Annotated in this window: 51 protein-coding genes, 1 tRNA gene and 6 pseudogenes (1 of these 58 cut by a window edge); 24 read left to right on the top strand and 34 right to left on the bottom strand. The window is 70.6% G+C overall.

What is annotated here, in order from left to right:
* The first annotated feature begins 1 nt into the window (after position 1).
* A complete protein-coding gene (locus MTP03_RS07960; RefSeq protein ID WP_248491499.1) occupies positions 2-1,030 on the top strand; it encodes an aromatic ring-hydroxylating dioxygenase subunit alpha in 1,029 nt (342 codons plus the stop codon).
* Positions 1,031-1,048: 18 nt separating this feature from the next.
* Here MTP03_RS07960 and MTP03_RS07955 read toward each other — a convergent pair whose 3' ends face one another.
* Together MTP03_RS07955 and MTP03_RS07950 are read right to left on the bottom strand one after the other, a co-directional pair.
* Positions 1,049-1,621 (bottom strand): MarR family winged helix-turn-helix transcriptional regulator, encoded by a 573-nt coding sequence (locus tag MTP03_RS07955; RefSeq protein WP_248491498.1) that lies wholly within the window; start codon positions 1,619-1,621, stop codon positions 1,049-1,051.
* A 73-nt stretch (positions 1,622-1,694) separates the two neighbouring features.
* Positions 1,695-2,069, bottom strand: a complete 375-nt coding sequence (locus tag MTP03_RS07950) for a RidA family protein (protein ID WP_248491497.1) — start codon at positions 2,067-2,069, stop codon at positions 1,695-1,697.
* 177 nt (positions 2,070-2,246) lie between these two features.
* On the opposite strand from MTP03_RS07950, the gene MTP03_RS07945 reads away from it, so the two are divergent.
* Genes MTP03_RS07945 through MTP03_RS07930 form a run of 4 tightly spaced genes read left to right on the top strand, consistent with a single transcriptional unit; the run spans position 2,247 to position 6,435 of the window.
* Positions 2,247-3,269: a magnesium and cobalt transport protein CorA gene (locus MTP03_RS07945; RefSeq protein ID WP_248491496.1), complete on the top strand. Its 1,023-nt coding sequence runs from the start codon at positions 2,247-2,249 to the stop codon at positions 3,267-3,269.
* A 40-nt stretch (positions 3,270-3,309) separates the two neighbouring features.
* Complete coding sequence (locus tag MTP03_RS07940) at positions 3,310-4,176, top strand: Sir2 family NAD-dependent protein deacetylase (RefSeq protein WP_248491495.1); 867 nt, start codon at positions 3,310-3,312, stop codon at positions 4,174-4,176.
* A gap of 37 nt (positions 4,177-4,213) precedes the next feature.
* Positions 4,214-4,528, top strand: a complete 315-nt coding sequence (locus MTP03_RS07935; protein WP_248491494.1) for a hypothetical protein — start codon at positions 4,214-4,216, stop codon at positions 4,526-4,528.
* Positions 4,474-6,435: a beta-glucosidase gene (locus MTP03_RS07930; RefSeq protein WP_248491493.1), complete on the top strand. Its 1,962-nt coding sequence runs from the start codon at positions 4,474-4,476 to the stop codon at positions 6,433-6,435. The genes MTP03_RS07935 and MTP03_RS07930 overlap by 55 nt, the downstream gene beginning before the upstream one ends.
* 37 nt (positions 6,436-6,472) lie before the next feature.
* Here MTP03_RS07930 and MTP03_RS07925 read toward each other — a convergent pair whose 3' ends face one another.
* Positions 6,473-7,405 carry a glycoside hydrolase family 3 N-terminal domain-containing protein gene (locus tag MTP03_RS07925; RefSeq protein ID WP_248491492.1) on the bottom strand — a complete coding sequence of 311 codons (933 nt, stop codon included), beginning with the start codon at positions 7,403-7,405 and terminating at the stop codon, positions 6,473-6,475.
* A 150-nt stretch (positions 7,406-7,555) separates the two neighbouring features.
* Here MTP03_RS07925 and MTP03_RS23535 point away from each other — a divergent pair, with 150 nt between their 5' ends.
* On the top strand, positions 7,556-8,017 hold the full coding sequence (locus MTP03_RS23535) for a helix-turn-helix domain-containing protein (protein ID WP_371820921.1): 462 nt from the start codon (positions 7,556-7,558) through the stop codon (positions 8,015-8,017).
* Here the strand turns inward: MTP03_RS23535 and MTP03_RS07915 are convergent.
* The 3 genes and pseudogenes from MTP03_RS07915 to MTP03_RS07905 form a co-directional block, all read right to left on the bottom strand.
* Entirely contained in the window at positions 7,959-8,543 is a 585-nt protein-coding gene (locus MTP03_RS07915) for a ClpP family protease (RefSeq protein WP_248491491.1), read from the bottom strand. The genes MTP03_RS23535 and MTP03_RS07915 overlap by 59 nt on opposite strands.
* Positions 8,540-9,156, bottom strand: a pseudogene (locus MTP03_RS07910) (ClpP family protease). The gene MTP03_RS07915 and the pseudogene MTP03_RS07910 overlap by 4 nt, the downstream one beginning before the upstream one ends.
* A 100-nt stretch (positions 9,157-9,256) precedes the next feature.
* Positions 9,257-10,243, bottom strand: coding sequence for a diiron oxygenase (locus tag MTP03_RS07905; RefSeq protein WP_248492086.1), 987 nt, complete (start codon positions 10,241-10,243; stop codon positions 9,257-9,259).
* A gap of 130 nt (positions 10,244-10,373) precedes the next feature.
* Here MTP03_RS07905 and MTP03_RS07900 point away from each other — a divergent pair, with 130 nt between their 5' ends.
* Positions 10,374-10,814: an SRPBCC family protein gene (locus tag MTP03_RS07900; RefSeq protein ID WP_248491490.1), complete on the top strand. Its 441-nt coding sequence runs from the start codon at positions 10,374-10,376 to the stop codon at positions 10,812-10,814.
* A 7-nt stretch (positions 10,815-10,821) separates the two neighbouring features.
* Here the strand turns inward: MTP03_RS07900 and proB are convergent, their stop codons facing one another.
* The 10 genes and pseudogenes from proB to MTP03_RS07850 all read right to left on the bottom strand — a co-directional run bounded on the left by proB (position 10,822) and on the right by MTP03_RS07850 (position 23,811).
* Positions 10,822-11,916: a glutamate 5-kinase gene (gene proB / locus MTP03_RS07895; protein WP_248492085.1), complete on the bottom strand. Its 1,095-nt coding sequence runs from the start codon at positions 11,914-11,916 to the stop codon at positions 10,822-10,824.
* Between the two features lie 38 nt (positions 11,917-11,954).
* Positions 11,955-13,417: pseudogene (obgE, locus tag MTP03_RS07890) on the bottom strand (GTPase ObgE).
* A gap of 120 nt (positions 13,418-13,537) precedes the next feature.
* Positions 13,538-13,801, bottom strand: coding sequence for a 50S ribosomal protein L27 (gene rpmA / locus MTP03_RS07885; protein ID WP_146433193.1), 264 nt, complete (start codon positions 13,799-13,801; stop codon positions 13,538-13,540).
* Positions 13,802-13,847: 46 nt separating this feature from the next.
* Positions 13,848-14,159 (bottom strand): 50S ribosomal protein L21, encoded by a 312-nt coding sequence (rplU, locus tag MTP03_RS07880; protein WP_248491489.1) that lies wholly within the window; start codon positions 14,157-14,159, stop codon positions 13,848-13,850.
* 149 nt (positions 14,160-14,308) lie between these two features.
* Positions 14,309-17,435, bottom strand: a pseudogene (locus tag MTP03_RS07875) (translation initiation factor IF-2 N-terminal domain-containing protein).
* 312 nt (positions 17,436-17,747) lie between these two features.
* Positions 17,748-18,161 carry a nucleoside-diphosphate kinase gene (gene ndk / locus MTP03_RS07870; protein WP_248491488.1) on the bottom strand — a complete coding sequence of 138 codons (414 nt, stop codon included), beginning with the start codon at positions 18,159-18,161 and terminating at the stop codon, positions 17,748-17,750.
* A gap of 39 nt (positions 18,162-18,200) precedes the next feature.
* A complete protein-coding gene (locus tag MTP03_RS07865; protein WP_248491487.1) occupies positions 18,201-18,614 on the bottom strand; it encodes a DUF4233 domain-containing protein in 414 nt (137 codons plus the stop codon).
* Positions 18,611-20,050 (bottom strand): folylpolyglutamate synthase/dihydrofolate synthase family protein, encoded by a 1,440-nt coding sequence (locus tag MTP03_RS07860; RefSeq protein ID WP_248491486.1) that lies wholly within the window; start codon positions 20,048-20,050, stop codon positions 18,611-18,613. Before MTP03_RS07860 ends, MTP03_RS07865 begins: the two co-directional genes overlap by 4 nt.
* Complete coding sequence (locus MTP03_RS07855; RefSeq protein WP_248491485.1) at positions 20,047-22,734, bottom strand: valine--tRNA ligase; 2,688 nt, start codon at positions 22,732-22,734, stop codon at positions 20,047-20,049. Before MTP03_RS07855 ends, MTP03_RS07860 begins: the two co-directional genes overlap by 4 nt.
* Before the next feature lie 60 nt (positions 22,735-22,794).
* Positions 22,795-23,811, bottom strand: a complete 1,017-nt coding sequence (locus MTP03_RS07850; RefSeq protein WP_248491484.1) for a neutral zinc metallopeptidase — start codon at positions 23,809-23,811, stop codon at positions 22,795-22,797.
* A gap of 419 nt (positions 23,812-24,230) precedes the next feature.
* Between MTP03_RS07850 and MTP03_RS07845 the strand changes: the two genes are divergently transcribed.
* Positions 24,231-26,084 carry a DUF2207 domain-containing protein gene (locus tag MTP03_RS07845; RefSeq protein WP_248491483.1) on the top strand — a complete coding sequence of 618 codons (1,854 nt, stop codon included), beginning with the start codon at positions 24,231-24,233 and terminating at the stop codon, positions 26,082-26,084.
* Positions 25,979-27,520 carry an ABC-F family ATP-binding cassette domain-containing protein gene (locus MTP03_RS07840; RefSeq protein WP_248492084.1) on the top strand — a complete coding sequence of 514 codons (1,542 nt, stop codon included), beginning with the start codon at positions 25,979-25,981 and terminating at the stop codon, positions 27,518-27,520. The genes MTP03_RS07845 and MTP03_RS07840 overlap by 106 nt, the downstream gene beginning before the upstream one ends.
* 55 nt (positions 27,521-27,575) lie before the next feature.
* Here MTP03_RS07840 and clpX read toward each other — a convergent pair whose 3' ends face one another.
* The 4 genes and pseudogenes from clpX to tig all read right to left on the bottom strand — a co-directional run bounded on the left by clpX (position 27,576) and on the right by tig (position 31,906).
* A complete protein-coding gene (clpX, locus tag MTP03_RS07835; RefSeq protein WP_248491482.1) occupies positions 27,576-28,850 on the bottom strand; it encodes an ATP-dependent Clp protease ATP-binding subunit ClpX in 1,275 nt (424 codons plus the stop codon).
* 214 nt (positions 28,851-29,064) lie between these two features.
* Positions 29,065-29,669: pseudogene (locus MTP03_RS07830) on the bottom strand (ATP-dependent Clp protease proteolytic subunit).
* Between the two features lie 94 nt (positions 29,670-29,763).
* On the bottom strand, positions 29,764-30,357 hold the full coding sequence (locus tag MTP03_RS07825; RefSeq protein WP_248491481.1) for an ATP-dependent Clp protease proteolytic subunit: 594 nt from the start codon (positions 30,355-30,357) through the stop codon (positions 29,764-29,766).
* Between the two features lie 136 nt (positions 30,358-30,493).
* Positions 30,494-31,906 carry a trigger factor gene (gene tig / locus MTP03_RS07820; RefSeq protein ID WP_248491480.1) on the bottom strand — a complete coding sequence of 471 codons (1,413 nt, stop codon included), beginning with the start codon at positions 31,904-31,906 and terminating at the stop codon, positions 30,494-30,496.
* A 429-nt stretch (positions 31,907-32,335) separates the two neighbouring features.
* On the opposite strand from tig, the gene speG reads away from it, so the two are divergent.
* Together speG and MTP03_RS07810 are read left to right on the top strand one after the other, a co-directional pair.
* A complete protein-coding gene (speG, locus tag MTP03_RS07815) occupies positions 32,336-32,857 on the top strand; it encodes a spermidine N1-acetyltransferase (protein WP_248491479.1) in 522 nt (173 codons plus the stop codon).
* Positions 32,858-33,010: 153 nt separating this feature from the next.
* The gene (locus MTP03_RS07810) at positions 33,011-33,766 is read left to right on the top strand and encodes a YoaK family protein (RefSeq protein WP_248491478.1); all 756 of its coding nucleotides are present in this window, start codon (positions 33,011-33,013) and stop codon (positions 33,764-33,766) included.
* Between the two features lie 285 nt (positions 33,767-34,051).
* Here MTP03_RS07810 and MTP03_RS07805 read toward each other — a convergent pair whose 3' ends face one another.
* Positions 34,052-34,408, bottom strand: coding sequence for a hypothetical protein (locus MTP03_RS07805; RefSeq protein ID WP_248492384.1), 357 nt, complete (start codon positions 34,406-34,408; stop codon positions 34,052-34,054).
* Here MTP03_RS07805 and MTP03_RS07800 point away from each other — a divergent pair.
* Both MTP03_RS07800 and MTP03_RS07795 read left to right on the top strand, forming a co-directional pair.
* On the top strand, positions 34,368-34,583 hold the full coding sequence (locus MTP03_RS07800; RefSeq protein WP_248491477.1) for an excalibur calcium-binding domain-containing protein: 216 nt from the start codon (positions 34,368-34,370) through the stop codon (positions 34,581-34,583). The genes MTP03_RS07805 and MTP03_RS07800 overlap by 41 nt on opposite strands.
* 82 nt (positions 34,584-34,665) lie before the next feature.
* Positions 34,666-35,946: an ATP-binding protein gene (locus tag MTP03_RS07795; RefSeq protein WP_248491476.1), complete on the top strand. Its 1,281-nt coding sequence runs from the start codon at positions 34,666-34,668 to the stop codon at positions 35,944-35,946.
* A 5-nt stretch (positions 35,947-35,951) separates the two neighbouring features.
* On the opposite strand, the gene MTP03_RS07790 is transcribed toward MTP03_RS07795, so the two are convergent.
* From MTP03_RS07790 to MTP03_RS07780, 3 genes are read right to left on the bottom strand one after another with little or no spacing between them, the layout of a single operon-like run.
* Positions 35,952-36,272: a hypothetical protein gene (locus MTP03_RS07790; protein WP_248491475.1), complete on the bottom strand. Its 321-nt coding sequence runs from the start codon at positions 36,270-36,272 to the stop codon at positions 35,952-35,954.
* Between the two features lie 17 nt (positions 36,273-36,289).
* Positions 36,290-36,943, bottom strand: a complete 654-nt coding sequence (locus MTP03_RS07785; protein ID WP_248491474.1) for a DUF1361 domain-containing protein — start codon at positions 36,941-36,943, stop codon at positions 36,290-36,292.
* A 60-nt stretch (positions 36,944-37,003) separates the two neighbouring features.
* Positions 37,004-38,080 carry a serine hydrolase gene (locus MTP03_RS07780; protein WP_248491473.1) on the bottom strand — a complete coding sequence of 359 codons (1,077 nt, stop codon included), beginning with the start codon at positions 38,078-38,080 and terminating at the stop codon, positions 37,004-37,006.
* A 542-nt stretch (positions 38,081-38,622) separates the two neighbouring features.
* On the opposite strand from MTP03_RS07780, the gene MTP03_RS07775 reads away from it, so the two are divergent.
* Positions 38,623-39,198 (top strand): TetR/AcrR family transcriptional regulator, encoded by a 576-nt coding sequence (locus MTP03_RS07775; RefSeq protein ID WP_248491472.1) that lies wholly within the window; start codon positions 38,623-38,625, stop codon positions 39,196-39,198.
* Here MTP03_RS07775 and MTP03_RS07770 read toward each other — a convergent pair.
* A tRNA-Pro gene (locus tag MTP03_RS07770) sits at positions 39,177-39,253 on the bottom strand. The two genes, MTP03_RS07775 and MTP03_RS07770, sit on opposite strands and share 22 nt — an antisense overlap.
* 358 nt (positions 39,254-39,611) lie before the next feature.
* Here MTP03_RS07770 and MTP03_RS07765 point away from each other — a divergent pair.
* Entirely contained in the window at positions 39,612-41,027 is a 1,416-nt protein-coding gene (locus tag MTP03_RS07765) for a serine/threonine-protein kinase (RefSeq protein WP_248491471.1), read from the top strand.
* On the opposite strand, the gene MTP03_RS07760 is transcribed toward MTP03_RS07765, so the two are convergent.
* Positions 41,016-42,200, bottom strand: a complete 1,185-nt coding sequence (locus tag MTP03_RS07760) for a benzoate/H(+) symporter BenE family transporter (RefSeq protein WP_248491470.1) — start codon at positions 42,198-42,200, stop codon at positions 41,016-41,018. The genes MTP03_RS07765 and MTP03_RS07760 overlap by 12 nt on opposite strands.
* A gap of 57 nt (positions 42,201-42,257) precedes the next feature.
* Between MTP03_RS07760 and MTP03_RS07755 the strand changes: the two are divergent.
* Positions 42,258-42,778, top strand: a pseudogene (locus MTP03_RS07755) (helix-turn-helix domain-containing protein).
* On the opposite strand, the gene MTP03_RS07750 reads toward MTP03_RS07755, so the two are convergent.
* The 7 genes from MTP03_RS07750 to MTP03_RS07720 form a co-directional block, all read right to left on the bottom strand.
* Entirely contained in the window at positions 42,742-43,743 is a 1,002-nt protein-coding gene (locus MTP03_RS07750) for an aliphatic sulfonate ABC transporter substrate-binding protein (protein WP_248491469.1), read from the bottom strand. The pseudogene MTP03_RS07755 and the gene MTP03_RS07750 overlap by 37 nt on opposite strands.
* 76 nt (positions 43,744-43,819) lie before the next feature.
* On the bottom strand, positions 43,820-44,566 hold the full coding sequence (locus MTP03_RS07745; protein WP_248491468.1) for an ABC transporter ATP-binding protein: 747 nt from the start codon (positions 44,564-44,566) through the stop codon (positions 43,820-43,822).
* Between the two features lie 23 nt (positions 44,567-44,589).
* Positions 44,590-45,405 (bottom strand): ABC transporter permease, encoded by an 816-nt coding sequence (locus tag MTP03_RS07740; protein WP_248491467.1) that lies wholly within the window; start codon positions 45,403-45,405, stop codon positions 44,590-44,592.
* Positions 45,406-45,824: 419 nt separating this feature from the next.
* Complete coding sequence (locus MTP03_RS07735; RefSeq protein WP_248491466.1) at positions 45,825-45,980, bottom strand: hypothetical protein; 156 nt, start codon at positions 45,978-45,980, stop codon at positions 45,825-45,827.
* A gap of 141 nt (positions 45,981-46,121) precedes the next feature.
* The gene (locus MTP03_RS07730) at positions 46,122-46,889 is read right to left on the bottom strand and encodes an ABC transporter ATP-binding protein (protein WP_248491465.1); all 768 of its coding nucleotides are present in this window, start codon (positions 46,887-46,889) and stop codon (positions 46,122-46,124) included.
* Entirely contained in the window at positions 46,886-47,851 is a 966-nt protein-coding gene (locus MTP03_RS07725) for an iron ABC transporter permease (protein WP_248492083.1), read from the bottom strand. Before MTP03_RS07725 ends, MTP03_RS07730 begins: the two co-directional genes overlap by 4 nt.
* A gap of 113 nt (positions 47,852-47,964) precedes the next feature.
* Entirely contained in the window at positions 47,965-48,897 is a 933-nt protein-coding gene (locus MTP03_RS07720; protein ID WP_248491464.1) for an ABC transporter substrate-binding protein, read from the bottom strand.
* 169 nt (positions 48,898-49,066) lie between these two features.
* On the opposite strand from MTP03_RS07720, the pseudogene MTP03_RS07715 reads away from it, so the two are divergent.
* From MTP03_RS07715 to MTP03_RS07710, 3 genes and pseudogenes are all read left to right on the top strand, one after another.
* A pseudogene (locus tag MTP03_RS07715) lies at positions 49,067-50,043 on the top strand (alkaline phosphatase family protein).
* Positions 50,040-50,192 carry a hypothetical protein gene (locus MTP03_RS23530; RefSeq protein WP_371820920.1) on the top strand — a complete coding sequence of 51 codons (153 nt, stop codon included), beginning with the start codon at positions 50,040-50,042 and terminating at the stop codon, positions 50,190-50,192. Before MTP03_RS07715 ends, MTP03_RS23530 begins: the two are co-directional and overlap by 4 nt.
* 101 nt (positions 50,193-50,293) lie before the next feature.
* Positions 50,294-51,514: an acyltransferase gene (locus MTP03_RS07710; RefSeq protein ID WP_248491463.1), complete on the top strand. Its 1,221-nt coding sequence runs from the start codon at positions 50,294-50,296 to the stop codon at positions 51,512-51,514.
* Positions 51,515-51,533: 19 nt separating this feature from the next.
* On the opposite strand, the gene MTP03_RS07705 is transcribed toward MTP03_RS07710, so the two are convergent.
* The gene (locus tag MTP03_RS07705) at positions 51,534-52,991 is read right to left on the bottom strand and encodes a hypothetical protein (RefSeq protein ID WP_248491462.1); all 1,458 of its coding nucleotides are present in this window, start codon (positions 52,989-52,991) and stop codon (positions 51,534-51,536) included.
* A 795-nt stretch (positions 52,992-53,786) separates the two neighbouring features.
* Here MTP03_RS07705 and MTP03_RS07700 point away from each other — a divergent pair.
* The 5 genes from MTP03_RS07700 to MTP03_RS07680 all read left to right on the top strand — a co-directional run.
* Complete coding sequence (locus MTP03_RS07700) at positions 53,787-54,560, top strand: protein rep (protein WP_248491461.1); 774 nt, start codon at positions 53,787-53,789, stop codon at positions 54,558-54,560.
* Positions 54,561-54,663: 103 nt separating this feature from the next.
* On the top strand, positions 54,664-55,116 hold the full coding sequence (locus MTP03_RS07695) for a hypothetical protein (RefSeq protein ID WP_248491460.1): 453 nt from the start codon (positions 54,664-54,666) through the stop codon (positions 55,114-55,116).
* Positions 55,109-55,297 carry a hypothetical protein gene (locus tag MTP03_RS07690; RefSeq protein ID WP_248491459.1) on the top strand — a complete coding sequence of 63 codons (189 nt, stop codon included), beginning with the start codon at positions 55,109-55,111 and terminating at the stop codon, positions 55,295-55,297. Before MTP03_RS07695 ends, MTP03_RS07690 begins: the two co-directional genes overlap by 8 nt.
* Positions 55,294-55,749 (top strand): hypothetical protein, encoded by a 456-nt coding sequence (locus MTP03_RS07685; protein WP_248491458.1) that lies wholly within the window; start codon positions 55,294-55,296, stop codon positions 55,747-55,749. Before MTP03_RS07690 ends, MTP03_RS07685 begins: the two co-directional genes overlap by 4 nt.
* 79 nt (positions 55,750-55,828) lie before the next feature.
* Positions 55,829-56,646 carry the 5' portion of an FtsK/SpoIIIE domain-containing protein gene (locus MTP03_RS07680; RefSeq protein ID WP_248491457.1) on the top strand. The gene runs 553 nt beyond the window's last position, so only the first 818 of its 1,371 coding nucleotides appear in the window; its start codon is at positions 55,829-55,831; its stop codon lies off the right edge, out of view.

Genomic DNA, 56,646 nt, shown 5'->3' with positions numbered 1-56,646 from the left:
CATGGCGAACTACTACACGGAGAAGGGCCTCGACGCGGAGCGGATCCTCGCCACCGGCCTGCGCGACCAGTGGTACGCGATCTGCCCGTCGACCTTCGTCGAACGGGGCGGCATGCGGAGGATCACTCGGTGGGGCCGCGACTGGCTGCTGTTCCGCCGATCCGACGGCGAGGTCAAGATGCTCGCGGACCGGTGCCCGCACCGTGGCGCTCCCCTCTCACAGGGCATGCACCTGGGTGACCGGGTGCAGTGCAAGTACCACGGTGTCCAGGTGGACGGCGACGGCACCGTGGTCGCGGTCCCCGGCATGCCCGGGTGCCCGCTCGAGGGCGAGGACCTGGTGACCAGCCTCCCGGTCCGGGAGGTCGCCGGCGCGATCATGGCGTTCCTGCCCGCCGACCGCGAATCGGAAACAGTGCCGCTGGTCCTCCCGGACCCGCTCGCCGACGCCGAGGTCGAGAACTTCCTGTGCTACGCCGAGTGGAACACCCCCTGGCGCTTCACGCTGGAGAACCTCCTGGACCCCATGCACGGCGCCTACCTGCACGCGGAGTCGCACTCGATGTCCGGCGGCGAATCGTCGGCGCGCTTCCGGATCCGCGAGACCGATCGCGGCTTCTTCTTCGAGAAGACGGACCAGCGCGGCAAGAACTTCGACTGGGTCGAGTACTGCCACACCGGCGCCGACTGGGTCGACCTGTCCATCCCGTACCCGCCGTCGGCGGGACCCGGCGGCGATTTCGGCATCGTCGGCATGGGCACGCCGATCGATGCGGAGCGCACCGCGGTCTTCTTCTGGCGGTACCGCCGGGTGCAGGGCTGGGAGCGCGACGTGTGGCGGTTCCTGTACCGGACCAAGCTGGAGGCCGACCACTGGGTGGTCCTCGAGCAGGACCGGGTGATGTTGGAGGGCATGGCCGCCGATGCGGACGCGGCGGAGAACCTCTACCAGCACGACCTGGGCATCGTCCGGCTGCGCCGACTCTTCAAGGGCAAGGCTCAGGCCCAGGCCAAGGCACTCATCGGGTGACGCGGCGACGCCGGCGGGTCACGCGGAGTCGGACTCCGGCTCCGCACCGCCGGCGGACACGATCGAGCGCTCCAGCGTGGACAGTAGTTCGCCCAGGCTGGAGCGCTCTTCCGCGCTCAGCCCCTCCAGGAGCCGCGCCTCGTTCGCGAAGTGCTCCCGCGCCACGGTGTGAATCTTCTCCAGGCCCGCGTCCGTGAGCCGCACGTAGACCACGCGTCGATCGTCTCTGTCGCGCTCCCGCTCGACCAGTCCCGCGGCCTCGAGCCGGTCGACGCGCAGCGTCACGCCCCCGGTACTGACCAGCGATGCGAGCGCGAGTTCGCGGGACGCCATCTGATACGGCGGGCCCGACCTACGGAGCGTGGCGAGCACGTCGAAGGATGCGAGGTTGATCCCGTGCTTCTCGAAGACGTCGTTGAGCTGCTGGGAGTACAGCAGGTAGGTGCGGTGCAGCCGGCCCAGGACCCCGAGCGGCGACACATCGAGGCCCGGCCAGTTCCGGCCCCATTGCGCGATCGCGAAGTCGACGGTGTCGGGCTCCCGGGGCGTGCGCGACCGCTCCGCCGCCACTCCGGCTCGTCTCTCGCCCATCGCCTTGTCCCTCCCCGCCGCGCGCACGACGCTCGGCTACAGAAATACCACCATCTCGGCGGACGATCCGTTACTACACGCTCGGGATAGCCGCGATCGCATCGATCTCGACCGTCGCGCCGTACGGCAGGCCGGACACCTCGAGGAAGGTCCGCGCCGGCCGCGGCTCGGCGAACAGGCGCTCGAACTGCGCGTTCGCGTCGGCGCGCAGGCTGACATCGGTCACATAGTACGTCAGTTTGACCACATCGGAGAGTGCACCGCCCACTGTGGCCAGGCGCTCCGTCATCCTCGCGATCGCGGCGTCGAGCGCCTCCGTTCGTCCTTTCACCGCCTGTCCTTCCAGATCCACGGAGAGTGCTCCGGACACGAATGCCAGGTTGCCGGCGACGACGGCCGGGCTGTACGGATGGGCCGACGGTGCGCTGAACGGAATGGGGGCGGTCATGATGGCGATCTCCTTCTCGTGGACTTCCGGAGATAGTTTATCGCTAAGTAGTTATTGACTCAATATTCTGCGGGGTCGGACCTTCCGGCAGCAGCGGGGTTCCTTGTGCATCGGGTGACGTGGAGGAGAACAACGCCCTTTCGCCCCGCACGGCCGCGCCTGCGGTTGAATCAGCTCGTGATCGTGGATTGCGCCCACTACCTCGACGGTGCGCGGCAGGCGCAGGAGAAGCTCGCGCCGCTGGACGCCGCGCGCCTGTGCACCACCGACGGGTTCGTGTGGCTGGGCCTGTTCGAGCCGACCACCGACGAGATGGAATCGGTGCGGAAGGCGTTCGACCTGCATGAACTGGCGGTCGAGGACGCCAAGGACTACCACCTGCGGCCCAAGGTCGAGGACTTCGAGGCATCCGTCAAACTCGTTATCCTGCGCACCGCGCGCTACGACGACGACCGCGAGGAGGTGGACTTCGGCGAGATCAGCGTGTTCGTCGGCAGCAACTTCGTGATCACCGTGCGGCAGGGTGTGGCCAGCGAACTCCACCGCGCCCGTACACGGCTCGAGCAGAAGCCCGAACTGCTGCGGCTGGGGACCGACGCGGTGCTGTGGGCGATCCTGGACCAGGTGGTCGACGGCTACGAGCCCGTGGTCGCGGGGCTCGAGCACGACATCGAGCAGATCGAGGCGACGGTGTTCTCGGGTGCGGTCGCGCCCACCGAGCGGATCTACCTGCTGCGCCGCGAGGTGACGAACTTCTACCGCGCCGCGCACCCGCTGCTCGCGGTGGTCAACACCGTCGGCAAGGACCTGGTCGAGCCGCGCCTGGCGCCGTACGTGCGCGACGTCTACGACCGTCTGCAGCTGGTCAACGAGGAGGTCTCCGCGCAGCGCGACCTCCTCGGCACGATCCTGCAGGCCAACATCGCGGTGGTCTCCGTGCAGCAGGCGCACTCGGCGGCCAACCAGAACAAGACGATCGAGCGACTCACCGTGCTGTCCACCATCTTCCTGCCGCTGACCTTCGTCACCGGCTTCTTCGGGCAGAACTTCGGCTGGCTCGTGGAGCACATCGAGGGGTTCCACCACTTCCTCGTGCTGGGCATCGGCTGCTTGCTCACCCCGCTGGTGGTGCTGTGGATGTGGCTACGCCGCCGCCACGACGCCGCGCACAATCCGCTCGCGGACCCCGAGTCGCAGTGAGGCCCGGATGACGGCCACGGCGCGGCGCTAGCCTGGGGTGGTGCGCACTGCGATACCCGCCTGGGAACCGGCCGCGGCCACCGCCCCGGACGCGGACTACGCCGAGCGGCTGGACCGGGCCGCCGGACTCCTGCGCGACCGGCGGATCGTGGCGCTGACCGGGGCCGGGATCTCCACCGCGTCCGGCATCCCGGACTACCGCAGCCCGGGGGCGCCCCGTCGGACCCCGATGACGCTCCAGCAGTTCCTCGGCTCCCCCGAGTTCCGCACCCGCTACTGGGCGCGCAACCACCTCGGCTGGCGGCACATGGACGCCGCTCTCCCCAACGCCGCGCACCGCGCGCTCGCCGCGCTGCCCGGGATGACCGGCGTGATCACGCAGAACGTGGATCTGCTGCACCTGAAGGCCGGCTCGCGCGGCGTGGTGGACCTGCACGGCAATTACGCCCAGGTGCGGTGCCTGAGCTGTGAGAACCGCATCAGCCGGCACCGCCTGCACGCGATTCTCGAGCCGCTCAACGCCGGATTCGTCGCGCGCATCGCGGGGCGCGGCGCGCTCGAGGTGGCACCCGACGCCGACGTGGTGATCGACGACACCGGCGACTTCACCATGATCGACTGTCCCCGCTGCGGCGGCATCCTCAAACCCGACATCGTGTACTTCGGCGAATCCGTGCCCAAGCCGCGCGTCGCGCACGCGTTCTCCATGGTCGACGGCGCCGACGCCCTCCTCGTCCTCGGCACATCACTCACGGTGATGTCCGGCCTGCAGTTCGTGCGGCGCGCGGCCAAGCTGGGCACACCGGTCGTGATCGTCAACCGGGGGCGCACGCGCGGCGACGAGCTGGCCGACGTCACCGTCGACGTGGACGTCGCGACCGCCCTGCACCACCTCGCCACGCACTGACCAGCGCACCGCCGGTGCACCAACTGAGAGGAACGACGTGAGCCCCGAGAGCATCGCCGCCGACCTGCCGCTCGAGGACCGCGCCCGCCTGCTGACCGGTGCGGACTTCTGGACCACCGCCGCAGTGCCGGGGGTGCCGTCGATCGTGCTGACCGACGGCCCCCACGGCGTCCGACGGCAGATGGGCGCCTCCGATCACCTCGGGCTGCACGCCGCCGCGCCCGCGACCTGCTTTCCGCCCGCGGTGGCGATGGGGGCGAGCTGGAACCGGAGCTCGCGCGACGCATCGGCGGCGCGGTGGCGGCGGAGGCGCGGGCCCTCGGCGTCGCCGTCGTGCTCGGCCCGGGCGTGAACATCAAGCGGCACCCGCTCTGCGGCCGCAACTTCGAGTACTACTCGGAGGACCCGCTGCTCGCGGGCGCACTGGGTGCGGCGCAGGTGCAGGGCCTGCAGGACGGCGGCGCGGGCGCCTCGGTCAAGCACTTCGCCCTCAACAATCAGGAGACGGAGCGCATGCGGATCAGCGTCGACGCCGACCCTCGCACCGTCCGCGAGATCTACCTGCCGGCGTTCGAAACGATCGTGCGGGACGCGGCGCCCGCGACGGTCATGTGCTCGTACAACCGCATCGACGGTGTGTACGCCTCCGAGAACCCCTGGCTGCTCACCACCGTGCTGCGCGACGAGTGGGACTACGACGGGCTCGTCGTCTCCGACTGGGGCGCGGTGCACGATCCCGTCGCCGCACTCCTCGCGGGGCTCGGCCTGGAGATGCCGCACGGCCCGAACAGCGCCACGCGGATCGTCGCGGCGGTGCGGTCGGGCGAGCTCGACGAGGCCGTCGTCACCCGCGCGGCGCAGCGCGTGATCGACCTGACCGCGTGGGCACCGTCGGACGATGAGCCCGCGCCGGACCTCGACGCGCACCACGCGCTCGCGCGGGAGGCCGCGGCGGAGTGCGCCGTCCTCCTCCGCAACGAGGGCTCGACGCTTCCGCTCGTGGCCGCCACCCGTTCGGTCGCGGTCGTCGGCGAACTGGCCCGCACCCCGCGCTACCAGGGCGGCGGGTCGAGCCACATCAACGCCACCCGCGTCGATGTGCCGCTCGACGAGATCGCCGCGCGCGGGGCCGGACTGGGCGTCGCGGTGGAGTTCGCGGCGGGCTACGCACTGGACGATTCGGGCGACGCCGAGGCGCTCCGCGCCGACGCCGTCGCGGCGGCCGCGCGTTCGGGCGTGGCCGTGGTCTTCGCCGGGCTCACCGAGGCCGAGGAGTCCGAGGGCTTCGACCGGCCGGACCTGGCGATCGCGGCGCAGCAGGTGGACCTGATCCGCGCGGTCGCCGCCGCCGCGTCGCAGACCGTCGTCGTGCTGGTCGGCGGCGGGGTGGTCGAGCTGGAGGCCTGGCACGACGAGGTGGACGCGATCCTCGAGACGTTCCTCCTCGGCCAGGGCGGCGGGGCGGCGATCGCCGACCTGCTGTTCGGGCTCACGGAACCGTCGGGGCGGCTGGCGGAGACGATCCCGCGCCGCTTGGAGGAGACGCCCGCGTTCGGGAACTTTCCGGGGGAGCTGGGCACCGTGCGCTACGGCGAGGGCCTCCTCGTGGGCTACCGCTGGTACACCACACGCGGCATCGCGCCGCGGTACCCGTTCGGCCACGGCCTGGGGTACACGGACTTCCAGACCACCGAACTCTCTGTCGCCACCGCCGGCCCCGATGCGGCGTCCGCGCGGGTGCGGGTCACGAACACCGGGGAGCGCGCCGGGCAGCACGTCGTGCAGCTGTACGTCGGGAGCGAGGCCGGTGCGGTCCTCCGTCCCCGACGCAGCCTGGCCGGATTCCGCAAAGTCGCGCTGGCGCCCGGCCAATCGACCGTCGTCGAACTGGCTCTGCCGCGCCGTGCGTTCGCGTACTGGGACGCCCGGCGCGGCGACTGGACGGTGGCCGGCGGGCGGTACCGGATCGAGGTCGGGCGCAGCAGCGCCGACATCGAGGTGACGGCCGACGTGCTATTGGACGGCGACACGGTGGTGACGCAGCTCGACCTCGAGTCCACGATCGCGGAGTGGGCCGCGCATCCCGTGGCGGGCGAGGGCTTCCGCGCCGCGCTCGCCCAGTCCGCCGGCGGGATGCCCGTGGACCAGCTGCTGGAGCTGGCCGGGTCGATGCCGCTGGGCAAGGCCCTGGACATGATCCCCGGACCGAGCGGCGACGCCGCGCGTGCCCAGCTGGAAGCCGTGATCGCGGCGCAATGACCGCGGGCCGGCCGCCCCACTCAGAGCCGGTGCTCGATCACAGGCCGGCGCGCGCGAGCGCGTGCGCCGCCTCGTCGCCCTGAGCGACGTCCCGGGCGGAGCAGCACAGCAGGTCGGCGCCGGCGCGCACTGCCGCGACCGCCCGCTGTCCGGTGGAGCCGTACGCGGCGAGGGCGCCCGCCTCCAGCGCGTCGGTGATGATCGTGCCGCCGAAGCCGAGCCGACCGCGCAGGTGGGACTGCAGGATCGTCCGGGACATGCCGGCCGGGTTCGCGGCGTCCAGCGCTGGATAGACGGCCCACGACGGCATCACCATCCGCACCCCGGCCGCGATCGCGGCGACGTACGGAGCCATGTCGACCGACTGCAGCGTCGCGGCCGACTGGTCGACGGTGACCGGGGTCAGGTCCGTGTTCGCGCCCGCCGGAGCCGCGCCCAGGCCCGGGAAGTGTTTGGCGCACGCCGAGATCCCCGCGCCCTGCGCGGCGCGGATGAAGGCCGCGCCGCAGTCCCCCACGACCTTCGGATCGGACGAGAAGCTGCGCTGCGCCGCGTCCAGGAAGTCGCCTGCGGACCGGTGCACGCCCAGCACCGGCGCCAGGTCGCCGGTGATGCCGGCGCCTCCCAGCGCTGCGGCCGCCGCTGCACCCTGCGCCCTCGCCGCGGCCGCGGGGTCGGCCGCGGCGCCGACCTGCTTCGCGGACGCCGACGGGCCGCCGGGAACCCGGTTGACCTGGCCGCCCTCCTGATCGGTGAGCAGCGTCAGCGAGCCCTTCGCCGCTCTGCGGAACTCGGCCGTCACCTCGGCGAGTTGGCCGGCGGACGAGATGTTCTCCGCGAAGAAGATGATGCCGCCGACGCGCCCCTGCGAGACCTTGGTCAACAGCTCCGCGGGCGGCGTGAGGCCGCGGTAGGAGTACACCACCCGCCGCCCGGCGTCCGGTGCCGCCGCGGCTCGCCCCGCGGACACCGCTGTGAGGGTCGTGAGCACGGCACCCGTGCCGCGACGAGGAACGCCCTGCGGTCGAAGTCCACCATGCCCACCGAGGGTACGTGCCGGCCCACGCTGCTCACAGCGGATCCGACGGTGCCGGGGCACGGCCCGTCGTAGCGTGATGCCATGGAGATCCGCGGCGAGGCATTGTTCCGGCACGAACTCGGCGGCCACCTGCGCCGGCTGCGGCACGAGCGCGGCCAGCGGCTCGCCGACGTCGCCGAGCGGGCCGGGATCTCACCGCAGTACCTGTCGGAGATCGAACGGGGGCTGAAGGACCCGTCGAGCGAGATGCTCGCCGCCATCGCGGGGGCGCTCGAGACCGGAGTCGGGGCCATCGCCGTCGAGGTGGGCCGCCGGATGCAGCCGGTCCGTCCGGTACTCCGACTGGACCTGACCCCGGCGATAGGGCCGGCGGCGACGGTGCCGGGAACGCCCCGCCCCGCCTCCCCGGGCCCCGCCTCCTCGCGCTGGCGGCCTGACCCACCCGGGACCCCTGCCCGGGCCCCGTGCCTCCGGCCGTGTGCCGTCAGGCCTCGACGATCACCTCGTCGATCAGCCCGTAGCCGACCGCGTCCTCGGAGGTGAGGACCCGATCGTGATCGGTGTCCGCCCGCAGTTCCTCGGGGGTCCGCCCCGTGTGCCGGGCGAGCACCTGCTCCATCTGCGCGCGGACCCGGATCACCTCCTCCGCCTGCAGGATGAGGTCCGGAATGGTGCCACGCCCCTGCGCCGTGGGTTGGTGCAGGACCACCCGCGAATGCGGCAGGCCCATCCGTCGTCCGGGGGCTCCTCCCGCGAGCAGCACCGCGCCCACCGCGATGGCCTGTCCGACGCAGGTCGTGGCGACCGGCGGCCGGATGTACTGCATCGTGTCGTAGATCGCCAGGGCCGCGCTGGGATCGCCTCCCTCGCAGTTGATGTACAGCTGGATCTCGCCGTCGCCGTCCGAGGCGAGGAAGAGCAACTGCGCGACGATCGCGTTGGCGACGCCCGCGTCGACTCCCGTACCGAGGTAGACCACGCGTTCCGAGAGCAGGTGCGAGTAGACATCGGTGATGCGCTCGCCGTTCGGGCGCCGGTCGATCACGTTGGGGATCGTGTACGTGCTCATCGCGCCGCCCCCGCCAGATCGAATCCCGCGCCGCGGCGCGCGGGCACGACGGTGTCGAAGGAGCCGACGATCTCGTCGATGAAGCCGTATTCGCGCGCCTGCTCCGCGGTGTACCAGCGGTCGTGCAGCGAGTCCTCGAAGACCTCGTCCACCGGCCGCCCGGTGTCCTGCGCGATGAGGCCGAGCACCGTGTCGCGGGTGTGCCGCAGGTCGCCGGCCTGCAACTCGATGTCGACCGCCGTCCCGCCGATGCCCGCGGAGCCCTGGTGCATGAGGACGCGGGCGTGCGGCAACGCGCGGCGCTTGCCCGGGGTGCCGGCGGAGAGCAGGAACTGCCCGCGCTGTACGCGATGCCGAGGACGAGGGTGGAGACGTCGCACGGCACGAGCCGCATCACGTCCCGGATCGCGAGCATCGACGGGACGGAGCCGCCCGGCGAGTGGATCCACAGCGCGATGTCGGACGAGCCGGCGGACGCGAGCGAGAGGATCTGGGTGGCGAGCAGTGCGCCGTTGTCGTCATCGAGCGCACCGTCGAGGACGACGACGCGGCGGTCGTAGAGCTCGCGGCGCACCCGTTCGGTGAAGTGCGGGATCTTCGGGTTATCACTCATGCGCCCATGATGGAACCCCGCTCGCCCTCCGGACAGACGAATCCGCCTGGGGCGGAACCGCTCACAGCAGTTCCGCCCCAGGCGGATTCGTCGGTCGCGGTCAGCCGGCGGCGTACGCGGGTTCGCTGCGGAACCGCGAAGTACGGCCGTCGATGCCGAGGACTCGCCACAGGACCCGCGAAACCGGGTTCATCAGCTTCGTCTTCTCGGCCAACAGGCGCACGTCACCGAAGACCTCGCGCTTCATCGCCTGCGACTCCGGGGAGCGCCAGTACATCTGCTTCCAGACGTCCCGCGGGATGTCGAACCGCGTGCGGAACTGCCGGGGCGGCACCGCGATCGCCGTGAGCAGCGAGCGCATCACCAGCGGCAGCGCCAGCGACAGCAGGAAGCGCGGGAAAGCGCCGCGCGTGGGGATGCGGTGCTCGAGCAGCTGGTGCGCGAACGAGATGTGCCGCGCTTCCTCCGCCACGTGGATCTGCATCACCGCGGTCATCGTGGGGTGCTGCTCGATCCCCGAGCGCAGGAACTGCTTCTGCACGTGGTCGATCGGCTCCTCGCCACCGAGTACGCCCATGTAGAAGATCATCGGGAAGGTCGTCGCCGCCAGCGGGATGAACGGCGAGAGCCGACGGAACCACAGCGGGCCGCCGGGCACGTCCATGCCGATCCGATTGACGAACTCCTGGAACATCAGCGTGTGCTGGCACTCCTCCTTCGCCTCGTGCGTGGCGTACCGGAACTCCGGCGAGTTGTTCGGCTGCACGGCCGTGTACTGCATGATCCCGCGGATCAGCACCGACTCGAACTGCAGGCCCACCTTGGCCACGTTGGCCTGGCGCCACATGCCCATCTCGATCTGCTTGGCCAGCGGCTGATCCTGGTACCACTGCGTCCGGCCGATCGGATCGAACCGGGAGTCGAGCACCCAGCGCGGATCGTCCGGGACCACCGCCAGCTCGGGCGAGTCCCAGTCGATGTCGACGTACGGATCGAAGTTCCGCGTGACCGACGCCTCCGACAGGTCCGTCAGGGTCTGCTCGTACTCGGCCTGCCCGGGGAACGGATTACCGCGGGTACGCGCCATGTGGGTGATGTGCAGTGCCACGGCGACCTCCTGCTGTTGTCTGACACAGTTTCACAGAAAATGTACCACGCATTGGACACTTCCTACCTGATTGTATGAATACGCAGGCCAGGCAGGTATGGTCGCCCGGGTGACGACGATCAACCACACCGCGACCGCAGCCGTCTCCATCGACAGGGCTTTCGCCCACGTCGCCGATTACCGCACCGTGCCCCAGTGGTTCTTCGGGATCTCCAGGTTCGCTCCGCAGGGCGAGAAGGACTACGGGCTGGGCGCGACGTACGACTCGGCGGTCAAGATCGGCCCCAAGGAGATCGGCTCCGTCGTCGAGGTCACCGAGTTCGACGAGGGGCGCCTCATCACGCTCACCTCGATCGCCGGCTTCAAGACCGCATCGCGCTGGCGGTTCACCGCGATCGGGGAGAACCGCACCGAACTCGCCGTCGAGTTCACGTACGAGCTCCCCGGTGGCCTCGCGGGCAAGGCTCTGGGCATGATCATCGAACCGTTCGCCGTGCAGGCGGTGAAGGCGAGCGAGGCCGCGCTGCGCAGTCAGCTCGAATCGGCCTGACCGCGGGTCAGCGCACCGGCACCAGGTCGTCGGCGTGCACGACGGGCCGGCGCAGGCCCTCCGGCAGGTCCGTGGTGTCGCGGCCGAGCATCATCTCGAGCTCGGTGTGGTCGTAGGCGGCCACACCACGGGCCCGGACGGTACCGCGCAGGTCGCGCAGGTTCACCACGTCGCCACCCGAGAAGGTGCCACTGACCGCCGTCACCCCGGCGGGAAGAAGGGACCGCCGACGGTCCACGACCGCGGCGACAGCGCCGTCGTCCAGAGTCAGGTCGCCGTGCACGTCGGCCGCGTGCCGCACCCAGAAGCGGCGGGCCGAGAGGCGCACGGCGCGGGGCCGGAAGACCGTGCCCACGTCGGCACCGTCGAGCGCGCGGTCCGCGAGGGACGCGGCCGTCAGCAGTACCGGCACGCCCGCGTCCGCTGCGAGCCGCGCCGCCGAGAGCTTCGACGCCATCCCACCCGTGCCGAGCGCGCCGCCGGAGCCCGCGACGACCCCGTCGAGATCCTCCGGGCCGTCGACCGAGGCCAGGAGCGTGGCGTCACCCTTGCGGGGATCGCCGTCGTACAGGCCGTCGACGTCGGACAGCAGCACCAGGGCGTCCGCACCGGTCAAGTGCGCGACGAGCGCCGCGAGCCGGTCGTTGTCGCCGAACCGCACCTCGTTGGAGGCCACCACGTCGTTCTCGTTGATGATCGGCACCGCACCCAGCGTCCGCAGCCGCTCCAGTGTGCGCTGCGCGTTCGCCGCGTGCACCCGTAGTCCGATGTCGTGCGCCGTCAACAGGACCAGCGAGACGATCCGCTCGTAGCGCCGGAACGACGCCCCCCAGGCGTTGGCGAGCTGCAGCTGGCCCACGGAGGCGACGGCCTGCTTGGTCGCGAGGTCGCTCGGCCGGCGCTTGAGGCCCAGCGGCGCCATCCCGGCACCGATCGCACCCGAGGAGACGACGATGACCTCGGTGCCCCGGTCGAGCCGGGCTACGATCGCGTCGGTCAGCGCGTCCAGCCGGTCGGACGCGAGGCCGTGCTCGAGGTCGGTGAGGGCGGAGCTGCCGATCTTCACGACCAGCTTGCGGGCACCCGCGACCGCGGCGCGCATGTCGCCGGCCAGCAGGTCGCCGGCCGCGGGCGCCTCGGTCACAGGTCGTCCTCGTCGTCGTCGCTCGCCAGGCCCCGTCGGACATCGTGCTGGTGGCGGCGCTCGGCCGCGCCCACCCGCTCGTTGCGCTCGAGCCTGATGTCCGTGCCGCGGCCGGTGACCGGCACGTCGTCGATGGTGCCGAGCGAGGGCTCCCAGTTGAAGCACACGTCGCCGATGGTGACGGGGCAGCCGGGCTCGGCACCCAGCTTGATCAGTTCCTTCTCGACGCCGAGCCGGTTGAGCCGGTCTGCGAGGTAGCCCACGGCCTCGTCGTTGTCGAACGGGGTCTGCTTGATCCAGCGCTCCGGCCGCGGGCCGCGCACGATGAAACCGCCCGGCTGCTCGGGATCGGAGATGACCTCGAATCCGGACTCGTCGATGGCGATCGGTCGGATCACCGGACGGCGGGCCACCGGGGTGCCGCGCTCGTCGCGGTACTTCTGCACCAGGGCCGCGAGGGCGAAGGTCAGCTCACGCAGGCCGGTGTGGGCGACCGCGGAGATCACGAAGACCGGCCAGCCGCGCGCCTCGAAATCCGCGCGCACCATCTCGGCGAGATCCTCGGCATCGGGCACGTCGGCCTTGTTCAACACCACGATGCGCGGCCGCTCGGACAGCTCGCCCAGGCCCGTGTCGGCCGCGAGCGCGGGCTGGTACGCGGCGAGTTCCGCCTCCAGCGCGTCGACGTCGCTCACCGGATCGCGCCCGGGCTCCATCGTCGCGCAGTCCACCACGTGCGCGAGCACCGCGCAGCGCTCGAGGTGACGCAGGAAGTCCAGGCCCAGGCCGCGGCCGTCGAGGCGCCGGGGATGAGGCCCGGCACATCGGCGACGGTGAACGTGGTCTCCCCCGCCGAGACGACGCCGAGGTTCGGCGCGAGCGTGGTGAACGGGTAGTCGGCGATCTTCGGCTTCGCCGCCGAGAGCACCGAGACCAGCGACGACTTGCCCGCGGACGGGAAGCCCACGAGGCCCACGTCGGCCACCGACTTGAGCTCGAGCACCAGGTCGCGGGCCTGGCCGTCCTCGCCGAGCAGCGCGAAGCCGGGGGCCTTGCGCGCCTTCGACACGAGCGCGGCGTTGCCGCGACCGCCGCGCCCGCCCTGCGCCGCGTCGAAGCGGGTACCGGCGCCCACGAGGTCGGCCAGCATCTTGCCGTCCGTGTCCAGCACGACGGTGCCGTCCGGGACCTTGAGCACCAGGTCCTGGCCGGACTTGCCCTCGCGGTTGCCGCCCTCTCCGGGCTTGCCGTTGGTGGCCTTGAGGTGCGGGCGGAAGTGGAAGTCCAGCAGCGTGTGCACCTGCGGGTCGACCTCGAGGATCACCGATCCGCCGCGGCCACCGTTGCCACCGTCGGGGCCGCCCAGCGGTTTGAACTTCTCCCGGTAGATCGAGGCGCAGCCGTGGCCACCGTTACCGGCCGTGACGTGTACCGTCACCCGGTCGACGAACCTGGACATGAAGAACCTCTTTCTACCGGTGTGCCCTGGCCGGTGGCCACGGGCGGAAAGCCGAAGGCGGGCGGGTCTCACATCAGGAGACCCCGCCCGCCTTCGAAAACTCGTGTGCTGTGCTGCGGACTAGGCCTCCGCAGCGACCGGCACGATGTTGACCGTCTTGCGGCCACGCTTCGTACCGAACTCCACCGCGCCCGCCGCGAGGGCGAACAGGGTGTCGTCGCCGCCACGGCCGACGCCGACGCCGGGGTGGAAGTGGGTGCCGCGCTGGCGGACCAGGATCTCGCCGGCGCTGACCTTCTGGCCACCGAACCGCTTCACGCCCAGTCGCTGGGCGTTGGAATCACGACCGTTGCGCGAGCTGGACGCGCCCTTCTTGTGTGCCATCTGGCTACTCCTGTACTAGGGGTGTTCGAGTTTGTCGGTTCGCCGGTCAGGCGATCGCGGTCACCTTGACGACCGTCAGCTTCTGCCGGTGGCCCTGACGCTTGTGGTAGCCGGTCTTGTTCTTGAACTTGTGGATACGGATCTTCGGGCCCTTGACGTGCTCGACGACCTCGCCGGTGACGGCGATCTTCTCCAGGGCGGCGGCGTCCGTGGTGAGGTTCGCACCGTCGACGACCAGAGCGACGGGCAGCGAGACGCTGCTGCCGACCTCACCGTCGATCTTCTCGACCTTCACCAGGTCGCCGACGGCGACCTTGTACTGCTTGCCGCCGGTCTTGACGATCGCATACGTGGCCATCTTCGGGCTTACCTCTTCTTACACTTCTCGTAGTTCAGCGCGCGCCAGGTGCGCGGCTCGTATCAACGCGGGTAGTCCGGTGCCGCGCACGCACGAGCGCGCCGCCGGAAAAGCGACCTTCCCAGGTTACGGGAACGCCGACGCCAGGGTCAAACCGATGCGTTCGGAGTGTTCGCGCCATCACTCTCCACGCCGCCCGCCGCAGGTCCGGCGGGCCGGGCCGCTGCCCGGCGCCGCGCCCGCTTGCGCGCGGGCTCGACGACCGCTGCGCCCGCACCGTCGGTGTTCGGGGCCGTGGTCTCCGGCGCCGGCGCGGCGATGTCGACGACGATCGTCTGCGCGGACGCCGACGTGGTCGTGGGCGCCTTGCGCGCGACCCGTCGCCTCCGGGGCGCTGACGGTGCCGGCGCCTCCTCGGCCGCACCGGCTGCGGCAGCGGGTGCCTCGGCGGCCGGTTCCTGCGCCGCGGGCGCCCCGGCCGCAGACGCCTCGACAGCGGGCGTCTCGACGGCAGGGGCTGAGCGGCAGGGCCTCGGCGGCCTGCGGCTCCGGGGCCTGCTCCTGCCGCGCGCGCTCGTCCGCCTGCGAAGCCGGGGCGTCCTCGTCGTGGTGCGCGGCCATGGCCTTGAACATCGGGTGCTCGCCCTTGTGCGCGGCGGGCTCCTTCGCGGCCGGTGCCTGGCCCGACGGGGCCGGCGTGGCACCGTCGGACTTGGAACGCTTGCGCTTCTTGCGGCCCGAGCCCTCGGACCGGTCTCCGGAGCGACCCGAGTCCTCGGCGCCGTTCGACTCCACCGGCGCGTCGTGCACGATGATGCCGCGGCCCGCGCAGGCCTGGCACGGCGTGGAGAAGGCCTCGACGAGGCCGGTGCCGATCCGCTTGCGCGTCATCTGGACCAGGCCGAGCGACGTGACCTCGGAGACCTGATGGCGGGTGCGGTCGCGGCCGAGCGCCTCGGTGAGGCGGCGCAGCACGAGGTCGCGGTTGGACTCGAGGACCATGTCGATGAAGTCGACGACGATCATGCCGCCGATGTCGCGCAGGCGCATCTGCCGCACGATCTCCTCGGCCGCCTCGAGGTTGTTCCGGGTGACCGTCTCCTCGAGGTTGCCGCCGGCGCCGGTGAACTTGCCGGTGTTGACGTCGACCACGGTCATCGCCTCGGTGCGGTCGATGACCAGCGTGCCGCCCGACGGCAGCCAGACCTTGCGGTCCATCGCCTTGGCGAGCTGCTCGTCGATGCGGTAGGTCGCGAAGACGTCCGGCGCGTCGGCGTGGGCCTTCTCGAACTTCTCGACGCGGGGCAGCAGGTCGGGCGCGACGGTGGAGACGTACTTCTCCACGGTGTCCCAGGCCCGGCCGCCCTCGATGACGAGCTTGCTGAAGTCCTCGTTGAACAGATCGCGCACAACCTTGACCAGGAGATCGGGCTCCTCGTAGAGCGCCTTGACGCCCTTCTGCGAGGAGGCCTCCTCGATCTCTGCCCACTGGGCCTGCAGCCGCGCGACGTCACCCGCGAGCTCCTCGGCGCTGACGCCCTCGGAGGCGGTGCGGATGATCACGCCGGCATCGGCCGGGACGATCTCCTTGAGGATCTCCTTGAGGCGCTTGCGCTCGGTGTCGGGCAGCTTGCGCGAGATGCCCGCGGAGCCGCCGCCGGGCACGTAGACGAGGAAGCGACCCGCGAGCGAGATCTGCGTGGTGAGACGGGCGCCCTTGTGACCCACCGGGTCCTTGGACACCTGCACCAGCACCTGATCACCGGGCTTGAGGGCCTGCTCGATCTTGCGGGCGTTGCCGTCCAGGCCGGCGGCGTCCCAGTTGACCTCGCCGGCGTACAGCACGCCGTTGCGGCCGCGGCCGATGTCGACGAAGGCCGCCTCCATCGAGGGCAGCACGTTCTGCACGCGGCCCAGGTAGATGTTGCCGACCATCGACGCCGAGCTCGACGAGGTGACGAAATGCTCCACCAGCACGCCGTCCTCGAGGACGGCGACCTGGGTGTAGTCCTGGGGGTGCGGGACGGTGTGGCCGTCCTGGCCCTCCGACGGGCCGACGCCGGTGCGCTCGCGCACGACCATCACGCGGTCCACGGCCTCGCGGCGCGCCAGGAACTCCGACTCGGTGAGGATCGGCGGGCGGCGGCGCACGGTGTCGCGACCGTCGCGGCGGCGCTGGCGCTTGGCCTCGAGGCGGGTCGATCCGCTGATGCCGCGCACCTCGTCGCGCCGCGACTTGGGACGCGCCTCCCGCTCGTGCACCACGGTGTTCGGCGGGTCGTCGGTCGAGCCGGCGTCGGCACCGTCCTCCCCCGCGCCCGCGCGTCGCCGCCGGCGGCGGCGACGCCGACGCGAGCCACCGTCGGTCACGTCCTCGACGTCGTCTCCCGACTCGCCCGCATCGTCCGACGACGCCTCGTCCGACTTCTCGTCGGTGGCTTCGGCGTCCGTCGGCCGCGCGGCCCGGTCGCCGTCCGCGGCGGGCTGTTCCGCCTGGTCCTGGCCGTCCTGCTCGTCGGCGTTCTCGCCACGGCCACGGCCGCGGCCACGGCGTCCACGCCGACGGCGGCGGTTGCCGGTGTTCTCGTCGTCCCCGGCCTCGTCGCTCGACGGTGCGCCGCCCGCGGAAGACGCGTCGGCTTCCGCCTCGGCGGGAGCCTGCGCAGCGGGCTCTGCCGCCTGGGTCTCCTCGGTCCGGGGCTCAGCGGCCTCGGCGGCGGGCACCTCGTCCTCGGCGGGAGCGGGCTTCGGCTTGCGCGTGCGCTTCGGCGGCTGCGTCACCTGCTCGGGCTGCAGGAACAGCGGAACGGTCGGATCGACCGTCGGCGCCGCGGCGGGCTCGGCAACGGGCTCCGCGACGGACGCGGCGGAGAACAGCGACGGCGTCTGCTCGAGCTGGGCGGGCGCCGGCTCGAGCTGGGCGGGCGCCGGCTCGAGCTGGGCGGGCGCCGCGATCGCCGGCTCGGCGGCAACCGGCTCGGCGGCAGCGGCCTCGCTGGCCGCGGGGGCGGCCTCTGTGGGGTCAGCCGCAGCGGGCTCGGTGGTGTCGGGCGCGCCACCGGCGAGCTCGGCGATGCGATCCCGGACGCGCTCGGCCGCGGCGCGGTCGATGCTGGAGTGCGCGCTCCGCGCGACGAAGCCCAGCTCGCCGAGGTGCGCGAGCACCTCCTTGCTGGTGAGCCCCAGCAGACGCGCCAGCGCGTGGACGCGCAGCTTCTGCGGGAACTCCTCCCGAGCTTCGATGTTCTGTTCTTCCGGCGACGAGTTGTCGGCCACTCAATTTCTCCTACCGACCCCCGGGCGCGACATGAGGGCGTCGCGGCCACGCGGGGCGTGTCATGTGGTGCGGGCGAAGGAATTCTCCTACCGCCCCACGTTTGTCAAGGTCTGCACGTGTCTCGTGCGTGGCGCACGCTCTCCCGAAGCAGTTCAACGGGCGAGCCGGGCCGGTCGGTGCTGCGCGGTTTGCGCGCGCCGACGTGCGTCCACACACATTGTCCCACACCCGGTACCCGTGGCGGAAAAGTATCGGGCCCGCGCCGCGCGATTCGCGCGGGGCGGGCCCGGAGGACGTCAGGTCGAAGCAGGTCAGGCGAGACCGGGGAACCAGAGGGCGATCTCGCGCGCGGCGGACTCGGGCGAGTCCGACCCGTGCACCAGGTTCTCCTGCGTCTCGAGACCGAAGTCGCCGCGGATCGTGCCCGGGGTCGCCTTCTCGACGGGGTCCGTGCCGCCGGCGAGCTGCCGGAAGGCCGCGATCGCACGCGGCCCCTCCAATACCGCGGCCACCACGGGGCCGGAGGTGATGAACTCGAGCAGGGAACCGAAGAACGGCTTCTCCTTGTGCTCGGCGTAGTGGCCCTCGGCCACCTCGATGGAGACGTGCTTGAGCTCCAGGGCCGCGATGGTGAGGCCCTTCCGCTCGATGCGCGCCAGGATCTCCCCGGACAGGCCGCGCCGCACGCCGTCGGGCTTGATGAGAATCAGAGTCCGCTCAGTCACGGCACCAGCGTAACGGCCGTCCGCCGGACCCGTGCGCGGCTACCCCTCAATCGGTTCCTGACCGGGCAGTCGCCCCTCCGCCATCCGTCTACGGACGTCGCGCTCGATGAACACGATGTACGCCCACACCAGGCCGAAGACGATGCCGACGGCGCCGATCCCGGGATGCACGATCCAGCCGGCGATCACGGCGACCTGGAGCACGCAGAACGCGGGGATGGCCCAGGGCTTCTTGACCACCATGCACCCGGCGAAACAGGCGGCGGCCAGCAGCAGCACGTAGGCCACCTTGAGCCATGTCATCCCGGGAGACAGCTTGAACACCACGGGCAGGGCCAGCAGGATCACGATCATCTCGAGGATCAGCGTGCCGGACAGGATGCCGCGGAAGCTCTTCCACGGGTCCTTCGCGGGCGGCGTGAACCGCGGAGCTGCACCGGAGGATTCAGTCACTGGGGTTCCTTCCCGAACAGCGAGCGCGCAGCGCCCGCGGTGACCACGGAGCCGGTGATGAGCACGCCGACTCCCGACGCGGGCGCCCCGGTCTCGAGGTCGGTGTCGAACCCACTGTCCGCGTCCTCGTCGGCCAACGCGACGGCGGTTTCGACCGCGTCGACCACGGTGGGCGAGGTGACCACGCGGTCCTCACCGAAGATCTCCTCGGCGATCGCCGCGAGGCGCTCCACCTCGAGCGCGCGGGGCGAGCCGTTGTGGGTGACCACGATCGTGTCGAGCACGGGCTCGAGGGCGGTGAGCACGCCGATCGCGTCCTTGTCGGCGAGCACCGAGACCACGCCGATCAGCTTGCGGAAGCCGAACTCGGTCTCGAGGGTGCGCGCCAGCGCCTGCGCGCCGTGCGGATTGTGCGCAGCGTCGACGAGCACCGTCGGGCCGCTGCGCACGCGCTCCAGCCGGCCGGGCGACGCCGCCTTGGCGAAGCCCTCGCGCACCGTGTCCACGTCGAGCTGCTGGTCGGCGCCCGCGCCGAAGAACGCCTCGACCGCGGCGAGCGCGACCGCGGCGTTGTTGGCCTGGTGCTCGCCGTGCAACGGCAGGAAGATCTCGTCGTAGACGCCGCCCAGCCCCTGGAGGGTGAGCTGTTGGCCGCCGACGGCCACCCGCCGCTCGACCACCATGAACTCGGAGCCCTCGCGGGCCACCGCCGCGTCGGCCTCCACGGCGCGCCGCAGCAGCACGTCCATGGCGGCAGGCTCCTGCCGGCCCACGACCATCACGGTGTCCTTGGGGATCAGACGCTCGGGCGCGCGCTTGACGATGCCGGCCTTCTCCCCGGCGATCGTCGCGATGTCGGGGCCGAGGATCTCCACGTGGTCGAGCCCGATCGGGGTGATGACGGCGACCTCGGCGGTGACCACGTTGGTGGCGTCCCACGTGCCGCCCAGCCCGACCTCGACCACGGCCACGTCGACGGGGGCCTCGGCGAACGCCGCGAAGGCCATCGCCGTGAGCACCTCGAACTTGCTCATCCGCGGGCCGTCGGCGGCCTCGGACTGCCGATCGACCATCTCGATGTACGGCTCGAGCTCGCGGTACACGTCCACGTACTGCCGGGCGGTGAGCGGCGTACCGTCGACCGCGATGCGTTCGGTGGCGAGCTGCAGGTGCGGACTGGTGATCCGGCCCGTCCGACGGGAGAACGCCAGCAGCAGCGAGTCGATCATCCGTGCGGTCGACGACTTGCCGTTCGTGCCCGCGACCTGGATCGACGGGTAGGCGTCCTGCGGGGAGCCGAGGAGCTGCATGAGCGCCGAGATCCGCGTCAGCGACGGCTCGATCTTCGTCTCGGGCCACCGCTCGTCGAGCTCCGCCTCGACCTGCGCCAGTTCGGCGAGGTCGTCGGGGTCGGCGGCGAACGCGGGGACCGTCACGCGCCGCCACCCAACTGCGCGATGCGCGCGGTCAGGCGCTCGACCTCGTCCCGTGCGACGTCGCGCCGCCCGCGGATCTTCTCGACCACGGCATCGGGCGCCTTGGCGAGGAACGCCTCGTTGCCGAGTTTCGCCGACGTCCCGTCCAGCTCCTTCTGCGCGGTCTTGAGGTCCTTCTCCAGGCGCGCCCGCTCGGCCGCCAGGTCGACGGTGCCGGACGTGTCGATCTCGACGGTGACGGTGCCCCCAGCGAGCCGGGCCTCGAGCGACGCGGTCGCGGCGAAGCCGTCCTCCGGCGGGGTGAGGCGGCACAGGCTCGCGGCGGCGCCGGCGAGCGACGTGAGCCCGGCCTCGTCGAGGCCCGTGAGCCGCGCGGCGACGCGCTGGCCCGGCTTGAGCAACTGGTCGCTGCGGAACCGGCGGATCTCAGTGACGAGGCGCTGCAGGTCCGCGAAGCGGCGGGCGGACTCGACGCCGTCGGCGGGCAGCTCGGCCGGGGCCCAGTCGCGCGACGGCCACTCCGCGATCACGAGCGACGTGCCGCCGGTGAGCGCCTTCCACAGCACCTCGGTGACGAACGGCATCGTCGGGTGCAGCATCCGCAGGACGATATCGAGGGCGTGCCCCAGCACGAGGCGGGTGCTCTCCGCGACCGCGGCGTCCTCGCCCTGCAGCTGCAGCTTGGCGACCTCGAGGTACCAGTCGCACAGTTCGTCCCAAGCGAAGTGATAGAGCGCCTCGCAGGCCTTGCCCAGCTCGTTGGCGTCGAACGCCGCGTCGGCCTCGGCCTGGACCGCGGCGAGCCGGTCCAGGATCCAGCGGTCGGCGTCGGTGAGGTCGGTGCGGGCGGGCAGTTCCCCGACGTGCGCGTCGTTCATCAGCGCCAGCTTGGTGGCGTTGAACAGCTTGGTGGCGAACTTCCGGCTGCTCGCCGCCGCGTCGGCACCCACGTTGAGGTCGGCGCCGGGGATGGTGCCGCGGGCCAGGGTGAAGCGCAGCGCGTCGGCGCCGTACTCCTGCACCCAGTCCAGCGGGTCGATGCCGTTGCCCTTCGACTTGGACATCTTCTTGCCGAACTCGTCGCGGACCAGGCCGTGCAGCAGCACCTCGTGGAACGGGACCGGCCCCGGGGCGTCGGGCTGCTCGCCGACGAAGGTGCCGAACATCATCATCCGCGCGACCCAGAAGAAGATGATGTCGTAGCCGGTGACCAGCGTGGTCGTGGGATAGAACTTCGCCAGGTCGGTCGTGGACTCCGGCCAGCCCATCGTGGAGAACGGGAAGAGGCCCGAGCTGAACCACGTGTCCAGCACGTCGGGATCCTGCTCGTAGCCGGCGGGCACAGTGTCGTCCGGGCCGCAGCAGACCACGTCCCGGTTGCCGTCTGCGTCGGCGGGGCCGTACCAGACGGGGATCCGGTGGCCCCACCACAGTTGGCGGGAGATGTTCCAGTCGTGCATCTCATCGACCCAGTCGAAGAACCGCGGCGCGAGCGACTCGGGGACGATAGTCGTGTCGCCGCCCCGGACCGCGTCGCCCGCGGCCTTGGAGAGCTGGTCCACCTTGACCCACCACTGCATCGACAGGCGCGGCTCGATCGGCTCGCCGGAGCGCTCGCTGTGTCCGACGCTGTGCCGGTACGGGCGCACCTCCTTGACGATGCGCCCCTGCTCGGCGAGGGCCTCGCGGATGGCCTTGCGGGCGGCGAACCGGTCGAGACCATCGAATTGCGTTCCGGTGCCGATGATGTGGGCGGTCTCGTCCATGATCGTCGGCATCGGCAGGCCGTGCCGCTGGCCCAGCGCGAAGTCGTTCGGATCGTGTGCGGGGGTGATCTTCACTGCGCCGGAACCGAACTCGGGGTCCACGTAGTCGTCGGCGACCACGGGGATCCGGCGGTCGAGGAACGGGTGCTCGAGGGTGGTGCCCACGAGGGCGCGGTAGCGCTCGTCGTCGGGGTGGACGGCGATCGCGGTGTCGCCCAGCATCGTCTCCAGGCGCGTGGTGGCGCAGACGATGTGGGGCTCATCGTCTTTCAGCGATCCGTACCGGAACGACACGAGCTCGCCGTCGACCTCCTTGTGGTCGACCTCGAGGTCGGAGATGCCCGTCTGCAGCACGGGCGACCAGTTGACCAGCCGCTCCGCGCGGTAGATCAGGCCCGCATCGAAGAGCTGCTTGAAGATCGTCTGGACCGCGCGCGACAAGCCCTCGTCCATGGTGAACCGTTCGCGCGACCAGTCCACGCCCACACCGATGCGACGCATCTGCCCCGTGATGTTGCCGTGGCTGGCCTCCTTGAACGCCCACGCGCGCTCGAGGAACTTCTCGCGCCCGATCTCCCGGCGGCTCGTGCCCTCCGCGGCGAGCTGCTTCTCGACGAGGGACTGCGTGGCGATGCCCGCGTGGTCGGTGCCGGGCAGCCACAGCACCTCGAAACCCTGCATCCGCTTGCGCCGGCACAGTGCGTCGGTGATGGTCTGGTCCAGCGCGTGCCCCAGGTGCAGGCTGCCGGTCACGTTCGGGGGCGGGAGCACCACGGAGAAGGCCGGCTTCGGCGAGGTGTTGTCCGCGGTGAAGTAGCCCGCGTCCACCCAGCCGGCGTAGATGTCCGCCTCTACCGCACCGGGCTCCCAGGTCGCGGGGAGTCGGTCGAGGGCGGTGCTGTGCGGCGAAGTGGTCACCCCACGATTCTAGTCAGCGGATGCCGAGCGCTTCCGCGGGGCTTCGGCGGGTGCGACGCCTCACGCCACGTCGCCCGACGATGCCGCCCAGGTGTTGCAGCGCGCCACCCGGTTGGTCTGGTAGCCGGTGTTCCACCAGCCCTGCGCGTGGGCGCTGGTGCCGTGGGTGCGCGTCTCGCCCGGCGGATCGCCGCGCTCCTGGTCCTCGTAGGCGGTTCGGTAATCGCGCGAGGTGAACTGGCCGCCCGTGTCGCTCACGGACTTCAGGAACAGGCCGGCGAAGCACTGCGCCTGCAGTTCCGTGCGGCGTGACAGTTCCAGCGCCCGGTCGGACGTGCGGCCGTACTGGCGCTCGAGCCGATTGCTGGCCGCCAGGACCCCGGACACCAGCTGCACGTGGTGGCCGTACTCGTGCGCGAACACCGAGAGGTAGATCACCGGCTGGTTCCCGTAGTGCGACACCTGCAGCCCCTGCGGGGGCATGTACAGCGTCTCGTTCGACGGGCAGTAGAACGCGGCGACGTTCTCGGCCTGCAGGTCGACGGTGCCGCACGGCGAGCTCAGCCGCGTCCCCGACGGCACCACCACGGTGGGTTCGCGGTACCGCAGGCCCGTGGCCGTCATCGCCGACTCCCACGCGCGGTCGAGACACGGCGACACGCTGGCGAAGAACCGGGTCCCCGCCGCGCTGTCGGAGGGCCACCCGGTGGCGTTGCACGCCTGCGCCGGCAGGGCGGTGCTCGCGTTCGCGAACAGCGGATTGCCCTGCAGCGCGGCGGTCCCCGACGGGGTCGCGCCGCCGGTTCCCGTCGCACCGCCCGAGGTGGGGGCGCCGTTGGTCGGGCCGGCGAAGGTCGTCCCCGTGGTCGGGGGCGCGGCCTCGGTGCCGGTGCGGGCGCGCAGCAGCACCACCGCGGTCCCGAGGAGCACCGCCACCAGCACCACGATCGTCACGAGCAGGATCGCGATCCATGCGCCACCGCCCTTCGCCGCGGGCGGCGCGGGCGCCCACGCCGGCTGCGGCACCGGCGATCGGTAGGGCGCGGGCGCGGGCATCGACCACTGCCCGTACGGCACGCCCCGCGGCGGAGCCGCGGGTCCGGGCCGGGGCGGCACCGGCCGGTACTGCGGCACCGGCCGAGGAACGGGCGGGACGGGCCGGTACTGAGGCGCGCCGGGGGCCGCCGAGGCGGGGCGTGCCGCGGGTCCGTAGCTCGGCCGGTAGGGCTGGACGGGCGGGCGGGGCGGCACCGTCGGACGGCCGACGCCCGCCGAGATGCGGTAGTGCCCCGAGCTCCCCGAGCCGGAGCCGGGCGGGGCGCCCGGGCCTGCGGCGGCACCGGGACGCGGCCCCGCTGCGCCCAGGCGGCAGGGCCGGGACCGGGCTGCGCCCGACCACCCGGCGGCACCGGCCGGCCGCGGTACGGCCTCGGGTCCTGCGGATTCCCCACGCCTCTCCCCTCCTGACCCCCTGATGTCGGTTACTGTACCCAGACATGTGGGAGGGCTTGGGGAAGCGTGCTCGGATCGTGGCCCGGGCCGCCCTGGCGTTGACGATCGGAGTACTACTCGGCGCGCTCGGAGCGGGGCCGGTGGCCGCCGATCCGAGCGGGGTCACCGTGGACGTCGCACTGGAGCTGCGCGAGGACGGCGCGCTCGCGGTCAGGAGCGTGATCACCGCCCCGTCCGGCCACTCGGTCGCGCAGCGCCTGCCCCTCGACGTGCCCGTCGAGGGCAACCGCACCCAGCACTACACCGTGACCGACGTGCGGGCCGACAACGGCACGGCGGGCGTCCGGGACGGGGCGCTGCAGGTCTCGGCCCCCGGCGGCACCACCACGGTCGAGTACACCGTGCGCGGATCCGTGGAGAACGGTCCCGAGCTCCAGCAGCTCACCTGGCCGCTCGCCGCCGGGTACTCGAGCGACATCGACACGCTGACGGCGCGCTTCGCCTCGCCCACCCCGCAGCCGGATTCCCCGCTGTGCGGCATCGGGCGGGCCGGCGAGCGGCGGCTGTGCACGCTGACCGAGACCGACGCCACGGGTCGGGTCACCATGCGGCAGAACGGACTGCCGCAGGGCCGGGTCGCCGTGTTCACTGTGCTGCTGCCCGCCGGAACCGTCCGTGCGGACGCCCGGTTCACCGCCGCGACGCCGTCCGCGCCCGCCGACCGGAGCACCCCCGGGCTGATCGCGCTCTCGGCGGCCGTCGTAGTCGCCCTCGCCGTCGCCGGGTACGCGATGCTGCGCCGGCGCGCCGACGTGGCCGCCGCGGGGTCCGCCGGCCCCACCGCCGACCTGCTGGTACCGGCGGGTTCGGGCGCGCCGGGCGGCGCCGTCGCGTTCGCCTCGCCCGACGGCGTCCTGCCCGGCCAGATCGGGGCGCTGACCGACGCGCAGGTGCGCCCCTCGGACATCGGGGCGACGGTGCTCGACCTCGCCGTCCGTGGGTACCTCTGGATCGCGGAGCTGCCGAGCGACTTCCAGATCTCCCGGCGGGCACCGCTCGACGACGCGGTGACCTCGGCCGAGCGCGCCGTCGTCGACGCGATCCTGCCCGACGGCGCGGAATCCACCACCACCGGCGAGCTCGCCGGCGGCGCACGCCGGGTCGAGTTCGTCGTCGCCCGCCGGGCGGTGCGGGACGCGGTCACCGCGCGGGGCTGGCGCCGCGGCGGTGATCGCGCGCGCCGCGTCGCCCTCGCCTTCGGCGTCGCCGGAGTGGGCGCGCTCGTGGGGCTCGGCTGCGCGTTCACCGGGACGACGGTGCTCTACGGGCTCGCCGTCGTCGTCCTCGGCCTGGGCCTCGCGGCCGCCGCGCTGATGGTGCCGGACCGCACCGTGTCGGGCAGCCGCCTGGCCGCCGGCCTCGCAGGCATGCGGAGGTACCTCATCGCGACGAACGTCGGGGCGCTCGCTCCGGCCGAGCGCGCGCTGCTCTTCGATCGGGCGCTGCCCTATGCGCACGCCTTCGGGGACCTCAGCACCTGGATCGGCACGTGGGGCGGCACCGTCGACTCCCCGCTGGACTGGTACCGCTCCGCGCACGCAACCCCGTCGCGGGGGTGGCCACCCTCAGTGCCGTGCTCGACGGCATCGCCGCCCGGTCCGCCGCCGCGGAAAACGACTAGCGTCCGCGCCTCGTCCGCCCCAGAATGGGGCGAATGGGACATCTCGAGGCGACGCAGGTGGAGTACTACCTGCCGGACGGCCGGGCGCTGCTCGGCGACGTCTCGTTCCGGATCGGCGACGGTGCCGTCGCAGCGCTCGTCGGCCGCAACGGCGCGGGCAAGACCACGTTGTTGCGCCTGCTGTCCGGCGAGCTGGAGCCGCACGGCGGCGCGGTGAACGCGAGCGGCGGGATCGGCGTCATGCCGCAGTTCATCGGCTCGGTCCGCGACGACCGCACGGTCCGCGACCTGCTGCTCTCCGTCGCGCCGGCGCGGCTGCGGGCGGCGGCGCGCGATCTGGACGCGGTGGAAATGGCGCTCATGGACGACGATGGCGACGCCAACCAGATCCGCTACGCGAACGCGCTGGCGGAGTGGGGCGACGCCGGCGGTTACGCGGCCGAGACGCTGTGGGACGCCTGCACCGTCGCGGCGCTGGGTGTCCCGTACGACCGGGCGCAGTGGCGCGGGTTGACCTCGCTGTCGGGCGGCGAGCAGAAGCGGCTCGCACTGGAGGCGCTGCTCCGCGGCGACGCCGAGGTCCTACTCCTCGACGAGCCCGACAACTACCTCGACGTGCCCGGCAAGGAGTGGTTGGAGGACCAGCTCCGGCAGACGCCGAAAACGGTGCTGTTCGTGAGCCACGACCGGGAACTGCTCGCCCGGGCCGCGACGCGGATCGTCGCCGTCGAGCCCGCACCCGGCGGCTCCGACACGTGGGTGCACGGCGGCGGATTCGCGACGTTCCACGCCGCGCGCGACGAACGCTTCGCCCGGTTCGACGAGCTGCGGCGCCGCTGGGACGAGCGGCACCGGCAGTTGCGGAAGCTGGTCCTCACACTGCGCGACCAGGCGAGGTTCAACGACGGTATGGCGTCGCGGTATCAGGCGGCGCAGACCCGGCTGCGGCGGTTCGAGGAGGCCGGCCCGCCGCCCGAGCCGCCGCGGCGGCAGGAGATCGCGATGCGGCTGCGCGGGGGCCGCACCGGCGTCCGCGCGGTCACGGCGAAGGCCCTCGAGCTGACCGGCCTGATGCGGCCCTTCGATCTCGAGGTGTTCTTCGGTGAGCGGGTGGCGGTCCTCGGTTCCAACGGTTCGGGCAAGTCCCATTTCCTGCGGTTGCTCGCGGGCGAGGACGTGCCGCACACCGGAACCGCGACGCTGGGCGCCCGCGTGGTGCCGGGCCACTTCGCGCAGACGCACGCGCACCCCGAACTGCACGGCCGGACCCTGGTGGACATCCTCCGCTACGACCACGCCGCCGACCTCGCCCGGTCGATGCCGGCGCTGCGGCGGTACGAATTGCACGGCCAGGCCGACCAGCGGTTCGAGAGCCTGTCCGGCGGCCAGCAGGCGCGGTTCCAGGTGCTGCTGCTCGAGTTCGCCGGTACCACGGCCCTGCTGCTCGACGAGCCGACCGACAACCTCGACCTGGAGAGCGCCGAAGCTCTCCAGGAGGCGCTGGAGGCGTACGAGGGGACCGTGCTCGCGGTGACCCACGACCGGTGGTTCGCGCGCTCGTTCGACCGGTTCCTCGTGTTCGGGTCCGACGGTGCCGTCCGCGAGGCGCCGGAGCCCGTCTGGACCGAATCGCGAGTGCAGCGGGCCCGATGACGGAACGACGACGGCCCCGACCTTCCGGTCGGGGCCGTCTCGATGATCGAGTGCGCTAGGCGCTCTTCTCGCGGCGCTCGTGGGAGCGCTTGCGGGGCACGATGGTGGGCAGGACGTTGTCGCGCACCGTCTCCCCCGTCACGACGACCTTCGCCACGTCGTCGCGCGAGGGGATGTCGAACATGACCGGGTTGAGGACCTCTTCCATGATCGCGCGGAGCCCGCGCGCGCCGGTGCCGCGGAGGATGGCCTGGTCGGCGATCGCGCCGAGGGCATCGTCGTCGAACTCGAGCTCCACGCCGTCCATCTCGAACAGGCGCTGGTACTGCTTGACCAGAGCGTTCTTCGGCTCCGAGAGGATCGAGACAAGCGATTCCTTGTCCAGATTGGACACCGAGGCGATGACAGGCAGACGGCCGATGAACTCGGGGATCAGGCCGAACTTGATCAGATCCTCGGGGAGCACGTCGGCGAAGTGGTCGACGGTGTCGACCTCGCTCTTGCTGCGCACCTCGTTGCCGAAGCCCAATCCGCGCTTGCCGATCCGATCCCCCACGACCTTCTCCAGCCCGGCGAACGCCCCCGCCACGATGAACAGCACGTTCGTCGTGTCGATCTGGATGAACTCCTGGTGCGGGTGCTTGCGGCCGCCCTGCGGCGGCACACTGGCCTGCGTACCCTCGAGGATCTTCAGCAGCGCCTGCTGCACGCCCTCACCGGACACGTCGCGGGTGATCGACGGGTTCTCGCTCTTGCGGGCGATCTTGTCGACCTCGTCGATGTAGATGATGCCGGTCTCTGCGCGCTTGACGTCGTAATCGGCCGCCTGGATCAGTTTGAGGAGGATGTTCTCCACGTCCTCACCCACGTAACCGGCCTCGGTGAGCGCCGTCGCGTCGGCGATCGCGAACGGCACGTTGAGCATCTTCGCCAGCGTCTGCGCCAGGTACGTCTTACCGCAGCCGGTGGGGCCGAGCATGAGGATGTTCGACTTCGCCAACTCGACGTTCTCGCCGCGCGCATCCTTGCGCTCGCCCGCCTGGATGCGCTTGTAGTGGTTGTAGACGGCCACCGCGAGATTCCGCTTGGCCGAGTCCTGACCGATGACGTAGTTGTCCAGGAAGTCTCGGATCTCGACCGGCTTGGGCAGCTCGTCCAGCTTCACATCGCTGGACTCGGCGAGCTCCTCCTCGATGATCTCGTTGCAGAGGTCGATGCACTCATCGCAGATGTACACGCCGGGGCCGGCGATCAGCTTCTTGACCTGCTTCTGGCTCTTTCCGCAGAAGGAGCACTTCAACAGGTCTGCGCCGTCTCCGATCCGTGCCATGCGCTGTGTCCTACTTCCCTTGCCGGTGACTCGCCCACTTCGATGTTCGTCCGCGGGCGACGCCTGGTTACGACGGTACCCGCGAACCGAAGTCCCGGCGACCGATATGAATAGCTTGCTGCAGGTGGCTCCGGGGCCGCGGAACCCGCTCACGCGGCGTGTCGCGACCCCCGGACGTCCTGCTCCGAATCGCTCGGACGATTGCTCGAACGAACTACTTCGACGAGGCCTTGCGGTACGGGAACACCGTGTCGACGATGCCGTACTCCTTGGCCTGGTCAGCCGTGAGGATGTTGTCGCGATCGGTGTCCTTGCGAATCGTCTCCACCGACTGTCCGGTGTGGGCCGCGAGGATCTCGTCGAGCTTGAGGCGCACCCGCTCCATCTCGCGGGCCTGGATCTCGAGGTCGGACACCTGGCCGCGCATCGAGCCCCCGTGCGGGGCTGATGGATCAGCACCGTCGAGTTGGGCAGCGCGGCGCGCTTGCCCTTGGTGCCGCCTGCCAGCAGTACCGCCGCAGCCGAGGCCGCGGTGCCGAGCACCACGGTCGCCACGTCGCAGTGCACGTACTGCATCGTGTCGTACACGCCGAGCGCGTCGTACAGGCTGCCGCCCGGCGAGTTGATGTACATCGTGATGTCGCGGTCGGGGTCCATAGACTCGAGCACCAGGATCTGCGACATCACGTTGTTCGCCGTGGCCTCGTTGATCTCCGTGTCGAGGAAGATGATGCGCTCCTCGAACAGCTTGGTGATGGGGCTCTGCACCCGCTCGCCGTTGGCGGTGCGCTCGACGTACTGCGGGATGTGGCGCGCGATCGGGCGCGGCTGGTCGGAGTAGCCGTAGCCGCCCGCGGAACCGCCGGTGTAGCCGTAGGTGGGGTATTCGTACATGCTCGTGGTGTCCCTCTCGCTACTTGACCGCGCTCGCGCGGCTGACGACGTGGTCGACGAAGCCGTATTCCTTGGCCTCGTCCGCGGTGAACCAGTTGTCACGATCGGCGTCGGCCTCGATCTTCTCGATCGGCTGGCCGGTGAACTCTGCGTTGAGGCGGTTCATCTCGACCTTGGTCTTCGAGAACAGCTCGGCCTGGATCGCGATGTCGGCGGCGGTTCCACCGATGCCGGCGGACGGCTGGTGCATCATGATCCGGGCGTGCGGGAGCGCGTAGCGCTTTCCCTTGGTGCCGGCCGCGAGCAGGAACTGCCCCATCGACGCGGCCATGCCCATCGCGTAGGTCGCCACGTCGCAGTTCACGAACTGCATGGTGTCGAAGATCGCCATGCCCGCGGAGATGCTGCCGCCGGGCGAGTTGATGTAGAGGTTGATGTCCTTGTCCGCGTCCTCGGCCGACAGCAGCAGGATCTGCGCGCACAGCTGGTTCGCGATGTCGTCGTTCACCTCGCTACCGAGGAAGATGATGCGCGACTCCAGGAGCCGGTTGTACACCGAATCGTTGAGGTTCAGGCCGGCGACGCCGGTCCGCATGGTGGGGTTGGAGTTCATCCGCTGCTCCCTGCCTTTCTTTGCTGTCATCGACACTAACGAACGCGCCACGACGGAACGTCCCCCGGCACGCTCGGCTCCGCTGAGGGCAGAAACGCCCCGCAGCCGGTCCGGCTGCGGGGCGCTCCCTCGGGTACTACTTCTCGTCGGCCTCGGCCACGATCTCCTCGGCCTCGGCGACCACGCCCTCCTCGGCGGCGGCCTCCTCGGCGAGCTCCTCGCCCGCGTCCTCGCGGTCGAACAGCGCCTTGGTGTCGACCACATTGCCGTCGGCGTCCTTGACGGTGACCTCGAGCACGACGTCCGCGAGACCCTTGCCCCGGCGGACCTCCTGGAACAGCGCCGGCAGCTGGTTCGCCTGCTGGATCTGCTGGATGAACTCGGCGGGCTGCATGCCGTACCGCTGCGACTGGAACACGATGTGCTCCTGCAGCTCCTGCTGGTCGACCTGCACGTCCTGCGCGTCGGCGATCGCGTCCAGCAGCAGCTGCACCTTGACCTGCTTCTCTGCCGACTCGCGCGCCTGGCTCTCGAACTCCTCGCGCGTGGTGCCCTGCGCCTTGAGCGCGGTCTCGAGGAGCTCCTCGTTGTGGCCCACCTGGTGCAGCACGTCGTGCACGTTCGCGTCGGCCTGCTCCTTGACGACGGCCTCGGGCAGCGGCACCTCGACGGACTCGAGCAGCTTGTCGAGCACGGCGTCGCGGATGTCCGCGGCCTGGCCCAGCTTCTTGTTCTGCTCGACGCGGCCGCGCAGGTCCTCGCGGAGCTCCTCGACGGTGTCGAACTCGCTGGCGAGCTGGGCGAACTCGTCGTCCACCTCGGGCAGCTCGCGCTCCTTCACCGAACCGACGGTGACGGTGACCTCGGCCTCCTTACCGGCGTGCTCGCCGGCGACCAGGGTGGTCGGGAAGGTCTTCGAATCGCCGGCCGACAGTCCGACGACGGCCTCGTCCAGCCCATCGATCAGCTGGCCGTTGCCGACCTCGTGCGACAGGCCGGTGGTCTTGGCGTCCTCCACGTCCTGGCCGTCGACGGTGGCCGACAGGTCGATCGTGATGAAGTCGCCGGTCTCGACCGCGCGCTCGACTCCCTTGAGGGTGCCGAAGCGGGCGCGCAGGCCCTCGAGCTGCTCCTCGATGTCCTCGTCCTTCACCTCGAGCGAGGGGACCTCGACCTCGATGGTGGAGTACTCGGGCAGCGTGATCTCGGGACGCACATCGACCTCGGCGGTGAACGAGAAGGTCTCGCCGTACTCGAGCTTGTCGATGTCGATCTCCGGCTGGCCGAGGGCCTTGACCTCGGAGTCCAGCACGGCCTGGCTGTACTTGCCAGGCAGCGCGTCGTTGATCACCTGGGAGAGCACCGCGTCGCGGCCGACGCGCGCCTCGATCAGCTTCGCGGGGGCCTTGCCCTTGCGGAAGCCGGGGATGTTGACCTGCTGCGCGAGCGTCTCGTAGGCGCGATCGAAATCGGGCGCGAGCTCGTCGAAGGGAACCTCGACGCTCAGGCGGACGCGAGTCGGGCTCAGCTGCTCGACGGTGCTCTTCACTCGTTCTCCTCGGGTTGTGATCAGCAGGCACGGCCGCGGTGATGTGCGGTTTCCTGCGGGCAGCACGAGGCCCCGTCGGGCCTACGGCACTCGGACAAGCGTACGCGACGGTGCCGTCTCCCTTCTGCCGGGGAGGCGCCCAGCGGTCACGGCGAGCCCGGTTCGGGCCCGAAGTCGGCCGCACTGACACAGCCGCCGATCGCGCTGCGCCGAGCGCCGCCCGGTTCGTCCCCCGCGCCGCGCCGAAAGGCGACCCCGGCGTTCACTCCCCGTCGTAACGCCGTTCGTGGGACGAGGGCTCGAACGTCCCCACTCGGCGCCGATTCCCCACCGGACGCCGGCTCGTCCCCCGCGCGGCACCGCGTCCCCCACCGCCGGATCCACCGGCGATCGGGTGCCTCGCGAGCGCGGGCGTCCTACGCTGAATCCATGACCGTCCAGCTGCGCGCCATGGAACGTTCGGACCTGCGGTTCGTGCACGGCCTGTTCAACGACCGGGCCGTGATGTCGTACTGGTTCGAGGAGCCGTTCGACGCGCTGGCCGAGCTCGAGGACATCTACGAGCGGCACATCCACGACGAGCGCGAGCGCCGGTTCATAATCGAGAACGACGGCATTCCGGTGGGGCTCGTGGAACTGGTCGAGATCAACTTCATCCACCGGAACTGCGAGTTCCAGATCATCGTCGCTCCCGCGGCGCAGGGCCGCGGTTACGCCGGGACGGCCACCCGGAAGGCGCTCGACTACGCGTTCCGAATCCTCAACCTGCACAAGGTGTACCTGTTCGTGGACGTGGCCAACGAAAAGGCGGCCCACGTCTACGAGAAGCTGGGCTTCGTCCGCGAAGGCGTCCAGCGCGAGCAGTACTTCTCGAACGGCGCGTACCGCGACGCGCACGCGATGGGCCTGCTCCAGCGCGACTTCCTCGCCGCGGACTCCGCCCGCGGGTGACGCCGCCCGCGGGTTATGCCGCCCGGTGCGACGCGGCCCGCGGTGACCGCCGTCTCCGTCCCGAGACCGCTGTGAGCCGAGCCGCCCGCTGCCACTGATGTGACATCGTGCGGCAGCCCGGCGGACCCGCCGCACCGTCGGTAACCATGGGGAATGACCACGATGACGGAGCCCCAGCCCACGAAGCCGCAGCCCCGCCCGATCGTCTCCCGGGACGCCGCGATCGGCCCCGACGCCCGCTTGCCCTGGCTCCTCGCCGGGACCGCCGGCATGGTCGGCGCCGTCGCCTTCCTGCATTCCGCCGGCTATTTCGTGACATTCATGACCGGCAACACCGAGCGCGCCGTCCTCACGTGGTTCAAGGCATCCGACGCGCAGCAGGTCGCCGGAGCGAGCGCGCTGGCCGCGATCGCGCTGATCACCTCGTTCGTGGCCGGCGTAGTGGTCGCGTCGATCTGCCGCCGGTTCTTCTGGCACGGTCACCCCCACGGCCCGACGGTGCTCACCACCGCCGGGCTACTGACCTCCGCCGGCCTTGACTTCTACCTCGACGGATTCGACGAGCCGCAGGTCCGATTCCTGCCGATTCTGATCATCACGTTCTCGCTCGGCGCCCTGAACACGTCGTTCACCAAGAACGGGGAGGTCTCGGTCCCCCTCTCGTATGTGACGGGAACCCTGGTCAAGCTCGGCCAGGGAATCGAACGTCACGCGACCGGCAGCGGCACCGTCTACGACTGGCTCGGCTACGCGCTGCTCTACGCCGGCTTCCTGCTGGGCGCGGCGGTCGGCGGCGTCGTCGGCTCGTTCGTCACCGGGCCGCAGGTGATCCTGGCGGCCGGGCTGCTGTGCGGCGCGGTCACGGTGGTCACGTTCCTGCACTCGGACCGCAAGACCCTGCTCGGCTGACACCCGAGGCCCGATCTCGGCCGCCACACCGGCGACCGGACACCGAAGTCACGAGCGAGTGATCGCAAATCGCATCCACCCCAGCATGATTCGCCGCGCTAGTTAGTCTCGTCGCCGTATCCTTTTCTGCCGTTTCGTCCTAATCTCAGCGACATGACCCCAGGCTTCCCGCCGCCTCCCCGAGTGGCGACCGTCCGCGTTCGACCGCGGCGACGGTGATCGGATGGATCCTCGTAGCGCTCGGCGCCCTCGTGGCGCTCGGCAGCGTCGTCGGCGGAGACGGTTTCAGCGGCCGTATCGCGGGCCTGCTCCGGGCGCGGCCATCGCGGTCGTCGGGGCGATGCTGTTGTGGCGCTTCACCTCCTGGAAGGTCGCGGGACCGGGTGCCGCCCTCGCGCTCGTGCTGAGCATGCTCGTCATGCCGAGCACCCCGAAGGAGCCGACGCCCGCGAGCGGCCTCGTCGGCCCGACGTCGGTCGCGACCGTGACCTCGTCGGCGACGAAGACGGTGACGGTCACCGAGACGACAACCACGGCACCGTCGAGCACCCCGAGCAGCACGGCGCCGCCGACGACGACAGCGGACACGACCTCGGCCACAGTGGTGCCGCCGCCGAATCCCGGCGTCACCGAGACGAACACACGCACTCCCGTGCCCGCGGTCGAACTACCGACCACCACCCGCGGCGGCGGCAGCGCCTACTACCCGAACTGCGATGCGGCGAAGGCTGCCGGAGTGGCTCCGTTGCACCGGGGTGAGCCCGGATATCGCGCCGGCCTGGACCGCGATCGCGACGGCATCGCCTGCGACAGGTAGGCGCCTGCCGCAGGCGCTGATCGCGACAGCAAACAGCGCAGCTATCGCGCGACGCAGCGTGACCTGTGCCACACTGCCTGCCATGACGGCCCGGATCCGAGATTTCCACGACGACGACTTGGACACCATCGTGCGGCTCTGGGAGGCCGCGTACCACCGCGGTACGCCGCCGGTGTACTCGATGGCGGAGGTGATCGCCTCGTGCCAGCAGGACCACGCGATGGTCGCCACCGAGAACGATCAGGTGGTGGCGGTGGCGGTCGGCCGCGCGGCACACGCGCAGGGATGGATCGTGTTCTTCGACGTCGCACCCGACACCGATCCGAACGCCGCGGGCCTGCTCCTCGACGCGCTGGAGCGGCGGATGGCTCCGCTCGGGCTGGGGAAACTCTCGGTCCTCACGTCCGGGGACGACGACGCCTCGGCCGCGCTGTCCGACAACGGGTTCACGGTGCGCGACCCGGTCCGCTACCTGGAGCGGCCGATGCCGGTTCAGCGGCGTGAACTGGACCTGCTCAAGGAGGTCGGCGGCCGCCTGCTGCCGCGCCACCTCTGGGATCGGGTGAGCGGGATGCGGCAGGAGAAGGACATGCTGGAGCAGCGCCTCGTGACGCCGCTCGCCCGCCCGGACATGGCGGAGCGGTTCGGGGTGACGCCGCCGCACGCCGTGATGCTGTTCGGCCCGCCCGGCACGGGCAAGACCACCTTCGCCAAGGCGGTCGCGTCCCGACTGGACTGGCCGTTCGTGGAGCTGTTCCCGTCGCGGCTGGCTGACTCCCCGGGCGGCCTGGCGGGAGCGCTGCGGTCGTCGTTCGAGGCGATCGCCGAGCTCGAGCACGCGGTGGTGTTCATCGACGAGGTCGAGGAGATCGCGTCGCAGCGCCGCGGCGATCCGCCCTCGCCCACGCAGGGCGTGACGAACGAACTGCTCAAGCAGGTCGCTGAGTTCCGCGATCAGGACGGCCGCCTCCTGGTGTGCGCGACGAACTTCGTGCGGTCCCTCGACGACGCGTTCCTGCGGCACGGCCGGTTCGACTACGTGATCCCCATCGGACTTCCGGATGCCGAAGCGCGCACGGCGATCTGGGGCCGATACATCCCCGATACCGTCATCGCGACCATCGACGTCGACGCGCTCACCGAGGCGAGCACGGGGATGACCCCGGCCGATATCGAGTACGCCGCCCGGCGCGCCTCGCAGGACGCGCTCGCCCGGGCTCTCGACGGCGAGGGCACCGCCGAGGACGAGGTGGGCCTGGGCACGGCCGACTACCTCACGGCACTCCGGGCCACCCGGGCGACGGTCTCGCGGGGCGCAGCGGCAGAGTTCTCCGAGGACATCGACACCTACGCCCGGCTGTAGCCGCCCTACGGCGTTCCCCACCGCCACCACCGGCGGCGCGGCGCTGCCGGCGGGACGAGGATCTCCCGGAACCGGGTGGCGAAGCCCGCGATCGCCCGCTGTTCGTCGTCGAGCAGGCGGCGTGTGCCGCTGGACACCTCGATGGTGATCGGCGTGCCGGGGCGCACGTCGAGGGCCTCCCAGCACAGCGAGAGGTTCTGCGCCATCACCCGGCGCTCGCGCACGATCAGATAGATCCGGGACACGTACCGCGTTGTCTCCCAGCGCAACCGTTCGGCACCGTCGGCATCGAGGTATCCCGCCGCGGCGAACTGCTCCAGGTACACAGCCCGACGGTACGCCGTCACCCGCGCGCCCGGGAGGCTTCGCGGGACGGGGTGAGTGACCAGATCGTCACGTAGGCGAGGCCGAAGAACGCCGCCACCGCGACCGCCACCCCCGTCGACTGGACGGAGGAGAAGGGCGAGCTGACCCAGTCGAAGGTCGCGGCGACCACGGCGTCGGGGCGCGTGACCAGGTCCCACGAGTTCCACCGCTGGAACCGCCCGATCACCACGCCGATGGCGCACAGCCCTACCGACAACGCGACCACGAGCCAGCCGAGCGCGGGACGGGAGTCACGCTCGAGCCGGCGGTGCACCAGCAGCATCGACACCACCCCGAGCAGTGTCCCCGTCCACGCCGCGAACCCGTACTGCAGCACGTGCCGCCAGAGCTCGTACCCCTCCCCCAGGTGCACCAGGTCGGTCACCAGGTACGGCGCATTCGGCAGGAACGCGAGCCACCCGACACCCAGCGGCACCAGTGCCCACCGGCTGCGGACCGCGGCGAACCCGACCGCGAACACCACCGGGATCCACGCGAGGAACAGGTTCCAGATGAGGAAGCGGGAGGGGTAGCTCAGCGGTGCGGACGGGTCCGTGGTTCCGAGGACGACGGTGAGGGCGGTGGTCGCCAGGAGCGAGCCGAGCAGGATCACGACGCGTGTCTTGGTCATCGGACCAGAGTGCCAGCGCGCGCGTTCAGGTGCTCGTGTCGCGCTGGCCTGGACCGCCGATCACCCTTCGCCGCGCCGCTGCGGCGCACCCGGCAACGGCAGGCACACGATGCCACTGCGGCATGCCAGAGGGGTGTTACCGAGGGGTGGGGTGAGCACGGTCGGCCCACATCGATCGGAAGTGCACCCCGCGGGGGCGATCGGGCCGACCCCGAACCCCGCGAGCAGGACCTTCGGATCGAACACGCCTTCCGCGTCGAAGCGGAAGTTCATCGTCGGGCGGTAGGGCCCCGGGTCGGGTAGGTCGACGTCCTTCACTGCGCGCGCGAGCCTGCGCAGGAACTCGTGGTAGAGCTCACTGTTGAGGCTGACGGAGAGCAGCGTGGCCGGGTCCGGCGAGATGTCGCCGAGGACACCCGTCCAGGTGACGAGCATGTGGAGGCTCGGCATCACGAAATTCGTCTGATGGAAGAGTCCGACCGTGGCGAACGAGTCCGGTGGCATCGCGACCATCGGGGGCGTCGCGAACACGTGTCGCGACGGCAGGGTCACCCCGATGCACGGCGCACGGTTGAGCCAGACCAGGAATCCGTAGCACGCATTGGCGTTCGACGGTGTACTCAGCTGGTCCATGTAGTCCGCGTCGATGATTCGCTTGCCGTTCCATTGGCCGCGATTGAGCAGCAGAAGCCCCAGACGCGCCATGTCGTTGGGAGGGAGGAACAGGAACGCGAAGCCGTAGGTGTGCCCCGAGCGATCGCGTTGCCAGAAGTAGTCCTCGGCGTCGATCCCCAACGGCGCGAAGAGATACCTTTGCGCGTACTTCTGGATATCCTGTCCCACAGCGCGTTCCAGCACGTGGACGAGGAGATCGGGCCCCCGCTGCGAGTATTCGAAGTACGTGCCGGGCGCGTGTGTCATCGGGAGCGCCAACGCCTGTGCGGGCGTGTTGACATCGGGAACGAGCGCGGTCAGTGCTTCCCCGAGCAGCGACTGTTTCATTCCCGAGGACTGCGTCAACAGATGGCGCACGGTGATCGCCCTGTGCCCCGCGTCCCCTTCGCCCGGCCGGAGGTAGGTGCCGATCGGGGCGTCCAGGTCCAGCAGTCCCTGCGTCCGGGCGACGCCGGCGATCAATGCGAGGACCCCCTTCGTCGAACTCCACAGATTCATCGCGACGTTGCCGCTGGCCCCGTTGAGCGGGCCGGTTCCGATCAGGCAGTTGTTCCGGTACACCTGGATGTTCGTCCGCAGCCTGGACGCACCGAACGCGATCGCGTCGTCGAGCGCGGCCTGGTCGATCTCCACGCGGGACGCTGCGACCCGCCGGGGCGCGGCGTCACCCACGGGGAGCGCACACCGGTCGACCGCCGCACCGGCCGTGGGCGCCCCGAACACTCCACCTCCCAGCGCCAATCCGACCGCAAGGATTCCGCCGACGACCGCGGATCGCACTCGGCGCCGCACCTCAACATCACCCATTAGACTCTCCTGAACTGCAATTTTTTACGGCCACGGATAGAATAATCAGAGTTCTGTCGACCCCGTAAGCTTTCGGGTGAAACACATGGAGGTACCCGTTGCCACCCACCCGTCCCGGACCGGTACCGATCCCGGTCGACCGGCTCCTCACGACGGCGATCTCGGAGTTCGCCCGTTGCGGCTACGCAGCGACGACGATGCAGGCCGTCGCCAAAGCCGCCCGCGTGACCAAGCCGACGCTGTACTCCCGCTTCCGCGACAAGGCGGAGTTGTACGACGCCTGCCTCTCCTGGGAGGCCGATCACGCCATCGAGTTCCTCTTCACCGCCTATGACCGCGCTGAGCATCTACAAGGGCCCGACGAAGGAGCGGCGAACGTGCAGGCCCTGTTTGACTACGCGCGCGCCAGGCCGGACGGGTTCCGACTCCTGGCGGACACCGACCCCAGCAGCCCGGTCTCGACGCACCGCGATCGCGCGATGAACGCCGTCATCAGCCGTCTCGCCAACCGCATCACGCCCACGAAACCCGATGCAGGGGTGGATGAACCGCTGACCGCCCAGATCACCGCCATGGCGGTCGTGGTCGCCCTGGAGGCAGCGCGGAGTCCGTCATCCGCCCCGGGCCGGACCCGGCGACTGCCTCGAACGTCGCGGCCGCCTTCGTCGCGGGCGGCATCCGATCCGCCCTCAAGGCGGCCTCGAGGCGCGACCCGTGAACAGCGACCCACGAGCAACGCCTGGTGCACTACTGGTCGGGATGACAGGATTTGAACCTGCGACCCTCTGCTCCCAAAGCAGATGCGCTACCAAGCTGCGCCACATCCCGTGATCGCCGCGGCGATCAGGTAGAGCGTAGCCGCCTCGGAGATGGACGAGGCCGGCGGCGTACTGTAACACGCCCCGGCCTCTGATTCGGCGAGCGGTTTACAGTCACGCTCGCGAATATGCTCTGAACCATACCACATGGTGCACCTGCTCGACTCTCGAGACCGGAGTCCCCATCCGCACGCCGGCAGACCCCGATCCCGACCCACGCGCCGTAACGGTCCGCCCTCGCCCGGCGATACCCATGAAGAACAGTGACACCCCGATCCGTCGTGCGCGCCATCCGTCCAGGTGCCCGCCCGTCCGCTGCGGTCCCGGCCCGGCGTCCAGCGACGATCCCGACACAGGAGCGAACAGCTTTGCGCTGCGGAACCGTACTCGCCGACCGCTACGAACTCCTCCGGCTCATCGCCACCGGCGGTATGGGTCAGGTGTGGGAGGCGATGGACACCCGGCTCGACCGCCGCGTCGCCATCAAGGTCCTCAAGGCCGAATTCTCGGACGACAAGGAGTTCCTCGCCCGGTTCCGGAACGAGGCCCGCACCACCGCCGCCCTCAACCACCCCGGCATCGCCGGCGTGTACGACTACGGCGAGACCGAGGACCAGTCCGGCGGCGCACCGCTCGCCTACCTGGTGATGGAGCTCGTCAACGGCGAGCCGCTCAACGCCGTCCTGAGCCGCCTCGGCCATCTCAGCCAAGCGCAAGCGCTCGACCTGCTCGAGCAGACCGGCCGCGCGCTCCAGGTGGCCCACACCGCCGGCCTGGTGCACCGCGACGTCAAGCCCGGCAACATCCTCATCACCCCCACCGGACAGGTGAAGATCACCGACTTCGGTATCGCCAAGGCCGTCGACGCCGCACCCGTCACCAAGACCGGCATGGTCGTCGGCACGGCCCAGTACATCTCCCCCGAACAGGCCTCGGGCGAGGACGCCACGCCGGCCTCCGACGTCTACGCCCTCGGCGTCGTCGGCTACGAATGCCTCACCGGGCGGCCGCCCTTCACCGCGGAGAACGCGGTGGCGCTGTGCGTCCAGCACATCCGCCAGGAACCGCCGGCCCTGCCGCCGTGGGTCCCCGGCCCGACCGCCGGCCTCATCACGCGCGCCCTCGCGAAGGATCCGGGCCGCCGGTTCTCCGACGGCGGCGAATTCGCGCAGGCCATCGCCCACACCCGGGGTTCCTCCACGGGCGCGTCCCGCGTGCACCCACCGGCCGCGTACGCACCGACGGTGCGCCGCCCCGCCGGGCCGCGCACGGTCACGCGCCCGGCGACGCCGGCGCCCATCGGATCCAACACGCCGACGCAGCCCCACACCCACGACTCCTCCTCCGGCAGCGACCGGAAGCGGTTCGTCGCCGTCGCTGGAGCGCTTGCAGTCGCCGCGATCGCTCTCGGCGGTGCGGTCGCCGTGAACGGCTCGGGTGGGGACGACGGTACCGCGCCCGCAGCGGGTCCGACGGCCGACAATCCCGGCGCGCTGACCACGACGCGGGCCATGGCCGAGCGCCCGTCCGACCGCATCGCCCCCGCTCCGCTGACGCGACCGACGGACATCCCTCGGACCACGACCACCACCGTGCCGCGGCCCACCAGCACGCCGACCTCGCCGACGAGCACCTCGACGACGCCGACGTCGAGCACCACCACGACCACCACGACGACGCCGACAACGACCACCACGACCACCACGACGACGCCGACGACCACGTCCTCGACCACGACGACCACTGCGTCGTCGTCGAAGCCGGAGGCCGATTCACGCGTCTAGGGACCTGCGCGCTCCCAGGATCACGTGCACGAGGATCCCGACGACCAGCGCCCAGAAGGCGGAGCCGACGCCCGCCACCGTCGTGCCCGACGCTGCGACCACGAACGTGACGGCCGCGGGCACCCGGTCGGCCTCGGAGGCCATCGCCCCGGCGCAGGCGGCGGCGAACGCACCCACGAGCGCGACCCCCGCAACGGCCTGGACCACGCCGTCCGGCGCGGCCAGCACCACGGCGGTCAGCCCGGTACTCAGCACGCCGAGAACGAGGTTCGCCGCCCCGGACGAGACGCCGGCGATCCAGCGCCGCGACGTGTCGGCCCCGGCGTCCGGCCCGGCGGCCAGGGCCGCGCTGATCGCCGCGAGATTGATGGCGTGTCCGCCGAACGGCGCGCCGAGCACGCTGCCGACGCCGGTGACGGTCAGCGACGGACGCCACGGCACCGAATAGCCGTACGAGCCCAGCACCGCAGCGCCCGGGATGTTCTGCGACGCCATGGTCACGATGTACAGCGGCAGCACGATGCCGGTCAGGGCCTGCAGCGTCCAGGCGGGTGTCGTCCACTCGAGATGCGGGACGAGCGCGGCGAACGCGGGCACGGCATCGTCGCGCACCAGGGCGATCGCGATCACCCCGAGCGCGACCAGGAAGGCGAGCGGGACCGCCCACCGCGGGCGGAAGCGCAGCAGCACGAGCCACACCAGCAACACCGGCGCCACGGCCCACGGGTTGCCCGCGAGCGCCGTCACGGGCGCAATGCACAGCGGCAGGAGTACGCCGGCGAGCATGGCCTGTGCGATCGGCGTCGGGATCCGCTGCACCCACCGCGCGAGCGCGGGCCACAGACCCGTCAGAACGAACAGCACGCCGCACACCACGAACGCCCCCACCGCGGCCGGCCAGCCGCCCGCCACCGCGCCCGCGGTCGCGAGCAGCGCGGCGCCCGGGGTCGACCAGGCGCTGATGATCGGCATCCGGTACCGCCAGGACAACAACGCCGACGCCGCACCCATCGTCACGGTGACCGCCAACAGCCCCGACGCCGCCTGCCCCGGCGACGCCCCGACCCCGCGCAGGCCCGCGAGCACCACCGCGAACGCGGACGTGTACCCGACGAGCGCGGTCACGACGCCGGCACCCACCGGCACCATCGTTCCGTTCTCAGAACGTTCCATGAGCAGAACGTATCATGGCGGCATGCCCACCCCGACGTCGGAGCGCGTCTCACCGAACTGCGCCGCGAGCGCGGCCTCAGCCTGTCCGAGCTCGCCCGCCGGGCCGGCGTGGGCAAGGGTTCGCTGTCCGAGATCGAGGCCGGCGGCCGCAATCCCACGATCGAGACCCTCTACGCGCTGTGCGGCCCGCTCGACGTCCCGCTCACGGCGCTCGTCGGCGAGTCCCCCGGGTCCACGGGGTCGGCCCACGGCGGGATGCGCACCGCCCTGCTGTCGGTGCGGCACCTCCCGCGCGTCACCGTCGAGGTCTTCCGCCTCGAGTTCCCCGACGGCGCCGACCACGTCTCCCCGGGCACGGCACGGCGGTCCGCGAGCACCTCACGGTGGTCGATGGTGCCCTCCGGATCGGCCCGGTGGGCCGGGAGATCACGGTCCGGGCGGGCGATTCGCGGTCCTGGACCAGCGACGGCCCGCACCGGTTCGCCACCGTCGACGGTGCCGCCGAGGCGGTCGTGGTGATCACGACGCCCCGGCCGGACGGTCAGTCGCCCGCGAAGGGCCGCACGGCGTCGTTGTAGCGGCGGTCGATGAAGTCCGCGATCCTGGGCGCGCCCTGGATCTGCCCCGCGGCGACGAACGCGTCGGTCAGTTCCTGTTCGGACGCGGCCACGGTGTCGGTGAGCTCGATCGCCACCCGCCGGCTGCGGTCCTCCGCGGCCTTCGCGGCACCCGGGTCGATGGCGATCGCGGCGGCGTACCGCGCCGCCCACTCCGCCCGGTGGGAACGGGCCCACTTGTTGGCCTTCGCGATCCGCACCACCAGCTCGCGCACGGCGGTGTTGCGCTTGGCGTCGGCGAGCGCCTCGATGGACGCGATGCCGAAGCCGTAGCCGTTGAGCAGCCCGGTGCCGACGGCGATGGTCCGCACCGTGGGATCCAGCTGGATCAGGGCGGTGTACGGATCCCAGATCGCCCACGCCGCAACGGCCCCGCTCACGAATGCGGACTGCGCGTCCGCCGGCTGCAGGAACACCGGCTCCACGTCCTCGCCCAGCTCGAGGCCGGCCTTCTTCAATTGCAGCAGCAGGTTGCCGTGCGCCGAACTCCCCTTGGCCACCGCGACCTTCTTGCCACGCAGGTCCGCCACCGAGGCCGGACCGCCCGCGCCGCGCACCACGATCGCATCGCCCGCGGCGTCGTTGGAGTACGCGGAGACCAGGCGCACCTTGGCGTTCGACGCGGCGCCGAAGATCGGCGGCGTGTTGCCCGTGACCGCGAAGTCGATCTTCCCGGCGGTCGCGGCCTCGATCTGCGGCGGTCCGGAGGTGAAGGTGGAGAACTCGACGGCGAACGGCAGACCGTCGAGCTGCCCCGCCGAGCGCAACAGCGTCTCGGTCCCGCCCTTCTGGTCCCCCACGCGCAGCGTGAGCCCGCGCAGTTCCGCGAGGTCGACGGTGCCGTCGGCCACCGTCGCGGTCGCGTCGTCGCGGGAGACGCAGGCGGTGGCGGAGAGCACGACGGCGGCGGCGAGCACTGCGCCCACGAGCCCCGAACGAAGTCGGCGAATCCGTCCGGCGGAAGGAGTTGTCACGGGGTACCTTTCATCAAGTGGTGGGGGGTCAGCCCTCGCCGAGCGCGGCGAGCAGGGTGGAGCGAAGAGCGGCGACGTCGGCGCGCCCGGCACCGAGGCGGGGTTCCGGCACGACGACCTCCTGGGCGATCCGGCCCTCGGCGAGCACGACCACGCGGTCGGCGAGCGCGAGCGCCTCGTCCACGTCGTGGGTCACGACGAGGACCCCGAAACCATGGCGCTCCCACAGGGAGACCAGCAGCCGGTGCATGGCCGCGCGGGTGAGCGCGTCCAGCGCGCCGAACGGCTCGTCGAGCAACAGCAGGCGGGGCTCGGCGACGAGCGCACGGGCGAGCGAGACCCGCTGGGCCTGACCGCCGGACAGCTGTCCCGGCCACGCGCCGCGCTTGTCCGCGAGGCCCACCTCGGCCAGCGTCTCGTCGGCCCGCGCGAGCGCCTCCGCCCGCCCCGCCCGCGACCGGACCAGGCCGTGGGAGACGTTCGCGCGCACCGTCCGCCACGGAAACAGGCGGGGCTCCTGGAAGGCGACGGCCGGCGCACCGTCCGTGCTCACGGTGCCGGCGGACGGTTCGGTGAGGCCGGCCAGCACGCGCAACAGCGTCGACTTGCCGCTACCGCTGCGGCCGATGATCGCGACCACCTCGCCGGGCTCCACCCGGAGCGACGCGCCGCGGAGCACCACGGTGTCACCGTAGGCCACCGTCACGTCCCGCACCTCGCCCGCGGGCTGCGTGGAACGGTCTGCGGTGTACCGGGGTTCGAGGATTGCTGTCATGGTCGTCTCCTGTCGGCGATGGGCTATCGGACCTGGTAGCGGGTGGTGTATTGCTCGAGCGCGCGGACGATCGCGTCGGTGATCAGGCCCAGCGCGGCGTACACGATGAGGCCGAAGAACACGACGTCGGTGCGGAGGAAGTCACGGGCGTTGTTGATCAGGTAGCCCAGGCCCGACGAGGCGGCGATCTGCTCGGCGACGATCAGGCTCAGCCACGCGATGGCCAGCGACTGGCGCAGGCCCACGAGGATCTGCGGCGTGGCACTGGGGATGATCAGCTCGCGGATCGTCTGGATCCTGCTGAACCCCAGCACCCGTGCGTTCTCGACCAGCTTCGGGTCGATCTGCCGGATCGCCGCGGAAGTGTTGAGGTACAGCGGGAAGATCGCGCCGAGGGTGACCAGGAGGATCTTCGGCTGCTCGCCGATGCCGAACCACAGGATGAACAGCGGGATCAGACCGAACAGCGGCAGGGCCCGCACGGCCTGCATGTTCGGGTCGATGATCGCGTCGCCGATGCGGCTGAGCCCCACCAGGAGTCCGAGTCCGACGCCGATCAGCACACCGAGGACGAGCCCGATCGCGACGCGCTGCGCCGACGCCCCGATCGCCGCGGTCAGCTCACCACTGGTGAGCACTCCCCACCCCGCCTCCGCGATCAGTGACGGAGCTGGCAGCTTGTCCTGCGGGATCGCGCCGAGGGCGCTGAACAACTGCCATAGCGCGAGGACGGCGAACGGCGAGGCGATCCGCACCGCGCCGAGCACCCGGCGGCGACGCTGCTCGCGGACAGCGCCGGCCGGCAGGGGCGTGCTGGTGTCGACTTCTGTTGTACTCATAGGGGTTCGATGATGGCGGCGCGCGAGCGCCGGCAGAACCCTTGGACGCAGGGTGACGGAAACCGCTAGAAGGCCCGCGCCCCGCGGTGCTCACGACCATGCCGTGGCCGGTCTCCTGGTGGGTGAACCGGGTGCCGTCGGCGGCGGCCAGGATGGTCCAGCCACGAGCGGTGTACGTCCGGTACTGCAACGTCACGGGATTCGCGACGCCGATGTCGCCGAGCACGTAGGTGAGCACGCCGTCGCTGCCCACGTTGACGCCGTTCGCCGCGTCGCCCGATTCGGTGCGCGGCCCCGGCCGGTCGAACGTCACCTGACATCCCGCGCCGGTCTCGCTCACGCGGCAGCGCGCCCTGCCGCTCGCCGTCTGCAGGAAGGTGTATCCGTTGCCGTTGTCCGCTATCGGGATCGGGCCCGCGTCAGTGGTGCTCGCGGGCGCGCTCGACGTCGCGCTCGGGGTGGTCGACGGTGCCGCCGGCGGCGTCGTGGTGCCGGGCGGGACCGTGGTCACCGTCGGGCCGCCGGGCAGGACGCTGACGCCGAGGTCCGGATTGCCGGACACGGTGGTCGAACACGCCCCGAGCAGCAGCACACCCGCGAGCACCGCCGTCGGAACGAAACGTCGTCGCACGCGCCACCTCCCACTGACTCGACCGACCCCCACCCTACGGACCGGTCCCGTCACTCGCACGGCGCGCGGTACGTGATCTCGATGTTCATCGCATCGGCCCCACGACGGGGCGGCCGTCGGGCCCCGTCAGGACGTGGACGCGGGCGCCGAAGTGCTCGGCGATCGCCTCCGGTGTCAGCACCGCGGCCGGCTCGCCCTCGGCCGCCACCCGGCCGGACGTCAACAGCACCAGCCGGTCGGCGTACTGACCGGCGAGCGTGAGGTCGTGGATGGTGGTGATCACCGTGAGCCCGTCGTCCCGACGCAGTCGGTCCACCAGGTCCATCACCTGCTGTTGGTGGCCGATGTCCAGGGCCGTCGTCGGCTCGTCCAGGAGCAGCACCCGGGCGCGCTGGGCGAGCGCGCGGGCGAGCACCACGCGCTGCCGCTCGCCGCCGGAGAGGTGATCGATCTCGCGGGCCGCGAGCTCGTCGAGGCCGAGCCGCCCGAGGACCTCGCGCACGATCCGGCGGTCCGTTCCGGACTCGCGCCCGAGGTACGGGATGTACGGCGCCCGGCCCAGCAGGGCGTAGTCGAACACCGTCATTCCCGCCGGCAGCGTCGGTGACTGCGGCGCGTACGCGACCAGTCGGGCCCGCTCGCGCGGGCTACGGGCGCGCAGGTCGGCACCGTCGAGGGTGACGGTGCCGCCGCTGCGCACCAGGCCGAGCACGGCGCGCAGCAGCGTCGACTTCCCGGCCCCGTTGGGCCCGATCACCCCGGTCCAGGAGCCCGACGGTGCCGTGACCGTCGCGTCGCGCACGACGGGGCGCCCGTCGAGCGTCACCGTCAGGTCCGAGATCTCCACCGTCACAACGCGCTCCGTCCCCGCACCGCCCGGAGGACCAGCACGAAGAACGGGCCGCCGACGAACGCCGTCACCACTCCGAGCGGCAGTTCCCCCGGCGCGACCGCGGTGCGCGCCAGGACATCGGCGAGGACCAGGAACGCGGCGCCCGCGAGCAGCGACAGCGGCAGCACCGCCCGGTAGGAGGTGCCCGCGAGGCGGCGCACCACGTGCGGCACCACGATCCCCACGAACCCGATCAGGCCGCCCACCGCGACGGCGGTCGCCGTCGCCAGCGACGCGGCGGCCAGCACCAGCACGCGCACCCGGCGGGCGGACAGGCCGAGGGCGACGGCCTCCTCGTCGCCCACGCCGAGCAGGTCCAGGAGCCGGCCGTGCAGCAGCAGGACCACCGTCGAGACCGCGGCGTAGGGCAGCACGGCCAGCAGCTGCGATCCGTCGGCCGCCGCGACGCCGCCCAGTACCCAGGAGTAGATCCGCTGCAGTTCCTGCGCGTCGCGCTGCATGAGGAAGGTCTGCACGGCTCCGAGGAACGCCGAGACCGCGACTCCCGCCAGCAACAGGGTCGCCGTCCCGCCGCCGCCCGCCGCGCTGCCCAGCGCGTACGCGAGCGCGACGCCGGCGAGGGCTCCGGCGAACGCGGCGACGGGCACTGCGGCCGCCGGGTCGCCCGGCCACATCGCGATGGTGGCCGTGGCCCCGACGCCCGCGCCCGCCGCGGCGCCCAGCAGGTAGGGATCGGCGAGCGGGTTGCGGAACACGCCCTGGTACCCGGCCCCGGCGAGCGCGAGCAGGCCGCCCACCATCGCCGCGGCGAGCACGCGCGGCAACCGGATCTCGAGTAGCAGGTTCTTCTCCAGGCGGGTCAGGCCCGAGTCGGTGTGCACGCCCGGGAGGTGGTCGAGCAGTTCCAGCGCGACCGCGCGCGGCGCGACATCGGCGGCGCCCACGAGCAGGCCCGTCGCCATCGCGGCGAGCAGCACCACGACGGCCACCAGCAGCGGGACGGGCCGCAGTCCACTCACGCGGGGAGGCTTCGGGTGGGGAGGCGTCGCGGCGGACGGCGCCGGGCGGGTCGGCGTCACCCGCCCGCCGGGACCTTCTGCGCGGCCTGCGCGACGGCCGCGCCCACCGCGCGGTAGAACTCCGGCAGCCGCGGTCCCCACCGGGACGCCACATCGGCTTCCAGCGCGACGACGGTGCCGTCCCGCACGGCCCGCAGGTCGCGCCACCCCGGCCGCTGGGCGACCACGGCCGCGGACTGACCGCAGCACTGCGCGTCGGCGAGGAGGACGAGCGCCGGATCCGCCTGCAGCAGCGACTCCTCGGACAATCGCGGGTAGCCCGTCCCCGCGCGGTCCGCGGCGTCGGCGATGTTGCGCAGGCCGAACGCCCCGTAGACCTTCCCGATGAACGTGCCGGAGGTCACCGTGTGCAGTTGCGGATCGAGTTCGTGGAAGTAGGTGAGCGGCGTCGCGGTGCGCGGCGCGGACCGGACGGCACCGTCGATGGCGGTCCGCATGCCGGCGATGAGGTCGCGCGCCCGATCGGCGCGGCCTGTGGCCGCCCCGAGGTCGGCGATCTGGTCGTACGCCTCCTCGATGTCCTTCGCCGCGGGCTCGACGAGGATGGGGACCTTCACCTTCTGCAGCGCCTTGACGATGCCCGCCTGATCGTCCGACACGACCACCAGGTCCGGCTCGTAGCCGATCACGGCCTCCGCGTTGGGCGTGAAGCCGGACAGGGCCGTGCGGGGCGCCTCCGCGGGGAAGGTGGACTGGTCGTCGACCGCCACCACCTGCGCGCCGGCGCCGATGGCGAACAGCGTCTCGGTGTGCGTCGGGGCGAGGGACACGATGCGTCGCGGGTGCGCGGGCACGACGACGGTGCCGTTCGCGGCCTCGACGGTGACGGTGCCGCCCCGTCCGGCATCGCCGTCCGAGCCACCGTTCCCGCACCCCGCGAGCACGAGCACCGCCGCGACGGCGGCGGCCGCGGTCCCGCCCAGGCGCATCGTCGTCCTTCCTCCGGTCCTCGGATGCCAGTGTGTCAGAGCCCGTGCTCGTGCAGTCGTGAACCCACTCGCGCCATCCGTCGGCCCTGTGGGGGTCCGACCGGCGATCGCGTCCTTCGCACGGCTGAAGTCGCCCCGCGCGCTCCTCCGCGGACGCTACGATCGACGTATGGCCGGCACGCTCTCCGACGTATTACCTTCGGTCTGTTCGGCATTCGGTATCGCCGGCCCGAATCCGCTCGGTCTGTCCGTGCAGCGCGACGTGGTGCTTCTGCTCATCGACGGCCTCGGTTCCGAGCTGCTCGCGCGGCACGCCGCCGACGCGCCTACCCTCGCCGCGCGGGTCTCCGACACCCTGGACGCCGGCTTCCCCGCCACCACCGCGACCAGCCTCTCGAGCCTGGCGATCGGCGCACCCTGCGCGGCGCACGGCATCGTCGGCTACAGCTTCGGCGTGCCCGACGAGCACGGGCGGCGGCTGTTCAACTCCCTCCGGTGGACGATCGACGGGGCGAGCGGCCCCGACGCCCGGGAATCGCACCCGCCCACCGAGCTGCAGCGCCGGCACAGCAAGCTGGAGACGCTGGCCGCCGCGGGGGCCGAGATCCACTACGTGGTGCCCGCTTACCAGGAGAAGTCCGGCCTCACCCGGGCGGCGTTCCGGGCCCGCGGCGAGCTGCACCCGGCGTCGCACATCGAGGACGTCCGCGGCGGCGTCCTCGACGTCGCCCGGCACGACTCGCCGGACAGACGGTTCGCCTACGCCTACGTCGGCCAGCTGGATGCCGCCGGGCACATCCACGGCCCGGGTCACCCGAATGGCTGACCGTGCTGCGCACCGTCGACGCCCTGGTGGCGAACCTGCTGACCGACCTGCCCGACACCTGCACCCTGCTCGTGACGGCCGATCACGGGATGATCCAGGCCGACTCCCTGGTGAATCTCGACGCACTGCCGGCGTTGCAGCAGGGGGTGCGGATCATCGCCGGGGAGGCCCGGGTGCGGCAGGTGTACCTCGCGCGGGGCACCACGTCGATGATGTGGCGGCGCGCTGGTCGGCCACGCTCGGTGACCACGCGGCCGTCGTCACTCGTGAGCAGGCCCTGGACGAGAACTGGTTCGGGCCGACGCCGCCCAATCCGGTGATCGCGCACCGGATCGGCCATGTCCTGGCGGTGGCCCAGGGGCGATCCGTGCTGGTCACGCCGAGTCAGGAGCCGATGGAATCGCGCATGCTGGGCCATCACGGTGCGTGGACCGTCGACGAGCAGGCCATCCCGCTGATCGTGTCCTGACGGTGCCGGCGCACGATCGGTCGCGCGCCACGGCGACGCCCTTGGCGTTTTGCCCGGCTCCGAACGCGTAGAATGCCGTACAACCAGTACGACAACTCGGGGTGAAGACGGTAGCCCTGCGTGCCGATCAACAGGGTGGTGCCGACCATCGTTACCAGAGAAGCAACGGTCGCCGCGCCGCGCGAGGCGAGGCGGGGCGGGCGCAGACAGCGGACCTCACGCGCGTCCTCCTGTTCCTCGGGGTGGTGATCGCGCACTGCGTGACCACGATCAACTACACGCCGGACATCATCCAGCAGACCGGACTGATCTCGGTCCTCCTGCACCTGACGCGGTACGGGTTCGTGGCGGTGACGCTGTTCGTACTCGTTCTCAGCATGCGCGGGCGCACGATGACGGCGCGCGAGTTCTGGCGCAAGCGCTTCGGGCTGATCGTCGGCCCGTACCTCGTGTGGACCCTCACCTACTCCATCACCGACCATCTGCTGAACCCCGCGAATCCGTTCCCGTCGATCGGGCAGTGGTTCGCCGATCTGGCGCGCACCACCTTCACCGGCGACGCGAAGTACCAGCTGTACTTCCTGCTCATCTCGATGCAGATCTACCTGTTCTTCCCCGCGCTGTCGCGGCTGATGGACCGCACGGCGGCGCACCCGTGGCGCGTGCTGTTCGGCGCCGGAGCGATCCAGCTGGCGATGTTCGCGCTGTACCAGTACACGCCGCGCCCGGCGAGCCAGCCGTGGGCCAACATGTACGGCCACCTGTGGAAGCTGCTGCCGATGTACGCCCTGTTCGTCGCGATCGGCATGCTCGCCGCCCGGCATCACGACGCCGTGTCGTCCTGGCTGCGCGCGCACGCCGTGCCGGTGATCGGCGTGAGCCTCGTGGCGTCGGCGTTCAGCGTGGTCGCGTACCTGCGGGCCACCGACCCCGGCGTGGTCCCGGAGACCGCGACCGCCGCGTGGAACCCCCTGTACCTGCCGTGGTACCTGGCCGGCACCGTCCTGCTGTGGCTGTTCGCCATGAAGTGGGACGACCTGCGCGCGTCCGGTCGCCGGGTGGGCGAGCGCGCCGTCTCCTATGCGACGGTGCGCGCGTTCGGCGTGTTCGCGGCGCATCCGCTGATGCTCGACATTCTCGGCCGGTACGGGTTCTTCGACCTGCTCACCGACCGGATCCCGTCCACGACCGTGCGCACCGCGACGCTGTCCGTGGTGGTCCTGATCCTGTCGCTGCTGTTCGTGGACCTGATCCTGCGCACGCCGATCAGCCGGTGGGTAGTGGCGCGCGACCGGATCCCCGTGGGGAAGCCGTCCGCCTGAGGTTCCGCCCTCCGGGGCGTCAGCGCCGCGGCGCGCGATCGGCTGCAAGCCAGATGTCGTCGGCCGGCACGCCCGGGGTGCCCGTCTGCAGGCGGTGGATCGCCTCCGCACGGAGCGCATGATAGAGCCCCTCGCTGCGCATCCGCTGGTCCACGTACAGCAGGGTGCTCACGCCGGCGCTGAAGGGCGCCGTCACCATCAACGCGATCGCGCTGCCCACCGTCGAGACCGCGAGCGAGCCGGTCGACGCGCCGACGAGGGTGTCGGCGGGAACCCCACCGTCGATCGCCAGACCGCCGACGGCGAACGGACCCGACACGATCGAGGACACGACGCCCACGATCACCGCGGTGAGCAGCAGGATCCCGAGTAGACGCCAGTACCCGCGCCGCTGCAGGTCGAACGCGCGGCGCAGGGCCGCGATCGGGCCGAGCCGCTCGAGCACCACAGCCTGGAACGACAGCGAGAACGCGGGCATCAGTGCGATACCTGCGACGATGAGGAGCAGGAAGAGGCCCACCGCCGCGATGACGGTGCCGACCACCAGGCCGGTGTTGTCGTCGATGCTGCTCAGCGTGACGCCGAGCGCGCCACCCACGATCAGCGCCGCAGGGATGAGTAAGAACAGGGTCTGCAGGATGCTCAGGCCGATCAGCGCGGGAATCCGGGGCGCGACGGCGCGCATCGCCTGCCCGGCCCCCACGCGCTCGCCGAGCACCGACCTGGCCACAGTGGCCGTGAGCAGACCCATGAGCAGCATCGTCACGACCCCTGCGGCCAGCGCGAAGCCCATGCTGAGGGCGGTCGACCAGCCCAGGGCGGCGAAGAACTCGGCGTCGTCGGCCTCCGGATCGGTCGGCATCCGCGTGAGGGGGACCTGCGCCACGAACGTGAGCAGCTGGGTGACGACGACGAAGACCACCGTGAACCCGACCATGATGGCCGGATTCGCGCGGATCGCCGCGAACGCGCCGTTGTAGATCGCGCCCAGCTCGAGCGGCCGGATCGGCACGATCCCGACCTTCACCTCCGGGGCCGGCACACCCCAGCCCGGTCCCGGGGGCACCGCGCCGTGCGGGCCGGGCCAGGCCTGGAACGGGCCCGGTTGCGAATACCCCGACTGCGGGTAGCCCGGCTGCGACGATCCGGGCGGTGGGTACGCAAGTGGGCCGTAGCCGTACTGCGGGTAGTTCTGCCGCGGCGGATGCCCGCCCGGCGATCCTCCCCGGCCCTCGGCCGGTTCCTGCGCGGGCGTCTCACCGTCACCGTCGGTAGTCACACTGTTATCTTGCATCGCGCATGCGCCCACCACAACTTCGTTCATGTGCAGTCGGGACATCGTTGTTATTGAGGCGGCAATGATCGTTGACCGGTGAGCCGCGACATCGTTGACAACGAGCGCCTCGATGATCGGCGCATGGCACCGCCAGTCAACCAACACCGGCGACTGCCCCCAGAACGCACTGAGTCGGGTCACCGTTCGTCAACAATGACCCGACTCAGGACACTGAGCGGGCGACGGGAATCGAACCCGCGTAGCTAGTTTGGAAGTTCGGCGCGCTGCTGAATCATGCGGTGCAGGACCTGATTCTTCGTGCTCGGTTGACCTCGTGGAGCTGTCTGTACGGGGATCTCGTACACGGCGTCGTACATGGCCAAGAACAAACGGCACGGCTGTACCAGGACGGGAGGCCGGCCACGCGCCGGTGCGCGAGCGACGAAGGAGCGGAGCGCAGACCGGCGTAGGGGCCGAGACCCCGTCCCTGCTCGATTACTACGCGAACTCTGTAAACGTCGGTCTTCTCGGAGGTCTAATCGGCCCACGATTCGATGTTCGCGATGCAGGTTCGTCGGGGTGGTCGCGATGATCCCCATCTCGGACTCTGCTCGGCAGGACATCTGGAGGGCACGGAACTTCCAGCGGATGAAGTCGAGCCTCGAGCGGGTCAGGAAGTGCGGCGTCGTGTGCTGCCACAAGGATGGCGTCTCGTTGTCCGTGTCGGAGGATGCGTCTGGCGCCAGGAAGGCTCGGTTCGGAAATCTGTACACCTGCGGGTCGGTGTGGTCTTGCTATCGCTGCTCGTACGTCGTCGCTCGGACTCGCGGGGATGAGTTGGCTGAGGCGATTCGGGCGTATCGGGTCTTGACCGGTGGAGACGTGGTCTTCGTGACACTGACTGCGGCACACGGTCCTACTGATCGCTTGGTTGACCTCTGGAATGGGGTCACAGAGGCGTACCGACACCTGGTCAATTCTCGGACTTTCAAATCAATGCGCGGCACCTTGTCTCCGGACGCCGATGGTGGCTACGCCTCCGATGGGTTGATAGATGGCTACATCAAGGCGACCGAGGCTACACACGGTGAAAACGGGTGGCACCCGCATCTACATCTACTGTTCTTTGTTCAGGATTCTTGGGAATTCATGAAGCAATTCTCGATGTTGCGACGTCTATGGTCACGGGCGCTGGCGAAGCAGGACATGCGTATGTCCAAGCGCGGACAGAAGGTGAAGCTGGTCTTCGATGATCAGATCGACGTGCTCGCGCAGTACATAGGCAAGGGTGCGCACGCCTGGGGCGCAGCGGATGAGATCACGGGCGGGATGAGGAAGAACGGCAAGAACGGTCGTACTCCTATGGAGATTCTGCACGGTCTGGTTCACGGGGAGGCTGAGCCGGGTGATCTGAAGCTGTGGCACGAGTGGGAACAGGTGTCGAAGGGAAGACGGCAGCTGGTGCACTCACGGTTCGGTGATCTGTGGCCGCTTCTCGCTGTGACGAGTCGTACGGATGAAGAGATCGCCATAGCCGTCGGTGACGAATTGGATCAGCAGGAACCGCGCCCCGACGAGCGGATTCTTGGATACGTTCCATCAGAGATGTGGAGCGTGGTTCTACGATATCGCCGCACCGCGGTATTGGAGATGCTTGAAATTCTGGAGATTATCGACTCCTCCGCCGAATGTGAGGCGCTACAGGACTTCGAGGACCGGTTGGGTGTACCGGTATTCGCGAAAGCGGATCTGGTTCATAATTCTTCGTGAAAACCGGTGGTGGATTGCTGCGAGAAGATATGTCAATAGGCGCGAATATTTGCTATTCTAATCAGCGCGCGAAAGATATTCGCAGCAGAATGGAGAATTGACAATGGCGACTCGTATCAGTTCTTTCCGAGTTGATCTCGACGGCGTCAAGACACTGGTTACCGGAGTGTCCAGGGTCGATGACGTGGAGTACACGCCGGACGGCGAGAGGCGAAGGACTGAGGTCAGGGACGCGTCGGGCGTGCAGAAGGTGGATGAGTTCGGCGAGCCGATCTGGGTGCAGAAGATGGAGACGATCAACGGGCGCGAGGTTCCTGTCTGGAAGATCGACATCTTGATGAAGTACAAGGAACACGGTGTCACCTACTCGGATACGTACGGCATCAAGGTGCCCTACGACGGCGACGCGGAAGTTCTGGAGGATCGTGATGTGCGTTTCGAGAACCTGCGTGTCGGCCAGTTCAACGGGAACTTCACGTTCAAGGCGACAGCCGTCGAACTGGTTCAGCCGGCGTCGCGACCGTCCGTAAAGCCGGAGGTGAAGCCCAATGCCTGATCTGGTCATCACCGAGCGTCCTGACTGGGTTCCGGACTTTGTCGGCGTCGAGCAGGACAGGGACGTCTTCGCCTTATCGATGGAGCGACCAGGCAAGTCCCTCGATTCGGCGTTCCTGTCCGGCTTCCGGCTCGGACTCCTCGCTGGTCGAGTGTCGGCTACCACGAATCAAGCGCGATGAGTCTCGCAGAGCTGCGACAGAAGGCTCCGGATCGGGTCTGGTTCGGCGGCGCTGCAGCATTGGTCCTCGTAGTCCTACTGTTCTTCACCGCTGGATCCTGCTCCGGTAGCGACAGTGCGAAGCCTGCTGCCTTGGCTGACGACCAGGTCCAGGTGACCCCGGGGAAACTGACAGGAATCCCGCTGTGCACGGAAACTCGGAATGGTTCCACTAGAGACACGTACACCGTGCGCGGCGCCCAGTCGTTCCAGGTGAGCACGTGCTTCGCGGTCGGGACCTTCCGGCTCATCGATCTCATGAGCGCAGCCCTGCCGTCGATCCCGGCGAAGACAAACCGGGTGCTGGTCCACTCACCGGGTGTCGATGGGTGGTCCGTCTGCGCGCTGCCGGCCAACGTCTACGGCGTCCAATTCGAAACCAATTTGCTCAACTGCACAGGAGGCTTGAAATGATCGACGGCGGAGTGTTCTTCATCTTGGCACTGCTGAGTATCTGGAAGTTCGAGTGCGACATGAGAGACGCGGGGATCCGATGAGACGTGACCGCGTTCTCACTGTCGAGCAGGGGCAGGAGGAGACCGTCGTTGAGCGGACTCTGCGGACATACCCACTCGCGATCCTCGGATCGGCACTCGCCGCACTGTGGTGCCTGTACTGCTGGACGATAGGCGATCTGCTCGGTATGAGTATCGCGCTGCTGTCGATAGCTGTTGTGTTGGTGGTGGCGTCATACGTCGATCCGATGCTCCAGATCGTGCTTCGATGGTCCTCGGTGGCCAGGGATTTTGGCCTGGTCGCCAGCTTCACTGGAGTTCCGGATCTGCATTGGTGGGCTCTTCGGAGATCGACTGTAGGGCTTAGGTTTCGGATCTCAGGTCTGGCATTCGAGCCGGACGATGTGATCGCCCTCGAGGATCGGATCGCCAAGGGGTTCGGCTATGCATCGGGACTGGTCGAGGAATGCACCGGCACGGTCAGGAAGTCGCGGCGGGGCTACCAGATTTCCCTGTCGCGGTTCGACGGTCTGCTGGAGGCATTCCCGCTGGGCGAGCGTCAGGTCGGCTACTCGATCAACGACACACCTCTGGTCATTGGCCGAGGGAAGAACATGCAGGTGATCGAGTGGAACCCGCTGGAGACAGCAGGACACCTGATCCTGCAGGGCGAAACACGCTCCGGTAAGTCGGTGCTCACCTACAGCTTGCTTGCCCAACTCGCGCCGATGGTTGATGTCGTCGTCAGAGGGATCGATCCGACCGGCATTCTCGCGAAGCCCTGGAAGCAGGGGCGGTGGGTCACTGGCACGCGAGACATGACCCGTGTCGCAGAGCTGCTCGAGGAAGAGGTCGA

This window comes from Tsukamurella sp. PLM1 (assembly GCF_023168325.1).
Classification (GTDB): Bacteria; Actinomycetota; Actinomycetes; order Mycobacteriales; family Mycobacteriaceae; genus Tsukamurella.
Note: the sequence above shows the minus strand (reverse complement) of the source record. Positions and strands in the feature narration are given on the sequence as shown.

Coding starts and splice junctions, on each gene's coding strand:
- MTP03_RS07960 (WP_248491499.1), top strand. CDS start 2: ATGGCGAACTACTACACGGAGAAGGGCCTCGACGCGGAGCGGATCCTC.
- MTP03_RS07955 (WP_248491498.1), bottom strand. CDS start 1,621: ATGGGCGAGAGACGAGCCGGAGTGGCGGCGGAGCGGTCGCGCACGCCC.
- MTP03_RS07950 (WP_248491497.1), bottom strand. CDS start 2,069: ATGACCGCCCCCATTCCGTTCAGCGCACCGTCGGCCCATCCGTACAGC.
- MTP03_RS23535 (WP_371820921.1), top strand. CDS start 7,556: ATGGAGATCCGCGGCGAGGCATTGTTCCGGCACGAACTCGGCGGCCAC.
- MTP03_RS07915 (WP_248491491.1), bottom strand. CDS start 8,543: ATGAGCACGTACACGATCCCCAACGTGATCGACCGGCGCCCGAACGGC.
- MTP03_RS07905 (WP_248492086.1), bottom strand. CDS start 10,243: ATGGCGCGTACCCGCGGTAATCCGTTCCCCGGGCAGGCCGAGTACGAG.
- proB (WP_248492085.1), bottom strand. CDS start 11,916: ATGCGCGCCGCGGTCGCGGGTGCCCGCAAGCTGGTCGTGAAGATCGGC.
- rpmA (WP_146433193.1), bottom strand. CDS start 13,801: ATGGCACACAAGAAGGGCGCGTCCAGCTCGCGCAACGGTCGTGATTCC.
- rplU (WP_248491489.1), bottom strand. CDS start 14,159: ATGGCCACGTATGCGATCGTCAAGACCGGCGGCAAGCAGTACAAGGTC.
- MTP03_RS07845 (WP_248491483.1), top strand. CDS start 24,231: ATGTGGGAGGGCTTGGGGAAGCGTGCTCGGATCGTGGCCCGGGCCGCC.
- clpX (WP_248491482.1), bottom strand. CDS start 28,850: ATGGCACGGATCGGAGACGGCGCAGACCTGTTGAAGTGCTCCTTCTGC.
- MTP03_RS07825 (WP_248491481.1), bottom strand. CDS start 30,357: ATGAACTCCAACCCCACCATGCGGACCGGCGTCGCCGGCCTGAACCTC.
- speG (WP_248491479.1), top strand. CDS start 32,336: ATGACCGTCCAGCTGCGCGCCATGGAACGTTCGGACCTGCGGTTCGTG.
- MTP03_RS07810 (WP_248491478.1), top strand. CDS start 33,011: ATGACCACGATGACGGAGCCCCAGCCCACGAAGCCGCAGCCCCGCCCG.
- MTP03_RS07795 (WP_248491476.1), top strand. CDS start 34,666: ATGACGGCCCGGATCCGAGATTTCCACGACGACGACTTGGACACCATC.
- MTP03_RS07785 (WP_248491474.1), bottom strand. CDS start 36,943: ATGACCAAGACACGCGTCGTGATCCTGCTCGGCTCGCTCCTGGCGACC.
- MTP03_RS07775 (WP_248491472.1), top strand. CDS start 38,623: ATGCAGGCCGTCGCCAAAGCCGCCCGCGTGACCAAGCCGACGCTGTAC.
- MTP03_RS07760 (WP_248491470.1), bottom strand. CDS start 42,200: ATGGAACGTTCTGAGAACGGAACGATGGTGCCGGTGGGTGCCGGCGTC.
- MTP03_RS07745 (WP_248491468.1), bottom strand. CDS start 44,566: ATGACAGCAATCCTCGAACCCCGGTACACCGCAGACCGTTCCACGCAG.
- MTP03_RS07740 (WP_248491467.1), bottom strand. CDS start 45,405: ATGAGTACAACAGAAGTCGACACCAGCACGCCCCTGCCGGCCGGCGCT.
- MTP03_RS07725 (WP_248492083.1), bottom strand. CDS start 47,851: ATGGCGACGGGCCTGCTCGTGGGCGCCGCCGATGTCGCGCCGCGCGCG.
- MTP03_RS07720 (WP_248491464.1), bottom strand. CDS start 48,897: ATGCGCCTGGGCGGGACCGCGGCCGCCGCCGTCGCGGCGGTGCTCGTG.
- MTP03_RS07700 (WP_248491461.1), top strand. CDS start 53,787: ATGCGCGGCACCTTGTCTCCGGACGCCGATGGTGGCTACGCCTCCGAT.
- MTP03_RS07695 (WP_248491460.1), top strand. CDS start 54,664: ATGGCGACTCGTATCAGTTCTTTCCGAGTTGATCTCGACGGCGTCAAG.
- MTP03_RS07690 (WP_248491459.1), top strand. CDS start 55,109: ATGCCTGATCTGGTCATCACCGAGCGTCCTGACTGGGTTCCGGACTTT.
- MTP03_RS07685 (WP_248491458.1), top strand. CDS start 55,294: ATGAGTCTCGCAGAGCTGCGACAGAAGGCTCCGGATCGGGTCTGGTTC.